The following is a 55,666-nucleotide window of genomic DNA, read 5'->3' as shown; positions in this document are numbered from 1 at the left end:
CGAGCTGCTGTCCGGCATCACCGAGAATGCGGTCGACTACCGGCCGACCTACAATGAGGAGGACGAGGAGCCGGTCGTGCTGCCCGGCGCCTTCCCCAACCTGCTCGCCAACGGCTCGTCCGGCATTGCCGTCGGCATGGCGACGTCGATCCCGCCGCACAATGCCGCCGAGCTCTGCGACGCCGCCCTGCATCTGATCGAGCACCCCGATGCGCCGGTGACGACGTTGATGGACTTCGTCCAAGGTCCGGATTTCCCGACCGGCGGCATCATCGTCGACAGCCGCGCCTCGATCCTCGAAGCCTACGAGACCGGTCGCGGTGGTTTCCGCGTCAGGGCGAAATGGAGCCAGGAGGACCAGGGCAGGGGCACCTGGAGCATCGTCGTCACCGAAATCCCCTATGGCGTCCAGAAGGCGCGGCTGATCGAAAAGATCGCCGAGCTGCTGATGGCGCGCAAATTGCCGCTACTCGAGGACATCCGCGACGAGAGTGCCGAAGACGTCCGCGTCGTGCTGGTGCCGAAGAGCCGTTCGGTCGATCCCGGCATCCTGATGGAATCGCTGTTCAAGCTGACCGAACTCGAAAGCCGCTTTCCTCTCAACATGAACGTCCTGTCGCGCGGCAAGATACCCAACGTGCTGTCGCTGAAAGGCGTGCTCAAGGAATGGCTGGAGCACCGCCGCGAGGTGCTGATCCGCCGCTCCAGGCATCGCCTCGGCGAGATCGAAAGGCGGCTGGAGATCCTCGCCGGCTATCTGATCGCCTATCTCAACATCGACGAGGTGATCAGGATCATCCGCGAGGAGGACGAGCCCAAGCAAGTGATGATGGCGCGCTGGTCGCTCACCGACAACCAGGCCGAAGCCATCCTCAACATGCGGCTGCGCGCCCTGCGCAAGCTCGAGGAATTCGAGATCCGCAAGGAATTCGACGGTCTCACCACCGAGAAGAAGCAGATCGAGGCGCTGCTCGCGTCCAATGCCAGGCAGTGGTCGACGATCAAGTGGGAAGTCTCCAGCATCCGCGAGAAATTCGGACCGGAAACCGCGCTCGGCAAGCGCCGCACCCAGTTCGCCGACGCCCCCGAACATGACCTGACCGACATCGCCCATGCCATGATCGAGCGCGAGCCGGTCACCGTGGTCGTTTCGGAAAAGGGCTGGCTCAGGGCGATGAAAGGTCATCTGACCGACCATTCGTTGCTGACCTTCAAGGAGGGCGACAGCCTCAAGCTCGCCTTCCACGCCCAGACCACCGACAAAGTGCTGGTCTTCACCACCGGCGGCAAGTTCTACACGATCGGCGCCGACCGGCTGCCGGGCGGGCGCGGCCATGGCGAACCGATCCGCATCATCGTCGACATGGACAACGACCAGGACATCGTCACCGCCTTTGTCCATGATCCCAAGCGCAAGCTGCTGTTGGTGTCGCACGACGGTAACGGCTTCATCGTGCCGGAAGAGGAAGTCGTCGCCAACACCCGCAAGGGCAAGCAGGTGATGAATGTCAAGGCGCCCGACGAGGCCCAACGCTGTATGCCGGTCGCCGGTGACCATCTCGCCATCGTCGGCGAGAACCGCAAGATGCTGATCTTCCCGCTCGCCGAAATCCCCGAGATGGGGCGCGGCAAGGGCGTTCGCCTGCAGAAATACAAGGATGGCGGCGTCCTCGACCTCAAGACCTTCACGCTCGCAAGCGGTCTCTCCTGGCAGGATTCTGCCGACCGCACCTTCACCAAATCACGTGAAGAGCTGGTCGAATGGATCGGCGCCCGAGCCTCGGCTGGACGCATGGTGCCGAAGGGATTCCCGAGGACGGGGAAATTCGGGTAGTTGCTAATCTCCCCCCTAGAGGGGGAGATGTCGCCGAAGGCGACAGAGTGGGTCGTCGCGCGTGAAGCTCCAGCCTCCTCTGTTAGGGTCGCGTCTGAACGTTCCGACCCCCTCTGGCCTGCCGGCCATCTCCCCCTCAAGGGAGGAGATTAGCAGCTCCATCCAAACATTTGGAATGTCGTCACGATTGCTGCACTATGTCGGTGCATAAGCATCGCTACATTAGGCGCGGACACACGCGTTTGGGAGAAATGGGCATTTGAAAGAAGCCAGGGTTCGGAAACCGGAAGGGCAGCAACGCCTGTTCGGCCTGTCGACGCCGGTCAGATCCGCAGTCATTCCGCCGCTGTCCGCGGCGCGGTGGCTGCTGGTGCTGATCGTTGCCGCCGGGGTCTATTTCTTTCATGGTTTCCTGGTCCCGGTGCTGGCTGCTCTGGTCATCGCCTTTGCCAGCTGGCCGCTCTATCGGCGGTTGCTTGCTGCCGTCGGCGGCAACCGCACGGTCGCCGCGACATTGGCGATCCTGTTCATCCTCGCCTTCCTGGTGGTGCCGATCGCGCTCGCCGGCGCCTACGCCAGCAACGAAGTCCGCGAATGGGTTGGCTGGGCGATCGAGACCAACCGCCATGGTGCGGTGACGCCGCACTGGATCGCCACGCTGCCGGTGGTCGGCGACTGGCTGAACGAGCAGTGGACGCGCAATCTCGGCCATCCCGGCGGCATCGGCGAGCTGATCCAGCTGATCAGCGGCGCCAACATCGGCAGCATCTACCGCGGCGTGCTGGCCGCCGGCGGCAGCGCCTTCGGCCTTCTGCTGGCGCTGCTGTTCATGATGATCGCGCTGTTCTTTGCCTATCGCGACGGCGAGCATTTCGCCGGGCAGGTCGACCGTCTCGGCGAACGCATCCTGCCGACCAGGTGGGAGCGGATTTCACGCGTCGTGCCGGCGACGATTTCCTCGACGGTGACCGGCATGACCATTATCGCCATCGGCGAGGGGGTGGTGCTGGGCGTGGCCTACTGGCTGGCCGGCGTGCCGTCGCCGGTGACGCTCGGCGCCCTGACCGGCATCATGGCGCTGATCCCCGGCGGCGCACCGCTGTCCTTCACGCTTGTTTCGATCTATCTCGCCGCCAGCGGCTCGCCGATGGCCGGTTTGGCGCTGTTCATCTGGGGAAGCGTCGAACTGTTCATCGTCGACAAGACATTGCGGCCGAAGCTGGTCGGCGGCCCGATAAAGCTGCCGTTCCTGCCGACCTTTTTCGGCCTGGTCGGCGGCGTCAAGACGATGGGCTTTCTTGGCCTGTTCATCGGTCCGGTGCTGATGGCGTTGCTGGTCGCGATCTGGCGCGAATGGCTGCGCGAGGTGGAATTGGCCGACGAGCTTGCCCCCGCAGCGCCGGCGGAACTCGAAGGGGCGCCGCCGCAAATCGAAATCGTTGCCGAGAAGAAGTCTCAGGCCGGGTGACGGACTGCAAGGCTGGCGCGGCGTTTTCGCCCCTCACGCAGCTGCCATAGCGAATGGGCGACCAGCGTGACGATCAGGATCGCACCGCCGATCAGGCTGTTGCGCGACGGCATCTCGGCAAAGATCATCCACATCCAGACCGGCGCCAGCACGGTTTCGAGCAGATAGAACATCGCCACTTCCGGTCCCGAAATATATTTCGGTCCGTTGGCGAGGCAGAAGAACGAGATCGGCATCATGACGGCGCCGTTGAAGATGATCCACCACGGCGCGTTCACCTGGAACCCTTCGCCCGAAACCATGAACACCGCGACGGCCAGGGGCAGGATCACGCCGATCAGCGAAGTGAACCCCATGTCCTTGCCGCTGGCGCGCGAGATGGTGATGGCCAGCGCAATGAAGAAAGCCGAGCACAACGCCATGAGATCACCGAACAGGTGGCCGGTGCCGATCGAATCGCCGACGATGATCGCGACGCCGACGATCATGACCAGCATCGCCATCACGGTGACCAGTCGCGGCTGCTCCTTCAGGAACAGCCAGGACAGCAGCGCCGCGAACACGGCGTTGAAGGCCAGGATGAAGACCAGATTGGCGGTCGTGGTGTGATAGATACTGATGACGAAGGTAACCGAGGTCAGGCCGTAGCACAGGGCGACGACGAGCCCTGACCAGCCGGGGATGAGCTGCGGCGCGTTACGGCTCAGCGAGCGCCACACGGCCCAGATGATCAGCGCCGCGACCAGGGTGGTGCCGGTGCGCAGCAGGAGGATCGTCCATGCGCCGCCGTCGGCGAGCCGGATCAATGGAATGTCGATGGTCAGCGTCAGCCCGCCGATGGCGGTGATGAGAAGGCCTTTTTGATGATCGTTGTGGGACGACATGGCAGTTCCCGCAATGAATTTGGAGGCAGGCGCAAAATTGGCCCAGCGTCTGGCGTTTCAGCCACGCAGCCGAAAACCAGAAGCATCCTCCCTTGAAGCAGTTTAAGGATGGTTGGCGAAAGAGCGGATCAGCGCGAAACCGCTTCGTGGTCGTAGCGTTCCCAGCCTTTCGGGCCGAGATGCTCCTGCGGCATGAAGCGCATCTTATAGTTCATCTTGCGCGAGCCGTTGACCCAGTAGCCAAGATAGACATGGGGCAAGCCCATCGCCCTGGCGCGAGCGATGTGGTCGAGGATCATGAAGGTGCCGAGCGAGCGGTCCTCGAAGTCCGGGTTGAAGTAGGAATAGACCATCGACAGGCCATCGGCCATCTTGTCGGTGAGGGCGACTGCGATCAGCTCGCCCTGGCCCTTGCCGGTAATAAAGCTGTCGGGGCCGCGGCGCCGGTATTCGATGACCTTGGTGTCGACATGCGTGTCCTCGACCATCATGGCGTAGTCGAGCACCGTCATGTCGGACATGCCGCCGCGGCGATGGCGAGCATCGAGATAGCTGCGGAACAGCGAATACTGCTCGGTCGACGGTTGCGCGTCGTGCATCGCGCCGATGAGGTCTGAATTGTGCTGTATCACCCGCTTCATATTGCGGCTGGCAGTGAATTCCTGCGCCAGGATGCGCACCGAAACGCAGGCGCGGCAGGTCTCGCAGGCCGGCCGGTAAGCGATGTTCTGCGATCGCCGGAAGCCGCCTTGCGTCAACAGGTCGTTCATCTCCGATGCCTTGTCGCCGACCAGATGCGTGAACACCTTGCGCTCGAACTGGCCCTCAAGATACGGGCATGGCGACGGCGCGGTCAGGAAGAACTGCGGCGACTGGGTTGGATGCTGCGTCATCGACCCTTGGAAACACTCCTGCGAATCATCATACCTTTGGCGCGCACGGCGAAAAATTCAACAGGATTGTGAAAGCGTGGCTACCGGACGCCTTCACTTTGCACATAAATGCTCGCTGGGGCTGGTGAAAAGCTGTTTCAGCGGTCACTGCGGCTGACCACCGTGCCGAGCAGCAGGTCGTGCAGCGTGCGCTTGCGGTCGGCAAACAGCGACACCAGAAGGACCAGCGGCGTCAGGATGACGTTGCCGGCCCAGAACAGAACCGAATGCACCACCGCCGTCAGCCCGTCGATGCGGGTGCCGTCCAGACGGTCGAGCCGGATCCCCATCATCTTCATGCCCGTCGTGGCCTGGTCGGCGCTGCCGAGCGTGTTCCAGATGTAAAGGATGGCGACGGCCGGCACGAGGATGGAAAACAGCATCCAGCCAAGGCCAAGCGTCAAAATCCCGAGGAAGAACACCAGGATCGCGAACGGAATGGTGAGCAGCGCGACGATGCAATAATCGATGATGAAGGCGAGGACACGCCGCGTGCGCACGCCATCATAGGCCCTGACATCATCGAGCCTGCTGATTTCGCCGTCGAGAACGCGCGCGTTCATGTCATTTCCACGCAATCAGGCCCGGCATAGGGTGCGGGCCGCCTGGTGTTGAAATGGTGAAGTCCTGCGGCGGAATCAAGATCGAGCCTTTTTTCGGCCCTGCTACCGGGCAACGCCGAATGTAGACTGGATCGGTTGAATTTGCAGCACGGAATGACGTTAGTTTGCTGCAGCGCAACAAACACGGCAAATGCGCCCAAGGGGCGAGGGACAGGGCCAATATGGACTACGACATGCTGGTCATCGGCAGCGGGCCCTCAGGGCGCCGCGCCGCGGTGCAGTCGGCCAAGCTCGGCAAATCCGTGCTGGTGGCCGACAGGGGCCGGCGCCTTGGCGGCGTGTCCGTGCATACCGGCACCATTCCGTCGAAGACCTTGCGGGAAACCGTGCTCAACCTCTCGGGCTGGCGCGAGCGCGGCTTCTACGGGCGCGGCTACCGGGTCAAGCAGGATATATCGGTCGGTGATCTGATCGAACGCCTGCACAAAACGCTCGATCACGCGGTCGAGGTGCTGCAGCACCAGTTCATGCGCAACACGGTCAAGAGCGCGCGCGCCACAGTCAAGTTTCTCGGTCCCAACAGAGCCAGCCTGACGACGGATACCGGCGACTACAGCGAGGTCGGTTTTGCGCATGCGCTGATCGCGGTCGGCACCCGCCCGCACCGGCCGCGCGACGTGCCCTTCGACAAGATCCGTGTCTTCGACAGCGACGAAATGCTGGAACTCGAGCGCCTGCCGCGGACGCTGACGGTGATCGGCGCCGGCGTCATCGGCGTCGAATACGCGACGATCTTTTCGGCGCTCGACGTGCCGGTGACGCTGGTCGAGCCGCGCGACAGCATCCTCGATTTCGTCGACCGTGAGATCGTCGACGATTTCATCCATCAGATGCGCGACCGCGGCATGACGATCCGGCTCGGCAGTGCGATCAAGGAGATCGCCTCGAAACCAGACTATGCCGAGGTGACGCTTGCCGACGGCCGCAGCATACGCTCGGAGATGGTGCTCTATGCGGCGGGGCGCACCGGCAATGTCGGCGCGCTCGGCCTCGATGTGGTCGGCATCGAGGCCGATTTCCGGGGCCGCATCAAGGTCGACCCGCAGAGCTTCCGGACCAGTGCGCCGAACATCTATGCCGCCGGTGACGTCATCGGCTTTCCGAGCCTCGCCTCGACCTCGATGGAGCAGGGCAGGGTGGCCGCCTGCCATGCCTTCGGCGTGCCGTTGCCGCCGCCGCCGGAAACCTTTCCCTACGGCATCTACGCCGTGCCGGAAATCTCGACCGTCGGCCAGTCCGAGGAGCAGGTGCGCGAGGGTGGCGGTGCCTATGAGGTCGGCGTGGCGCGTTTCCGCGAAACCTCGCGCGGCCATATCATGGGCGTCAACACCGGCTTCCTGAAGCTTCTGTTCTCGATCGAAACGCGCCGGCTGCTCGGCGCGCATATCGTCGGCGAGGGCGCAACCGAACTGATCCACATCGGCCAGGCGGTGATCAATCTCGGTGGCACCGTCGATTTTTTCGTCAACAACACCTTCAACTATCCGACGCTGGCCGAAGCCTACAAGATCGCCGGGCTGGATGCCTGGAACCGGATGGGGCGGGCATAGGGCGACGGGCTCATCAATTCGCCAGCGCGATGGCGGCTGCCGGGCCCGCCAGCCACTGCCTGACGATTTCAGCATCCCGGTCGCCGATTTCATGGCCGGAGGCGATGGTGTGGGCATCGACCGCGGCGCCATGCGATTCGAGCAATGCGACCAACGCCGGGGCGAAGGGCGCGTAGGTCAGGTCATCTGCGCCGGCGATGATCAGCACGCGCGCTTTGGACAGATCGGCCGGGGGCACGTCGTCGAGCACCGGCATCGGGCGCAGCAACGCTGCCCGTTCGATGTGGCCGGAATGCAGCAGCATCACGCTCGAAACCAGGTTGGCGCCGTTCGAATAGCCGAGGAAAATCGTCCGGGCGAGGTCAAGACCGTGGCGCTTCGCGGCCGCGGTGATGAAGCCGGCGAAAGCGTCCGCCTCGGTGCGGATGCTCTCCTGTTCGAAGCGCGTCGGCGTGATCCGCGCGAACCAGCGGAAACCGTCCTCCTGGGCGATACGGCCGCGCACCGCCACCAGCACGGCGCGCGGTGCGATTTGCCGCGCCAGCGCCACCAGCGTCGTCTCGTCGACGCCGGATCCGTGTAGCAGAAAAAGGCATTCGCCGCTTGCATCCACGGGCCGATAAAGTCGGTAGAAAAACGGCAGGTCGCGCCGCAAAAAACCGTCTTCCGGAGGTTTTTCGGCCATATTGCATCCTTTTGATTTCGTGTGGTTTTTGTTCATTTGCCGGCTTCAGAACGGAATATTTTCGAGCCCCTTCAAAGTTGATTGAACCGGGCGCATTTCAGTCCGTTTGTTTGCCGATATGCTCCTGCGGGAGGAATCGAAGCGGTGCGTCCGGCGGTCGCATCGATCGCGGCATGAACAACCAGCTTTGAGGCCTTTTATCGATGACCATGCCAATTTCACCGGATCGCAATTCGCGTATCCCGGATCGCGGCACGCGTATCCCGGATCGCGATACGCGCATTGACGTGTTCCGCGCCCTCGCGCTGCTGATCATATTCGTCGATCATGTCCCTGGCACGGTTTTCGAAACCCTGACCTACAAGAATTTCGGCTTCTCGGATGCCGCCGAGGCCTTCGTGCTGATCTCCGGCATGTCCGTCGCGCTCGCCTACGGCTCAAAATTCCAGTCCGGAGACCGGCTCCTGGCGACACTGAAATTGTGGCGCCGCGCCGGTGTGCTCTATGTCGCCCACATCGTCACGACGATGGCGGTGCTGGCCATCTTCTGCGCGGCGGCGGTGTTCGCGAAGCGGCCGGACATGCTGACGCTGATCAACATCGAGCCATTGATCAGGGACCCGCAACATGTGCTGATCGGCATCGTCACGCTTGGCCATCAGCTTGGCTACAACAACATCCTGCCGCTCTATGCGGTGCTGCTGCTGATGGCGCCCACCTTCCTGCTGTTCATCAGCTACCGGCCTTTCACGGCGCTCGCCCTGTCCGGAACTCTGTGGCTGGTTGCCGGGATCTACCAGATCGCCCCGCCGAATTACCCTGAGCCCGGCTTCTGGTTCCTCAATCCGCTGTCGTGGCAGTTCCTCTTCAACATCGGCCTGGCGAGCATGCTGCACATCAGGCGCGGCGGCGCCATTCCGGTCAATCGCTGGCTGGTCGGCGCGTCGGCGGTCTATGTCGCGACGGCATTGGTCTGGGTGCACAGCCCGCTATGGGGGCACATGTCGTGGCTGAACCTGCCGGTGGTGCTGACCGGCTTCGACAAGACGTTCCTGTCGCTGCCGAGGCTGCTGCACATATTGGCGGTGAGCTATTTGATCGTGGCGTTTCCTTCTGTCTCCAATCTGTTCCGCACCAGCCGCGACCATCCGCTCGCCATGTTGGGCAAGCGATCGCTGCCGGTTTTCATCGCCGGCACGGTGATTGCCATGACGGCGCAGGTGATGAAGCTGATCAACCCGGGCGGATTTGCCTATGACGGCCTGCTGATCGCCGCCGGCATCGCCATGCAGTTCGCGCTCGCCTATTATCTCGAATGGCGGTCTTCTATTGGCGGCAACAGCAAGCCGGTCCGCAGCCAGGCGCCGCCGATCCATGCATCCTTCGGCGTGGGGACCATGGCGACTACCAACCCCTAGAGATTTTTGCAGCCGAGTCGAATCTATTCCGCTGCTTTCTCCAACCAGTCGCTGACGGCGAAGAACAATGGCGACGAGACCATCACGCTGACGGTTTCGGGCAAGCTCGACAACATGTTCATGACGGTCGCGAATTTTCCAACGATGGATCTGGGGGTTTCCTCGACAGCCCAATACCGCTTGCGCAAGATAAACGCACCTTGCGTGTTGGCGCTGCACCCCAGTGCAAGCGACGCGCTTGTTCTCGATTCAAACGCCAAGATCAACGCCGCCGACTGCAGGGTTCATTCCAATTCGTCGAGCAGCAGGGGTATCGAGGCCAAAAGCAATTCCCTCGTCAGTGCGGATTCGATCTGCGTCGTCGGCAGCGCAGCCGGCGGCGCTTCGCACTATTCGCCGGCGCCCGAGGTCGGATGTCCCGTCCTTGCCGATCCGCTGGCGACTGTTCCGGCACCCGTCGTTCCAAACTGCGACTTCAGCAACAAGGTATACGATAATAAGACGGTCACAATTGATCCTGGCGTCTACTGTGGAGGGATATCCATCCTCAACAACTCCGTTGTCACGTTCCGCCCTGGTGTTTACTTCGTCAATGACGGGAAGTTCTTTGTCGACTCCAACGCGAAGGTCCAAGGCGACGGCGTCGGTTTCTACCTGACTGGAAACAACGCGACGCTGCATTTCACCAGCAATACGAGAATCGATTTCACCGCGCCTTCGACCGGTGCCCTGGCTGGAATTCTTTTCTTCGAGGACCGCAGCGCGCCGGTCGAGCGCCTCCATTATTTCGATAGCAACAGCATCACCAGGGAGACGGGTTCTATGTACCTGTCACGCGGCATATTTTCCACTGACAGCAACTCCACCATCGCTGCAAATTCGGCCTTCACAAACGTCATCGCCCGGAAGGTGTGGATCAAGTCGAATGCCAGCCTCACCCTCAACGCCGACTATGGTGCGACAACGGTGCCGAATGTCGCAGTTTCCTATGAAGGAGTAGGAAGCCGTATGGCTGGTAAAGTGAACCTGGCCCTCCCCATGCGCAACCGACGCATGACTTGACTACAGATTCCGCATCGGGACAAAAAGGGCGGGGAGGCAGCGGTGCCGGATCGGTCGCGCTACGGTCGCGCTGGCTGTGGGTGACGAGCCCAAAGGTCCGGGCCCTGACCGAGGCTTGTACACGCGGGGGGGCACCTCGCGCTCCCTGCGGGCGGGGCAAGAACACTGGCCAGGCGCAGGAAACCGCGCCACGTATTAAATTAATTTGACGACCGGGCTCAGGCTGCCTTGGGCGGCGGTCCCGAAGATGCCCTGACGACAAGCTCGACGCCAAGCGTCTCGCGCCGCACCGTGCCGTCGAAATCGAGGATCGTTCGCGCCGCCCGGCGGCCGATCTCGGCGATTGGCTGCGCGACCGTAGTCAGCGGAGGATCGCAAAGTGCGGCGTCAGGCACGCCGTCGAAGCCGACGACGGAGACGTCGCCGGGAACCGCGATGCCACGCGCGGCCAACCATTCGATCGCGACCATGGCGATCCGGTCCGACATCGCCAGGATGGCGGTCGGCTGCGCTGCCGAGGCGAAGATCGTTTCGAGGCCGGCCCTTGTGCTGGCTTCGTCGTTTTCGGTCTCGTATACCGGTATCCCGGCGGTATCGACGCCATACCGGGAAAACGCCTCGAAATAGCCGACGAGGCGATCGCGCGTGCCGGTGTAAAGGGCCGTCCGGACCTTCTCCGGCGAGACAAGGCCGGTGCTGCCGTCGGCGAAGGGCAGCGCCAGCACGGCAAAGCGCCGATGGCCAAGCTCGGCGAGATGCTGCGCCGCCAGGCGGGCGCCGGCGACATTGTCGACGCCGATTGCCGAAACGGTGTCGTCGTCGAAACCGAGCTCAAGCGCGACAAAGGGGAGTTTGCGTTCGCGCGTCAGTTCGACAAGCCGTGAACCGCCCTCGATGCAGAACAGGATGAAGCCGTCGACCAGCGCGCTCTGGATGTTCCAGGCAAGTTTTTCCTGGTTGCCGGCCGATACCAGCGCTATTCCCGCGCCGGTGGCGTCACAGGCCTCGGAAATGCCGGCCATCATCGCGCGGGCAAAGGGATCATCAAAGAAATAGGACAGCGGCTCGGTCGTGGCGACGCCAATCGCGTTGGCCTTGCCGGCGCGCAGCAGCCGGCCCTTCGGGTCGGGACCGGCATAGCCCATCGCCTCGGCCGCCGCCTTGACCCGTTCGCGGACTTCCTCGCGCACGATCTCGGGACGGCTGAAGACGTTGGAGGCGGTGCCGTGCGAAACCCCGGCGGCCTTGGCGATGTCGGCCAGCCGGATGGGTCTAGTATTGCTTTCGCTGGATGATGCCATTTTTCTGCTCCAGCCTGCTATCTGACACCTTTGTTGGATCGATTCAAATTTTGCTTGACATCAGCGCGGTCCAAGCCTAGTTTTGAATCGATCCAATTAAGTACCGTCATTGGATCGATTCAGCAAGGAGCGAGCCATGCACCCCGTCAATTATTTGTTCGAAGACATCTATCGCAACGACTGGAGCATAATTTCGAAGGCGGAGACCCGGACGCGTCGCGGCAGCGCCGGCTGGATCCGCGATCTGCAATTTCTCGTGTAGGGCAAGCGGAGCTGATCGGCAGCGCTTTTTTCATGCCTGTCGATTGGATCGATTCAAACCTCAAGTCGAAGAGGAAACCAAGCCATGCACCCGATCAACCATCTGTTCGAAGAGATCTATCGCAACTATTGGGGCATCTCGCCGACCATCGACAGGCCGGAGCGGCGGCGCCTGGCCAAGCCGGCGGCACGCAATCGCGACCTGCCGGTCCGGCCCGAGCGCCGGCAAGAGTGGCCATCGTCTGACTGACCGTCGTTTGGCGGAAGCCGAATCCGGCCGCCTCAGGAGCGCGGGCGCCTCAGCGCCGAGGCCGCAACGGCCAGCCAGCCGGCGATGAGCAAGGTGCCGCCGATCGGCGCCGACATCGAAAAAAGCCGCGAGCCGAGGAAGTCGCGGGCAAGGAGATCGCCGCAGAACAAGACAAGCCCGACGAGAAGAATAAGGCTTGCGGTTCGCATGATCCGGTTTGCGCCAACGAGGCCGACGGCAAGGAAGACCGGTGCATGCATGAGCAGGAAGGTCGCGACCGTGCCGACGAGAGCGCCGCCCAGATGTGCCGCCGCGGCAGAAAGCGCCACACCGGCCGCGCCGCACAGGCCGCCGGCGAAAACGAGGATGCGGCCGATGCCGCTTGCTGGGTGGTCGGCTGTGCTCATGGCTTGGACTCCGTGAAGTGGCCCGCAAACGGTGTCAGGATTTGCCCGCCTGCACCAGCATGTCGCGCGCGCGGCGCGACTGGACCAGCCAGTTATACGCCGCTCCGCCCGCCATCAGCACGGATGTGCCGAGAAACACTGTGCGCATGCCGAAACGACCGCCGACGAAGCCGCCGAGCAGCGGGCCGGCAACCTGTCCGACATACTGCGCCGAGATCGACAGACCGAGCACATTGCCGCCGACGCCGTCCGGAACATTATGGCGGATGACACTGGTGATGCAGGGCAAGAGGCCGCCAAGCGCCAGTCCCATCAGGAAACGCAGGCCGATGAGCTGCCAGCCCTGCGTGACGAAAGCCTGCGGGATCAGCAGCAGCGCCGAGACGGCAAGCGCCGCGATGATGACGTTCCAGTGGCCGACGCGGTCGGCGAGCTTGCCGAGACGCGAGGCCGACAGGATGGCGCCAAGTGCCGCCGCCGACATGACCACGCCGGACATCAGCGTGACCCGGCTTTGGTCCTCGATGATCTGTTGCACATAGACAGCGATGATCGGCTCGATCGACATGGTGGCGAAACTCAGCAGCATGCCGGTCACCAGCATGGCGACGATCGGGCGCTTGTCCGGGATTTGCGACCAGCCGCCTTTCGGCTTCTCGGTCGTTGCCGATTTGCCGGTCGCCGGGCGAGGGTTCTCCTTGATGAGAAAAGTCGTTGCCAGGAACGCCAGGAAAATCACGCCGCCGGCGACCAGGAAGGTGGCGCGGATGCCGATCAAGGGCGGCAGCGCGCCGCCGAGCAGGGGACCGACGAGAGCGCCGCCGGTGATGCCGGCCGACAGCACGCCGAGCGCCCAGCCCGACCGCTCCTTCGGCGTCTGCATGGCGACGAGAATGGTCGAGCCCGAGGAATAGCCACCGGCGAAACCGATCAGCAGGCGTAGCAGCACCAATTGCCAGACGGTCTCCACCATGCCGGTCAGCGACATGCAGACGGCCATGCCGAAACTGGCGCGCACCAGCATCAGCTTGCGGCCGTAGCGGTCGCCAAGCCGTCCCCACAGCGGCGCGACCAGCGCGGCGGCGAAGAAGGTCGCGCCATAGGCGATGCCGGACCACTGCACAACAGCCGCGTGGCCCTCGGCGCCCAGCTGCTCGACGTAAAGCGGCAGGAAGGGCAACAGCAGCGTCATGGCGACAAGCGTGCTGAACGAGCCGGCAAAGCACACGGCGAGATTGCGGCGCCAATGGATATTGTGGGCGCCTTGGGTGGCAGGGTCTTGCGGCATGTCTGTCCTGTCCGGCAGTCTCTCGACGGCATCATTGCACAAGAACTGGCGCGGCCTGGCTGCCAGGGGATTAGCCAGCGTCGCGGCGTGATTGCGGTGGCAACCACTTTCGCGCTCGCTTCGCAAGCGGCGATGGCGTAAGAGCGGCGATGGAAAACAACCGATTTGAAACACCCGTGACCGTCAAGGGCGCGGCGGGAACCACTCAGCTCTTGCGCACGGCCCGCGAGGCTTCCGACTACCTCCTCAACAACTGGCCCGGCAAGCGCAGTCCAAAGCACCGCGAAGCGCTGCAGGCCTGCCATGATGCGCTGGCCGGCGACAAACCGGCAATGATTGCAAGGCGTGCCTTCATCGCCGCCGCCCGCGAAGTGAACGTTTTCGTCAGCGACAAGGCGCCGGTCTGAAGACGCAGGGAAATCTGATCCGCCTCGCGGGCCGGGTGCGCTTTTACTAAGGGGCAACCGCTTCAGGTTTGCAGTGCCCCTCATTGCCCTGCCCGTCCTCCGCAGCAGCTGCGGAGGATGGGCCGGGCATTTCTCCCCGTATAGTGACGGAAGAAAGCGGCCTGCCCCAAGGGTTTCGCCAATTCCGGCGTTGCAGAAAGCGCGCCAAGGTTGCGGCCAGTTCCCTTGTCGCCGTCACTATGAAGCGATTGCCCTGCAGTTTACTCTGCGGTTTCCGTTTCGGTCTCGGACGTGGTCTCGTCTTCCGGCTTCGAACGTTCCTTGGCTGCAACCTTGGCCGCTTGCTTTTCCGCCTTCTTGGCAGCCTTCTGCCGGTCGCGTTCCTTGCGTTCCTGGCCGTAATTCGGTGCTCGCGCCATATCTCTTCCTTTCGCAATCCAAAGGGTTATTAGCCCTGCCTAGGAGCATTGGGCTCCAAACACAACACCGCAAAGAGCGATCGGCTCCATAGACAGCCGGCAGGCCGGTTGAACACGGTTCCGTGGCTTGCAAGATAGCCGGCACAATGGTGTAGGAGGCACCGGGGGGCAAATCACAAGCCGACTTTTCACCAAGTGACCGATGGCCACCCTTCAAAGAAACGCACAGAAGCTATTCTACTATGCGCGCAATGCCGTGCGCGATATTGCACCGCAGGCGCTGTTCCGCCGCAGGCTCGCCGGGCTGCTCGATCAGGCCAGGCTTTCGGACGGATCGGTCCGCGCGCGTCTCAACTACTACAACAGATTGCAGGACGCTTTCGCGCCGAGCGGCGGGGCCGTGCCGGTCAGCCGGCTACCGAGAGGCCGGAGCATGTATTACTACGATCTGAAGGAATTTACCCGCTACTTCGATCCCGATTTGCGCATCGACCTCGAATTCGGCGACGTCGCCGACGTGCCTGCGATGCCGTCGATCGTCAAGGATCGGCCGATCGCCGGCGACAACAGCAACGGGGTCCTGTTCAAGCTCAACAAGTTCCGCCACTTCCACATGCCCGCCGACGATGTAGCCTTCGCGGACAAGCTTCCGGTTGCGGTGTGGCGCGGCGAGCTCAACAATCCGATAAGGACCTTGCTTCTGGACGCTGCGCGCGATCTGCCCTTTTGCGATGTCGGAACGCCCAAACCGACGGCAGCGCCGGAATATCGCAAGCCTTATCTGAGCATCGACCAGCAGCGGCGCTGTCGCTACATCATTTCGCTCGAAGGCAACGATGTGGCGACCAACTTGAAATGGGTCATGAGTTCGAATTCGCTGTGCCTGATGCCGCCGCCGACATATGAGACATGGTTCGCCGAAAGCGAACTCGTGGCTGGTGTTCACTATGTGCCGCTCGAACCTGATTTCACGGATCTTGCCGAGCGGGTGCAATATCTCGAACGCCATCCGACTGAGGCCGAACGCATCGTTGCCGCCGCCAACGCCTATTGCCGCAAGTTCGCCGACGAGCGGACCGAGCAGGCGATCTGCTTGCTCGTGCTCTACAAATATTTCGTGCTCAGCGGCCAGATCGAGCCTGATCCCGAGGTCTGGCGTTTTATCTCAGGCTAAGCCCACGGCGACCTTCGACCTGATCCGTTGTCAGATATCTTCTCGGTCAAGAACCAGATCGGCCGGACCAAACCGGTCTTTTGCCGTGAATTGCTGGTGCCAATAGGGGTAGAGAACCGGCGGGCGGCTCACAGTGTCGAGGCGTGCGCGCTCATCGCTGGTCAGCACCAGGCTGGCTGCGGCGATATTGTCCTTGAACTGCGCTTCGGTCCGTCCGCCGATCACCAGCGAACTGACCGCGGGCCGGCCGAGCAGCCAGGCAAGCGCCACCTGCGCCGCCGAGACGCCATGGTTCTCGCCGATATGGGCAAGCGCGTCGACGATCCGCCACAGCCGGTCCTCGTCACGGATTGGCGGTTCGGTCCAGCCGCTGAGCTGGCGCGCGGTGGCCTGGTCGCGGTGGTATTTGCCGGACAGCAATCCACCGGCGAGCGGGCTCCACACCAGCACGCCAAGCCCCTGGTCGACCGAGATCGGCAGCAGTTCATATTCGGCTTCGCGCGCTTCCAGCGTGTAGTGGATCTGCTGGGTGACGAAACGCGGCTGGTGCTGGCGGTCGCTGACCCCCAGCGCCTTCATCACCTGCCAGCCGGAATAGTTGGAACAGCCGACATAGCGGACCTTGCCCTGGCTGACGAGTGTGTCGAGCGCGGCGATGGTCTCTTCGAGCGGCGTCGTGCCGTCCCATTCGTGCAGGAAATAGATGTCAATGACGTCGGTCCTGAGGCGTTTCAGGCTCTTCTCGCACTCGCGGATCAGATGGTAGCGCGACAGGCCCTCATCGTTGGGGCCGTCGCCGATCCGCATGCGCGCCTTGGAGGCGATCAGCACATCGCCCTTGCGTTTGCCGCCGAGCGCTTCGCCGATGATCTCTTCCGAAAGCCCGTTCGAATAGACATTGGCGGTGTCGATGAGATTGATGCCGGCGTCGATGCAGAGGTCGATCATCCGGCGTGCCTCGTCGAGATCGGTCTTGCCGACCGCCGAGAATGCGCCGGCGCCGCCAAAAGTCATGGTGCCCATGGTCAGCGTCGAAACCTTCAGCCCGGAACGGCCGAGTGTGCGGTATTCCATGTCAGATCCTCGCGATTGCGTTGAAAAGAGTGTTTTGAAGGTTGCTCGGGGAAACCTGGCATTTGTAGGACAATTCGAGCCGCTTGTCGTGTGTGCCAGGAGGCTGATCGATCCCATCTCGCGGAGTTGGGCGACCGGCGTGCGGGCCGGCTGCAATAAAACCGTCATTGCCGGCCTATATGCAAGTCGGCTCAAGGTGTCCGATCTCGGCCGGCAGGCCGAGGCCGACGCGGGCGTGCACGCGGAGCAGCATAAATGACCGAAGCAAAACAGAATTCTCCCGCCAGGGACTGGCTGGAAGCGGAACTCGCCGACACGCTCGACGAGGACTACGAGCTGGAGATGTCGGAACCGGCGCTGTCGCTGGAAATCGCCAAGATCTACAAGAACGCGCATCCGCCCTCGATGGATCGCCTGCAATATTTTCGCGACCTGATCACGCTGCAATCCGAATTGATCAAGCTGCAGTCCTGGGTGGCTTACACCAGGAAGAAGCTGGTGGTGGTTTTCGAGGGCCGCGATTCGGCCGGCAAGGGGGGCGTCATCAAGCGCATCACCCAGCGGCTCAATCCGCGCATCTGCCGCGTCGTCGCACTTCCGGCGCCGACCGAGCGCGAGAAATCGCAATGGTATTTTCAGCGCTACGTGCCGCATCTGCCGGCAGGCGGCGAGATCGTGCTGTTCGACCGCTCCTGGTATAACCGCTCCGGCGTCGAACGTGTGATGGGCTTCGCCGAGCCGGACCAGGTCGAGGAGTTTTTTCGCGACGTGCCGGAGTTCGAGCGCATGCTGGTCCGCTCCGGCATCACCCTGGTCAAATACTGGTTCTCCATCACCGACGAGGAGCAGCAGATGCGCTTTCAGATGCGCATCCATGATCCGATGAAGCAGTGGAAGCTGTCGCCGATGGACCTGCAGTCGCGCGTGCGCTGGGAACAGTATACCAAGGCCAAGGAAGAGACCTTCGCCCGCACCAACATTCCCGAAGCCCCCTGGTTCATCGTCGAGGGCAACGACAAGAAGCGGGCGCGGCTGAACTGCATCGATCATCTCCTCAAGCAGATGCCTTATGAGGAAGTGCCGCACGAAGAGATCACGCTGCCCGATCGCGTCTTCAATCCAGAATACGAGCGCCAGGTGCTGCCGCGCGAGCTGTATGTTCCGGAGAAGTATTGAGGAGCGCGCCCCTTCTCCCCTTGTGGGAGAAGGTGGATCGGCGCACAGCGCCGAGCCGGATGAGGGGTGCTGGAAGAAATGAGGCGTCAGCGATCCTGGCGCTGTGCGTCCAATTTGGACGAGGGTGTCCGCCAAGCTGGAACACCCCTCATCCGACCGAGCTTCGCTCGGCCCCCTTCTCCCACAAGGGGAGAAGGGGGATCCTAGCCAGGCTTACGCGCGCTCGATGGTGACATGCATGGCGTTCGGCGTGCCCACCTGCTCGCTGCAGCGGTAGCCGAGTTTGACCATGTCGATGCCGGCAAAAAGGTTCTCGCCCGAGCCGAGCAGCATCGGCGATATCGCCAGATGCATGTCGTCGATGAGCTTTTCCCTCAGATATTGCCGGATCGTGGCGACGCCGCCGCCGAGCCGGACATCCTTGCCGTCAGCCGCGGCTTTCGCCTTTTCCAGCGCCGAGTGAATGCCGTCGGTCACGAAATAGAAGGTCGTGCCGCCCTCCATGACGATAGGTTCCCGCGGATGGTGGGTGAGCACGAAGACCGGCACATGGTAGGGCGGATTGTCTCCCCACCAGCCCTTCCAGGTGTCATCGGGCCAAGCGCCGCGGATCGGTCCGAACATGTTGCGGCCCATGATCCACGCGCCGATGTTTTCGAAGCTGCGCGTTACGAACGCGTCGTCGGTATCCGTGGTCCCGTCATCTTCGCCGGACATGTTGCGGAAGCTTCGGGTGCCGAACATCCATGTGTGCAGGGCTTCCCCGCCGACGCCCAGCGGCTCTTTCAGGTCCTGGTCGGGACCGGCGCCGAAGCCGTCGACAGATAGGGTGAAAGCGTTGACGCGAAGCTTTGACATGAGGACCTCCCTCTTATCCAGTTGTGAAATGCAAGCAGTTGCTTTTAGCTAGACTGATTGCACTGTGCAAGCGGTATTTCGCCGCCGAGCATAAGCGGCTCGTTTGGCCAGCAACAGGGCCACCGCAAAGAGGGGTGGTTGCGCAGCAGCTACTTGCGCCGCGACGCCTCGAGGATGCGCTCGACAGCTAGGCGGAGCGGAGCGCCGCCGTGATCTCGGCCAGGATAGGCTCGATCCGGCGGACGGCCATCAGAATACGCGCACGGCCGATCGTTCGATCTCGGCCTTCAACATGGGATGAAGGCTGTCACGCGTGGTGATGTCGATTTCCGTTGACATCTTCTCTTCCAGAAATTGCTTGATCCCGACCAGGTCGATCAGAGAAAAGCGCCGGGCTGGGTCATAGTCGATGAACAGATCAAGATCGCTGTCCGGCTGGGCATCGTCTCGCGCTGCCGACCCGAACAGATACAGCGAAGTCGCGCCCATGCCTTTGATGGCGTCTGCGTTTCTCTGCAACCGTTCGATGACCTCGTTCCTGCTCATGGGTCCATTCTAGCGGATTGCAGCAAAATTCCAAAACGATGCGAGTGCCTACCCCTTAAGCATCGCCGCCACTTCAGGCGCGAAATAGGTGAGAATTCCGTCGCAGCCGGCGCGCTTGAAGGCGAGCAGCGATTCCAGCATCGCCTTGTCGCCGTCGATCCAGCCATTCGCGGCGGCCGCCTTGATCATCGAATATTCGCCCGACACCTGATAGGCGAAGGTCGGCATCCGGAATTCGTCCTTCAGCCTGCGGATGATGTCGAGATAGGGCAGGCCGGGCTTGACCATCAGCATATCGGCGCCCTCGGCGAGGTCCTGTTCGGCCTCGCGCACGGCCTCGTCGGAATTGGCGTGGTCGAGATAGTAAGTCTTCTTGTCGCCCTTGAGCAGGCCGGCGGTGCCAACCGCCTCGCGATAGGGTCCGTAGAAGGCGGAGGCGAATTTCGTTGCGTAGGACATGATCGCCACATCCTGAAAACCATTGGCGTCGAGCGCATCGCGGATGGCGCCGATGCGGCCATCCATCATGTCGGACGGGGCAATGATATCGGCGCCGGCCGAAGCCTGGATGACGGCAGCCGCGGTGACCTGCTCCACGGTCTGGTCGTTGACGATGATGCCGTCGCGCAAGATGCCGTCATGGCCGTGCGAGGTGAAGGGATCGAGCGCCGCATCGGTGATGATGCCGATCTCGGGCACCGCGTGCTTGATGCCGCGCGTGGCGCGGTTGATGACGTTTTCCGGATCGAGGATGTGCGAGCCGGTCTGGTCGCGCAGGCCGAGCTCGACATTGGGGAAGGTGGCGATCGCCGGAATGCCGAGCTTTGCCGCGCGCTCGGCCTCCTTGACGGCAAGGTCGAGCGACAGGCGGAAGACACCAGGCATGGCGGCGATCGGTTCACGGATATTTTTCCCATCGACGACGAAGATCGGCCAGATCAGATCGTCGACGGAGAGCCGGTTCTCCTGGACGAGGCGGCGCGACCAGTCGGCCTTGCGCATGCGGCGCAAACGGCGGCTGCCGGTGATCTCGTCGACGCTGCGCGCGCCGGCAGGCTTTGCTGGGGTGAATTTGTTCATCGCCAAAACTCCGGATTGGCGGCTTTTAACACGAGCCTCCGCCGCTGACCAATGCGGCACGATAGTGCCAGGCACAAGCTGGATACCGGTATACGAGTTCCCGACCGTTGTTGCCCGACAGGATTGCGCCTTGGCATTGACGTAGCCATGCGCCACGCTTTAGCACTTCAGTCCCGGCGGCATTGGGCGAGGGATTCTTTAGGCGATGGATTTTGGCGGCGGCAACGAGATCCGCTTCGAACGACTGGGCAGCGCCGGCGTCGTCACGCTGACGCGGCCGCAGGCGCTCAATGCCGTCACCCATCGCATGGTCAAGGCGCTCGACAAGGCGCTGCGCGCCTGGGAGCGCGACGACGGCGTCGATGTTGTCGTCGTCAAGGCCGAGGGCAGGGCGTTTTCGGCCGGCGGCGACATCCTCCACATCTACCAGGCCGGCCGGGCGGGAAAGCCGCCGGTCGATTTCTTCGCCGACGAATACCGGCTGAACGCCCGCATCGCGCGGTTCGAAAAACCCTATGTCGCGCTGATCGACGGCATCGTCATGGGCGGCGGCGTCGGCATCTCCTTCCACGGCTCGCATCGGCTGCTGACCGAGAACGCCCAGTTTGCGATGCCGGAAGTCGGCATCGGCTTTTTCCCGGATGTCGGCGCCAGTCATCTGCTGCCGGGCCTCGGCGGCAGCTTCGGCATGTATCTGGCCCTGACCGGAAACCGCATCCGCTATGGCGACGCTCTGTGGTCGGGCCTGGCGACGCACACGATCAAGGCGCAGGACCAGGCCGGCTTTCTCGACCGGCTGGTTGCGAGCGGCGACCCGGAAGCGGCGCTGCACGGCTTTTCCGTCCCGGCCCGGCGCGAAACGGACAGTCCGACACTGGAAGCCATCGCTCGCCATTTCGCGCAGCCGTCGCTGAGCGACATCATCGGCAGCCTGGAGCGCGCCGCACCCGCAGACGCGTTCGCGGCAAAGACACTGGCGACGATCCGCACCCGCTCGCCGACCAGCCTGCATGTTGCCTGGCGCGAGATCAGCGCCGGGCTGACGCTGTCGATGGACGAGTGCATGCGGATGGAGTTCCGCATCCTCAACCGCATGCTTGCCGGCCACGATTTCTACGAAGGCATCCGCGCCGCCATCATCGACAAGGGCTCGTCGCCGCAATGGCGGCCGGCAGACATCGACGACGTCGGTGCTGCCGATGTCGATGCCTATTTCGCTCCGCTCGGCGAACGGGAACTCACGCTGTGAGCGAGGTCACGTCGAGACGCGTCGTGCTCCAGCCCTCGACGGCCGAGGTCATCTTCGCCTGGTTTCAGCGCGTCATCTCAGCCTACTGTCTGTTGTTCGGGATTTTGTACTGGATCCGGCTGATCGGCTTCTATCCCGGATCGTTGTGGCGCTTCGACCTGATGCCGGTGCATTGGCAGGTGGCGGCGGTGACGCTCGCCGTCTTCTTTCCCTTCGCTGCCGCCGGTCTGTGGATGCTGGCCTCCTGGGGGCCGGTGATCTGGTTCATCTGCGCGGCGACCGAGACGGTCATGCATGCCGGCTTTCCCGAGCTCTTCGGTCACCGGCCGCTGATCGTCGCCTCGCATGCGGCGGTGGCGCTGCTCTACATCGTCTTTCGCGTGGTGATCTGGGTGCAGAAGCGCCGGAGCCGGCAATAGAGCATCGGATCGATGCTCAACAAGAATAACCCACGCGTCCGGTTGGACGGGCAAATTACCCCCCGGATTCATTGGCTAAATCTTTAGGTTAATCGTCCTTGTTCGGGTGACCCTTCGTTAAGCCTCTTTCGAAACCTATTACCGGTAAGCTCTTGTTAGCCCTAGCGTTTAAGTCGAATTTTATGAGTATTCGATAGTGTCGCGATCAAGGTGAAAAACAAAAAATCACCAGGCGACAAACGAGAGGCAAAGACAATGATCAATTCCCGTCCGGCGGCGAAGACCGCCAACGTATCCGACGACCGCCGCGAGGCGATCCGTTCGCTGTACATGGAATCGCTGCAGCTGGTGGAACGGCTGCACCGCCGCCTGCTTGACGTGATCAAGGACGAATTCGACCGCAACGGCCGTTCCGATATCAACGCCATCCAGGCGCTGCTGCTCTTCAATATCGGCAATTCGGAACTGACCGCTGGCGAGTTGCGCTCGCGCGGCTATTATCTCGGCTCGAACGTCTCCTACAATCTGAAGAAGCTGGTCGATCTCGGCTTCATCAACCACCAGCGCTCGCGCATCGACCGCCGTTCGGTGCGGGTCTCGCTGACGCCGAAGGGCAGTGAGGTGGCGGAAGTCGTCGCCGGCCTCTACGAGCGCCATGTCGGCTCGATCGAGCAGGTCGGCGGCATCAACACGGAAGAATTCAAGCAAATGAACCGCGCCCTGCAGCGCCTCGACCGCTTCTGGAACGACACAATCGCCTACCGGATGTAAGCATGTCCCTCGCATGAAGGGGCAACTGCGCCACAAGCGCGGTCGGGGAGCGATCCAAAAGACCGGTGCCGAAAAGCATCGGTCTTTGCGTTTCGTGAGGACCAGCCGATCCAAATCGCGGTCAGGGTCACGTTGCCGCCATATTCCCGGTGGAAGCGAGAACGCGGGTGATGTTGCGGCGCGAGCCAATCCGTCTCCCCGCCAACCGCCTCTGTGAAGGCGTCGCGCCCGGTCGCGTTCTCGCACAGAAGCGATTGGGGCATGGTTGGCTAATTGTTAAGGGCGCCACCCTTAGAGTGGGCCGGCCTAGCATGCGGGCGGATCGCCCGGTGAAAAAACTGTTACAGGACTATCTGGAGCGTACATGAGAACCAGTCGCCGTTTCTTCCTTTCCGGAGCCTCCGCATTGGCCGCGACGATGGTTGCCGGTGGCGCCAGCGCGCAGGACGTGATCGCGGACATCCTGAAATCCTCGGGCCGCGGCAACTGGAACGACCAGTTCGACGCCCGCGCCAGCGAGGGCGGCAAGGTGGCCTCGACGCTGCCGATCGTCAGCCTGCAGACCGTTGCGTACACCGAGCAGGCTATCGCGCAGTATCAGAATATTGTCGCGCAGGGCGGCTGGGAGCGGGTCCCGGACACCAAGAAATTGCAACTCGGCGTCATCGATCCCGATGTGGTGCCATTGCGCAGGCGCTTGATGGTTTCGGGCGACCTGGCGCAGAGCGCCGGCCTTTCAGAGGCCTTCGATTCCTATGTCGATGCGGCGGTCAAGCGCTTCCAGGCGCGTCATGGCCTGCCTTCCGACGGGACCCTGGGCCAATATAGCTATGCGGCGATGAATGTCTCGGCGCAGGTCCGGCTTGGCCAGCTGCAGACCAATCTGCAGCGGCTGAACGAACGCGCCGGTACGCTGGGCAACCGCTATGTATTGGTCGATATCCCTGGCGCCCAGATCGAAGCGGTCGAGAACGACCGCGTCGTGCTGCGCCACACCGCCGTTGTCGGCAAGATCGATCGCCAGACGCCGATCGTCGATTCCAAGATCAACGAGATCATCGTCAATCCTTACTGGAACGCGCCAGTCTCGATCGTGCGCAAGGACATCATTCCGCTGATGCGGAAGGACCCCAACTATCTCAAGGACAGCAAGATCCGGCTGTTCGCACCGGATGGCAGCGAGGTCGATCCACTGACCGTCGACTGGTCGACCGACGACGCGGAGAAATACCGCTTTCGCCAGGATCCGGGCGCCGGCAATGCGATGGCCTCGGTCAAGATCAATTTCCCGAGTCCGGACGGCGTCTACATGCACGACACGCCGCAGCAGAGCCTGTTCGGCAAAATGATGCGCTTCGATTCCTCGGGCTGCGTGCGCGTCCAGAACGTGCGCGACCTCGTCACCTGGATCCTGCGCGACACGCCGGGCTGGAGCCGCCAGCATTTCGAGGCGTCGATCAAGAGCGGCGAGAACATCCCGGTGCAGGTCACCAATCCGGTGCCGGTCTTTTTCCTCTACATCTCGGCCTGGTCGACGGGGCCTGGCGTCGTGCAGTTCCGCGACGACATCTACGGGCTCGACGGAGCCAACGAGCTGCAGATCACCTCTGCGCTCTAAGCCCCTGATGTTATTGAATTGATAAAGGCCGCCATCGAGGCGGCCTTTTTGACGTGCGCCAGGCATGGCGCGTGGTGCGCGAGCACCGTTTGGCCGGGATGATAGCCGATCAATGACTTGGAGGTGAAAGTCCTCTGCTGGCCCTGGTGGCGTCGCGAAGCATTGCTGAACGGCCGGCAGGCGAGGAAATAGGTGGCTCTTCGCCTCGCTGCCGCAATCCGACCAGCAAATTTCGCGCCGCAAACGTGGCGGGGCGAAAGCAACTGTGTTAATGGCGCGGCAGACCCCGGACGACAAGGATCTCAAGCATGGCAACAGCAGCGGCAGTGTCGAACAAATTCGAATCCTTCTTCGAAACCACGCTTGCCGATGCCGATCCGGAGATTTTCGGCGCGATCCGCAACGAACTCGGCCGCCAGCGCCACGAGATCGAGCTGATCGCTTCGGAAAACATCGTCTCCCGCGCCGTGCTGGAAGCGCAGGGGTCGGTCATGACCAACAAATACGCCGAGGGCTATCCCGGCAAGCGCTACTATGGCGGCTGCCAGTTCGTCGACGTGGCCGAGGAACTGGCCATCGAGCGCGCCAAAAAGCTGTTCGGCTGCAACTTCGCCAATGTCCAGCCGAATTCCGGCAGCCAGATGAACCAGGCGGTCTTTTTGGCGCTGCTGCAGCCCGGCGACACCTTCATGGGGCTCGACCTGAATTCCGGTGGCCACCTGACGCACGGTTCGCCGGTCAACATGAGCGGCAAATGGTTCAAGGTCGTTTCCTACGGCGTCCGCAGGGACGATCACCTGCTCGACATGGACGCGATCGAGAAGACCGCCCACGAGACCAGGCCGAAGCTGATCCTGGCCGGCGGCACTGCCTATTCGCGCGTCTGGGACTGGAAGCGTTTTCGCGAGATCGCCGACTCGATCGGCGCCTATCTGATGGTCGACATGGCCCACATCGCCGGCCTGGTCGCCGGCGGCGTGCATCCGTCGCCGCTGCCATACGCCCATGTGGTCACCACCACCACGCACAAGTCGCTGCGTGGCCCGCGCGGCGGCATGATCCTGTGCAATGACGAGGACATCGCCAAGAAGATGAACTCGGCGGTGTTTCCAGGCCTGCAGGGTGGTCCGCTGATGCACGTCATCGCCGCCAAGGCGGTGGCCTTCGGCGAAGCGCTGAAGCCAAGCTTCAAGATCTATGCCGAGAGCGTTGCCGCCAACGCCAAGGCGCTGGCCTCCAGCTTGCAGGAGACCGGTCTCGACATCGTCTCCGGTGGCACCGACAACCATCTTATGCTGGTTGACCTCAGGCCGAAGAACGCCACCGGCAAGCGTGCCGAGGCAGCGCTTAGCCGCGCCAACATCACCTGCAACAAGAACGGCATCCCTTTCGATCCCGAAAAGCCGTTCGTCACCTCGGGCGTGCGCCTAGGCACGCCGGCCGGCACCACGCGCGGTTTCGGCCAGGCCGAGTTCCGCGAGATCGGCAAGCTGATCGCCGAGGTGCTGGACGGACTCAAGGCCGCGAATTCCGATGAGGGCAATGCAGCCGTCGAAGCAGCGGTGAAGGCGAAGGTGGCCGCGTTGACGGATCGTTTTCCGCTCTATCCCTATCTCGGTTGAGCTCACGCAAGCTGTCGTCCTCGGTTGAGCTCACGCAAGCTGTCGTCCCTTATCGCCGGACGAGAAGCACTTTTTCAGCGGGGACGGAGTCCGGACAGGAGCCTTGACGATGATGCAGATTTTCCGTGTCGCTGGCTTTGGCGCGCTTGGCGTATTGTTGGTCACATTGACCACCTTGCCGTCCGCCGCCCAGGCACAGTCTGCGCCCACCCCAGCCGCACCGAAGACCGAAACCTTCGGCAACTGGTCCACCACTGTGGACGAGATCGATACCGGTGGGGATCTGCGCAAGACCTGCGTCGCCTCGACCGCCTTCCTCGACGCGAGCGGTACCAGCGGCACGCTCACGCTTGCCATCTCGAACGGTGATGCACTGCCGCCCAATGGCTATCCGACCCTCGTCATCGCCATGAAGAACAAGGACTTGCCGACTGGCGAGAACATTCCGGCGGTGTTCGGCGATGGCGACGGCAAGGTCAAGGCGACCGTCGATGCCATGGCCGGTGGCGGCGGAAAATGGATGTTGAACAACAAGCCCGAGATCAGCCTGGCACTGCTGCGTGCCATGCGCCGCGCCAGCGCGCTCGACGTCATATTTGCCGACACGCCGGTCGCGACCGTATCGATGGACGGCTTCACCAAGGCCTATCGCAGCCTCGGCGTGTCATGTGGGTTCCCGACTGCTGACGTCGCGCCGTAATCGGCCGGTATTGCCGTTGATGCTGGCAATTTTCCCCGCGCCTCGCTATCTCTGAGGCGCGATCCGATACTTTGCCATCGCGGCAAAAACCTCTAAGCCTTCGCTCCACGAGAATCGCGAACACAAGGCTGCCCATGCGCTGTCCCTACTGCCAGTCCGAAGATACGCAGGTGAAGGATTCGCGCCCCGCCGAAGACGGCGCGGCGATCCGCAGGCGGCGCGTCTGCCCCGATTGCGGCGGCCGCTTCACCACCTTCGAACGTGTGCAGTTGCGCGACCTCGTGGTGGTGAAGAAATCCGGACGCAAGGTGCCGTTCGACCGCGACAAGCTGCTGCGCTCGGTCGAGATCGCCGTGCGCAAGCGCAATGTCGATCCCGAGCGCATCGACCGCGCGGTGACCGGCATCGTGCGCCAGCTCGAAAGCTCCGGCGAGACCGAGGTCGCCTCGGGCGAGGTCGGCCGCCTGGTGATGGAGGCACTGAAGTCGCTCGACGACGTCGCCTATGTCCGCTTCGCCTCGGTCTATCGCAATTTCCGCGAGGCCAAGGATTTTCACGACGTGCTGGGTGAGCTTAAAGGTGACGAGCTCAAGGAAGAGGACGCCGGCTGAGCATGGCAAGGCGCGGCCAAGCCGAGCAAGAGGTTCTTGATCGCCGCTTCATGGCGGCGGCACTGAGGCTGTCGCGGAAAAACGCCGGGCGGACCTCGACCAACCCTTCCGTCGGCACGCTGATCGTGCGCGACGACGGCACCGGGCCGATGATCGTCGGCACCGGCGTCACCGCTGTCGGCGGCCGGCCGCATGCCGAGACCGAGGCGCTGGCGGAGGCCGGCGAGCTCGCACGCGGCGCCACCGCCTATGTCACATTGGAGCCCTGCGCCCACCATGGCCGCACCCCGCCTTGCGCCAGAGCACTGGTCAATGCCGGCGTCGCGCGGCTGGTTGGCGCTGCGAGCGACCCCGATCCACGCGTGTCCGGCAACGGCTATGCGATCCTGCGTGCCGCCGGTGTCGAAGTGGTCGAAAAGGTGCTCGTGGCAGAAGCCGCCGAGCAGATGGCCGGCTATCTCATTCGATCCCTGAAAAAACGTCCGGAAGTAATCCTGAAACTTGCGCTTTCCAGCGACGGCAAGATCGGCATGGGAGGCGCGGGGCAGGTCTCGATCACCGGCGAAATCGCCCGGCGCGAAGTCTATCTGATGCGCGCCGAAGCCGACGGCGTACTGATCGGCATCGGCACGGCGCTGGAGGACGATCCGGCGCTGACGGTGCGGTTGCCGGGGCTGGAGAACCGCTCGCCGGCGCGCATCGTGCTCGACCGCCAGATCAGGCTGCCGGAAACGTCGAAACTGGTCGCCGGCGTCGACCGGGTTCCGCTCTATGTCGCCGCCTGTGCCGAAGCCGATCCGCAGCGGCGGGCCGCGCTCGAACGCGCCGGCGTGCGCTTCATCGGCACCGAGACGTATGAAGGCGATATTGCGCTGCCGGAGTTGCTCGAGGATCTAGCCGCACTCGGCATGGCGAGCGTGCTGGTCGAGGGCGGCGCCAAGGTGGCCAAGGCCTTCCTCGCCGAAGGGCTGGTCGACCGCATCGTGCTGTTCCAGGGGCAGGAGCCGATCGGCAGGAGCGGCATTGCATCGCCCATCGACGCCGACCATATCCCGGCAGGATTTCGCAAATTGCGTGACATGCGTTTCGGCGAAGACAGCTACGCCGAGTGGATAAGACCATGATCCCGAAAAGTGGGAACCGGTTTTCGGAAAAGATCATGGCCAACCAAGAAGACATGATCCCAAAAAGTGGGGCCGGCTTGGACAAGAACATGGTCAAACTGAAAGCCAGAGTCTGATGTTTACCGGGATTGTCACCGATGTCGGCACCGTCGCTGCCGTCAAGCCGCTGAAAGAGGGCGTCGGCTTGCGCATCGACACCACCTATGATCCGCAGACGATCGCCATTGGGGCTTCGATTTCCTGCGGCGGCGTCTGCCTGACGGTGACGGCGCTGCCGGAAAGCGGCGCCAACGCGCGCTGGTTCGAGGTCGAGGCCTGGGAAGAGGCACTCAGGCTGACGACGGCCATGGGCTGGAAATCCGGCACCAGGATCAATCTGGAGCGGCCGCTGAAGATCGGCGACGAACTCGGTGGCCACATCGTTTCAGGCCATGTCGACGGCATGGCCGAGATCGTTGCGCGCAAGGAGGAGGGCGATGCCGTGCGCTTTACGCTGGAAGCGCCGCGCGACCTGGCCAAATTCATCGCACCCAAGGGCTCGGTCGCGCTCGACGGCACCTCGCTTACCGTCAACAAGGTCGACGGCACACGCTTCGACGTGCTCTTGATCCATCACTCGCTGACCGTGACCACCTGGGGCGAACGTCAGGTCGGCGACCGCGTCAATCTGGAGATCGACACCATGGCCCGCTACGCGGCCCGCCTGGCGGAGGCCGCGAAAGAGGGGCTTTGATGGTCCTGCCGGAGAGCGGCGTGGATTCATACGGTTATCTGAACGGGACGAGCACCTCGGATCTGATTGGCGCCTTGTTCCGTTTGGCGTTGCCCCTCACCCGCCTGCCGGCGACCTCTCCCCGTAAACGGGGCGAGGGGCGATTTCATCGATGGTTTCGCCAATCACCAGCGTTGCAAGAAGGGCGCCGGCGATGCGGCCAGCCTCTTTCGCCCCGTTTACGGGGAGAAATGCCCGGCAGGGCAATGAGGGGCAGCGCCGGCTTCGGAGGAAACCAATAATCAGGCACGTCCACATCTCCACCAATCTTCTGCTTGCGATCAAACCGGCTTCGGCCTAAGTCACCGGCGATCCCGGAGACATCTATGGCTGGCACATCCCAACACGGCAAAGCGTTCATTCGCCCGAAGAAGAAGGCCCACCTTCTTGTCATCGAGGCACGCTTCCATGACGACCTTGCCGACGCGCTGCTCGAAGGCGCGACAAGCGCGCTCGAGGAAGCTGGCGCGACATACGACGTCGTCACCGTTCCGGGCTCGCTCGAAATTCCCGCAGTGATTTCCTTCGCCCTCGACGGCGCCGCCGAAGGCGGGTCGAGCTATGACGGCTTTGTCGCCCTCGGCACCATCGTGCGCGGCGACACCTATCATTTCGACATCGTCGCAAATGAATCGAGCCGTGCCCTGATGGACCTGTCCGTCCAGGAAGCGGTCTGCATCGGCAACGGCATCCTGACCACCGAAAATGACGAGCAGGCCTGGACGCGGGCCAGGCGTTCGGAAGGCGACAAGGGTGGCTTTGCCGCGCGTGCGGCGCTGACCATGATTGCCCTCAAGCAACAGTTGGGAGAGCGATCGTGAGCGAGCCCGCATCGCCCGGCCAGCCCGCGGTGCGCCACGCCAACAAGCGCGGTGCAGCCCGTCTGGCCGCCGTGCAGGCGCTCTACCAGATGGATGTGGCCGGCAGCGGCGTCTTCGAGATCACCGCCGAATATGAGGCGTTCAGGCTCGGCAAGGAAGTCGACGGCGCGCTCTATCGCGAGGCCGACGCGCAATGGTTTCGCGCCATCCTCGCCGGCGTCGTCGAGAACCAGAAGACCATCGACCCGATCATCCGCCAGGCGCTGACCGAGGACTGGCCGTTGTCCAGGCTCGATTCGACGCTGCGCGCCATATTGCGCGCCGGCGTCTACGAACTGATGAAGCGCGAGGACGTGCCGGTGGCTGTCATCGTCTCGGAATATGTCGATATCGCCAAGGCGTTTTACGAAGAAGATGAGCCGAAGCTGGTCAACGCAGTGCTCGATCGCGTGTCGCGCCGGGTGCGCGGCGAAGGGCGTGGCAAGGACGCTTCATGACGGCCGTCGCTATCGCCGAGGCCGGCAGGGAAGCGCGCCGCACGGCGCTCATCCTTGCCGCTTCGCAGGCGATCATCGGCTCGGCCGCACCTATCGCCATTTCCGTGGGTGGATTGGCCGGATATTATCTGCTCGGTTCCGACAAGTCGCTGGCGACGGCGCCGATCACCGGCTTCAACGTCGGCGTGGCGCTCGGCGCCCTGCCGGCCGCAGCCATCATCCGCCGGCTCGGCCAGCGCGACGGCTTCATGACCGGGACGATCGTCACTGCGCTCGGCGGTCTGGTCGCCACGCTGGCGCTATTTTACGCCAGCTTCTGGCTGTTCGCCTTCGGCCTGCTGGTGATCGGCATCGGCGGTGCCTTCGTCCAGCAATTCCGCTTCGCCGCCGCCGACAACGCACCGGCTGAATTCAAGGCGCGCGCCATCTCCTTCGTGCTGGCCGGCGGCATCGTCACCGCCATTCTCGGGCCGCAGATCGTCATCTTCACCCGCGAATTGTTTGCGCCGGTGATGTTTGCCGGCTCGTTTGCCTCCATCCTGGTGCTGGCGGCGGTCGGCGCCGCCATCCTGTCGTTGCTGCGCATCCCGGCCAAGGCGACGGGCAAAGCGGAAATCGCCGACAGCGACGCGCGGCCGCTCGCCGAGATCGTCACCAGGCCGCGTTTCGTTGCGGCGCTGTTTTGCGCCGTCGGCAGCTACGCGCTGATGAGCTTCGTCATGACCGGCGCGCCGCTCGCCATGGTCGGCTGCGGCCTGTCGACGGACGACGCCACGCTCGGCATTTCCTGGCATGTCATGGCGATGTTCGCGCCGAGCTTCTTCACCGGCTCGCTGATCTATCGCTTCGGCGCCGAACGGATTGTCGCAACCGGCCTTGTGCTGCTGATCGGCTGCGCCGTGGTGGCGCTGTCGGGCCTGGCGCTGTGGCAATTCTGGACGGCGCTGATCCTGCTCGGCCTTGGCTGGAATTTCGGCTTCATCGGCGCCACCGCCATGGTCGCCGACAGCTACCGCCCATCGGAAAAGGCCAAGGTCCAGGGTTTTCACGACTTCGTCCTGTTCGGCTCCGTCGCCTTCGCCTCGCTGATGTCGGGCGCGGTCTACAACGCCTGGGGCTGGGAGATGCTGAACTGGATCATCTTCCCGGTGACGGTGTTGTGCTTCGTGGCGCTGGGCGTGCTGAAGATGACCGCGCGGCCGACCAGCGCATGACCCCGATCCGAAGGTTCGGAAAGGACCATGCGCAAATCAATAGTGCTACAGCGTCCTTTGCGCGTCCAAACGGACGCGACGCGCTGTAGTGACATGACGCTGTCGGGATCGGACAGCAGCGGATTCACCCGCATCCGAACAAAATTATTGCCCCCATCCCCCTTCTTATGAAACCGTGTGCCCCGACGGGGCATTGAAGCCATGCTCATATGCGGCAGCCGCAGTCCGGTTCTCAGCAAGGGATTTGTGAAATGTTTTCAGTCAAGGTTCTGGCCGGCGCGGCACTGGCGCTCGGCATCACCGCAGCCTCGGCGAGCGCTCAGGTGGTCGTGTCGTCGAAGATCGACACCGAAGGCGGCGTGCTCGGCAACATCATCCAGCTGGTGCTGAACGCCAACAACATCCAGACCACCGACCGCATCCAACTCGGCGGCACCCCTGTGGTGCGCAAGGCGATCACCGCCGGCGAGATCGACATCTATCCGGAATACACCGGCAATGCCGCCTTCTTCTTCGAAAAGGCCGACGATCCGGTGTGGAAGGATGCCGCCAAGGGCTATGAAACGGCCAAGAAGCTAGACTACGACGCCAACAAGATCGTCTGGCTGTCGCCGTCGCCGGCCAACAACACCTGGGCGATTGCGCTGCGCAAGGATGTCGCCGAGACCAACAAGCTGGCGACTCTGTCCGACTTCGGCAAATATGTCTCCGGCGGCGGCCAGGTGGTGCTGGCGGCCTCGGCCGAATTCGTCAATTCGGCTGCCGCGCTGCCGGCTTTCCAGACCACCTATGGTTTCACGCTTAAGCCGGACCAGCTGATCACGCTCTCCGGCGGCGACACGGCGGCGACCATCGCCGCTGCGGCGAACCAGACCAACGGTGCCAACGCCGCCATGGTCTACGGCACCGACGGCGGCATCTCGCCGTCCGGCCTGGTCGTGCTCGAAGACGACAAGGGCGTGCAGCCGGTCTACCAGCCGGCGCCGATCATCCGCGAGGCGGTGCTGAAGGAGCATCCCGAAATCGAGACGCTGCTGAAGCCGGTCTTCGCCAAGCTCGACCTCGTCACCCTGCAGGAACTGAACGGCCGCGTGCAGGTCGGCGGCGAGCCGGTCAAGGGCGTCGCCGAAGACTTTTTGAAGAAGAACGGGTTTTTGAAGTAGGCCGTTCCTAAGATCGTGACGCCGGTGCGAGGCGCCCCCCTCTGGCCTGCCGGCCGTCTCCCCCTCAAGGGGGGAGATCAGATGTCACGACGGCTTTCGCCACCTTTCAGCTGTGCAAGGTGTGTACCGGCGCTGACGCTGCCAATCTCCCCCCTTGAGGGGGAGATGGCCGGCAGGCCAGAGGGGGGTGTCGTAGGGCGCCGAGGCTGTGGCATCTGGCTTCAAAAGGCGGCAGCTCTCTCGCGCTGCGCGGGTGCCTGATGCGGATCCGCTTCGACAAGCTCGGCGTGGTCATCGCCGCGATCGTTGCCTATGCCGCCTTCGCGGCGCCCTTTGCCACCTTGCGCGCCAATCGCATCGTGCCGGGCGAGGCGCGCTCGATTCTTGAAGCGCTGCCGCCGACGCTGGGGCCGCTGCTGCTTGCCGTCGTCGTCGTTGCGGCGGTCGTCGCCTTGCTGAAAACGCCGCTGGTCCTGCGCCTGGCCGCCAGCGTGGTCGCGCTTGCCGCACTGGCGCTGCTGATCGGCGTCGCCGGCAGCTTCCTGACGCCTGAGGGCAACAGCTTTGCCCGCATCTCGCCGGCTTCGGGTTTCTGGCTGCTCATCTTCGCCTTTACGCTGTTGCTCGCCGATGGGCTGACGAGGCTGAACCTGTCGCCATCGGCGCGGATCGGCGTGCTCGTCGTCGCGGCAGCGGCGATCGGCCTGCTGCTGGTCTCGGGCAGCTGGAACAGTCTGTCGATCCTCAAGGAATACGCCAACCGTGCCGACAGTTTTTGGGCCGAAGGCTCCAAGCATGTGACGCTGGCGCTGGGCTCGCTGGCGGCGGCGGTGATAGCAGGCTTGCCGCTTGGCATCCTCTGCCACCGCGTCGAAAAATTGCGGGCCGGCGTGCTCAACGTGCTGAACATCATCCAGACCATTCCCTCGATCGCGCTGTTCGGCCTGTTGATCGCGCCGCTCGGCTGGGTCGCCACGCATGTGCCCGGCGCGGCCTCCCTCGGCATTCGCGGCATCGGCACCGCGCCCGCCTTCGTCGCCCTGTTCCTCTATTCGCTGCTGCCGGTGGTGGCCAACACCGTGGTCGGCCTTGCCGGTGTGCCGCGCGCCGCCAACGACGCCGCGCGCGGCATGGGCATGACCGAGCGCCAGCGCCTGTTCGGCGTCGAATTTCCACTGGCCTTCCCGGTGATCCTCACCGGCATCCGCATCGTGCTGGTGCAGAACATCGGCCTTGCCACCATTGCCGCGCTGATCGGCGGCGGCGGTTTCGGCGTGTTCGTGTTCCAGGGCGTTGGCCAGACGGCGATGGACCTGGTGCTGCTCGGCGCCGTGCCGACGGTGGCGCTGGCCTTTGCTGCCGCCATCATTCTCGACGCATTGATCGAAATGACCTCCACCCGGCGACGCGAGGCACAACCGGCATGATCGAGATCGAAGGCATTACCAAGCGCTATGACGCGATGATCGTCGTCGACGACGTGTCGATGGTGATCGAGCCGCGCACCATCGCCGTCATCGTCGGCACCTCCGGCTCCGGCAAGACGACGCTGCTGCGCATGATCAACCGGCTGGTCGAGCCGACCGCCGGCGTGATCAGGCTCGACGGCGCCGACAACCGCTCGTTGCCCGGCTACGAGCTGCGCCGCAGCATCGGTTACGCCATTCAGGGCCATGGGCTGTTTCCGCATCGCACCGTGGCACAGAACATCGCCACCGTGCCGGTGCTGCTTGGCTGGGACGCGGCCCGCACCAAGCGCCGTGTCGACGAGTTGATGACGCTCTACCAGCTCGATCCCCAGGCGTTCGGGCCACGCTATCCGCACGAGCTCTCCGGCGGCCAGCAGCAGCGCGTCGGCGTCGCCAGGGCACTTGCCGCGGAGCCGAATGTGCTGTTGATGGACGAGCCGTTCGGCGCGCTCGACCCGATCATCCGCAACAAGGCGCAGGAGGACCTTCTGGCGATCCAGAAGCGCTTCGGCACCACCATCATCCTCGTCACCCATGACATGGAGGAGGCGGTGCGTATGGGCGACAAGATCGCGGTGATGGATGCCGGCAAGCTGGTGCAATATGCCAGGCCCGCCGAGATCCTGGCGAAGCCGGCCAGCGCCTTCGTCGAGACCCTGGTCGGCGCCAGCGAAAAACCGTTCAGGCTGCTGTCGCTCGGCCGGGTGCGCGACGCCGTGGAGACGGGCACCGCCGAAGGCGAGGCGATCCCCGCCGACGCCAGCCAGCGCGATGCGCTGGCCGAACTGTTGTGGTCGGGACGCCCGGCGCTGCCGGTGACAGGCGCGGATGGCAAGCCGCTCGGCCGCGTGACTGTGGATGGGCTGGTGAAACGCGCGGCGAGGCCGGCATGAAAGAGGCCGGTGTAAAAGCCTGGCTTCCGTCACTGCTCAGGCTTGCCCTGGTGGTGCTGCTCATTGCGTTCGTGACCAATCCGGGTTGGTTCGAGCCGCTGCTGAAGCCGCTGACCGAGAGCAACGCGCCGGCAATCTACAACCAGGGCAGCCTGTTGACGCTGACGCTGCTGCACCTGAGGACCGTGCTGATCGCGACGGTGGCGGCAACCATCGTTGCCGTGGCGCTCGCCATCCTGGTCACCCGGCCGGCCGGCGTCGAATTCCTGCCGCTGTCGCGCAGCCTGGTCAATATCGGCCAGACCTTTCCGCCGGTGGCGGTGCTGGCGCTGGCCGTGCCGGCCGTCGGCTTTGGCGAGAAGCCGACACTGATCGCGCTGTTTCTCTACGGCCTGCTGCCGATCTTCGAGAACGCGCTGACCGGGCTGACGACGCTGCCGGCCAATGTGGTCGAGGCGGCGCGCGGCGCCGGCATGACCGGCTGGCAAAGGCTGGTCAAGGTCGAGCTGCCGCTCACCGCGCCGATCATTCTCGGCGGTATCCGGCTTTCGGTGGTCATCAGCCTCGCCACCGCGACGATCGGCTCGACCGTGGCGGCCAGGACGCTCGGCGAGGTGATCATCGCCGGCCTGTTGTCCAACAATCTCGCCTTCGTCCTGCAGGGCGGGCTGATCGTCGCCGCGCTTGCCGTGCTGATCTATGACGGGCTGTCGGCGATCGAGCGCTATACCGCACGCCGCATGGGGCAGGAGACGACGTAATTAGCAAAACTCAGATATCGCCTTCGCTCATCTCGGCCAGCGCCAAGAGATGTCGCAAGAGTCCTGTTTTGAGCGGCCTGTTGCCATGAACCGGGATCGAAAGGCGCACGATGCCTTCCTTGCCGTAGATGTGATGACTGCCGGCAACACGCAAAAGCTTCCAGCCTTGCCGCTCGATGGCACGCGCAAGCTCCTTGCCGGAAATGGATTTCAAACAGCGATTTCCATGACCCGGCCGGGTTCTGAAGTGAAAGATAGCGGCTCTACCGAGAGGCAGCCTTCGATTGCTTCACGCAAGTTCTCGACAAGTTCGTCCAAGGTTTCACCCTGGGTCGCGCAGCCGGGAATTGCCGGCACTTCGGCCCAGTAGCCACCTTCTTCGGCTTCGTGAATGATCGCCTTGAACTTCATCGGTCATCTCCAACTCCACCCTGAAGATAGGCTGCGCCGCCGATATTTGCAAAGCTGCATGAGCGCTGTCTATCTGCAAGTTCTGCCTGCCTGATCAGGCTCGCGACGGGTGTGGCAGTCCAACGTCTGCAACGGCCAGCAGAAGACTTTCATGTTCTACATGACCACGCTGGCGGTGCCGATCTTCGCCGTCAGGCTGGACTGCGACCTGCGCAAAGGCTGACAACCGCCAGCCGATTTCAATCGATCTGATCGGGTGGGGGCGCTGGCGAGCGTGTTGCCGCCCATTGCTTTTGGGCGAAGGCCGGGGCTTTTGAGCGAAAGCCGGGCAAAAACCGAACAATATCTTGACGTTCGCAGCCCTGTTTCGCATAAGCCGATGCGAGGGGAGCGGATTCGGCGCGCGGAATCCGCTCCCTGTCTCAACGGCCCAGGGAGGGGTTCTTTTGGGTCATCAATCGAGGAAAATCCGGCAATGACCATAATTTTAGCTGTCATCGCCTGCGGTCTGCTTTCAGTCCTTTACGCCATCTGGGCGACAAAATCGGTCCTCGCGGCCGATCAGGGCAATGCACGCATGCAGGAAATTTCCGCGGCCATCCGCGAAGGCGCGCAGGCCTATCTGGCGCGCCAGTACACCACCATCGCCATCGTCGGCGTCGTGGTCCTGCTGCTCGCCTGGTGGCTGCTTTCGATCACCGCCGCCATCGGCTTCCTGATCGGCGCCGTTCTGTCGGGCGCCGCCGGCTTCATCGGCATGCACGTCTCGGTGCGCGCCAATGTGCGCACCGCGCAGGCGGCCTCCAACAGCCTCGCAGCCGGCCTCGAGATCGCCTTCAAGTCGGGCGCCATCACCGGCATGCTGGTCGCTGGCCTGGCCCTGCTCGGCGTCTCGATCTATTATCTGATCCTCACCCAATTCATCGGCCTCCAGCCCAACGACCGCGTCGTCATCGACTCGCTGGTTTCGCTCGGCTTCGGCGCCTCGCTGATCTCGATCTTCGCCCGTCTCGGCGGCGGCATCTTCACCAAGGGCGCCGACGTCGGCGGCGATCTCGTCGGCAAGGTCGAAGCCGGCATTCCCGAAGACGATCCGCGCAACCCGGCCACCATCGCCGACAATGTCGGCGACAATGTCGGCGACTGCGCCGGCATGGCCGCCGACCTGTTCGAGACCTATGCGGTGACCGTGGTCGCCACCATGGTCCTCGCCGCCATCTTCTTCGGCGGCACCGCCGTTCTCAGCGCCACGATGCTCTATCCGCTGGCCATCTGCGGCGCCTGCATCCTGACCTCCATCGTCGGCACCTTCTTCGTCAAGCTCGGCTCCAACGGCTCGATCATGGGCGCGCTCTATAAGGGCCTGATCGTCACCGGCCTGCTGTCGATCGTCGGCCTCGGCATCGCCACCTCGGCAACGCTGGGCTGGGGCGAGATCGGCACGGTCGCCGGCATGGCCATCACCGGCGCGAACCTGTTCATCTGCGGCCTGATCGGTCTCGCGGTGACCGGCCTCATCGTGGTGATCACCGAATACTACACCGGCACCGACAAACGCCCGGTGAACTCCATCGCCCAGGCCTCGGTCACCGGTCACGGCACCAACGTCATCCAGGGCCTTGCGGTCTCGCTGGAATCGACGGCACTTCCGGCGATCGTCATCGTCGGCGGCATCATATCGACCTACCAGCTCGCCGGCCTCTACGGCACGGCGATCGCGGTCACCACGATGCTCGGCCTTGCCGGCATGATCGTTGCGCTCGACGCCTTCGGCCCGGTCACCGACAATGCCGGCGGCATTGCCGAAATGGCCGGCCTGCCCAAGGAAGTACGCCAGTCGACCGATGCGCTCGATGCCGTCGGCAACACCACCAAGGCGGTGACCAAGGGTTACGCCATCGGTTCGGCCGGTCTCGGCGCGCTGGTGCTGTTTGCGGCTTACTCCAACGACCTGAAGTTCTTTGCCGCCAATGGCGACAAATACCCTTACTTCCAGGGCATGGGCGACGTCTCTTTCGACCTCTCCAACCCTTATGTCGTCGCCGGTCTGATCTTCGGCGGTCTGATTCCGTATCTGTTCGGCGGCATCGCCATGACGGCTGTCGGCCGTGCGGCGGGCGCCATCGTCGAGGAGGTGCGCAAGCAGTTCCGCGAGGATCCGGGCATCATGGCCGGCACCTCGAAGCCGAACTATGCGCGTGCGGTCGATCTTCTGACCAAGGCGGCGATCCGGGAAATGATTATTCCATCGCTGCTGCCGGTGCTGGCGCCGCTGGTCGTCTATTTCGGCGTGCTGCTGATCTCGGGCTCGAAGGCGTCCGCCTTTGCAGCACTTGGCGCCTCGCTGCTCGGCGTCATCGTCAACGGCCTGTTCGTCGCCATCTCGATGACCTCTGGCGGCGGCGCCTGGGACAATGCAAAAAAATCGTTCGAGGACGGCTTTACCGACAAGGACGGCGTCAAGCATCTCAAGGGCTCCGAGGCGCACAAGGCCTCGGTGACCGGCGACACGGTTGGCGATCCCTACAAGGACACCGCCGGTCCGGCAGTCAACCCGGCGATCAAGATCACCAACATCGTCGCCCTGCTGCTGCTGGCCGTGCTCGCGCACGGCTGAGGCGGCTTGGCCTTCCGAGGCCGAGATCCACAACCGAACCCGCGGGAGCGATCCCGCGGGTTCGTCTATTTTGGACGCCCAGCATCAGGGAATTGACGCCCGTGACAGCTCCAAAAGCTCGCGTTCAAGTCGTCTGCGGCCCGCAGCCTGCGACAATGGCTTTCTGTCTCAAAACAAAAACCCGCAGGATCGCTCCCGCGGGTTTTCGGTCGCCTGAGATGTTGCTGCTTCCCCTCGAAATTAATAAGAAGGGAAGCAAAAAAAGGATGAGAAGCCGATTCTGCCGGGATTGATCAGGTGCCGGGCGAGGCGCCGCCGCCGCCGCCGGGGAGGCCAGGCGCCAGCTTGCTGGCGCCGCCCATGATCTGGCTGAGGAAGTTCTGGTCCTTGCCGCCGGTCGGCGTGGTCCGCGAGATGAAGTCGAACACCTTGCCGTCCTTCAGGCCGTAATTGGCGATCTGGGTAACGCGCCCGTCCTCGCCGAAATAGACGGCCAGCACCTTCTGGTCGACCAGCCTCGGCTTGTCGAAGGCGACGTAACGCTTGCGCGTCTGTGAGATGTAGTAGAAGGCCTCGTTGTCGAAAGTCGCCTTGGTCGACGGGGTGCCGAGCGCCAGAAGCACCTGTTCGCGGCTCGAGCCGACCGGCACCAGGTCGATTGCCTGCTGGTCGATGACGTAGCCCTGCGTCAGCGTCTCGCTCGGATTGAGATCACCGATCATCTTCGACGAGTTGCAGCCGCAAAGCGCCGAAGCGACCACCAGCAGCGAGATCGCGCCGGCGGATCTCGGAAAAGCGGACCTGGGCAGAAAAGTCGACTTGATTTTCAGCGCGCGCAACTACAACTCCATTAGCTGGCCGCAACTTGCGCTGGGCCGCAAAACCGGTAAACCAGCTTGCTCGCCGATGCAACAAGGCCAATTCAACAAACGGTCCCCGGGAGACCACCCTCAATGTTCCAGCGCCTTTTTGGTCGCGAACGTCACGCCAACCGCGCTATCACCGAGGCGCTTTACGCACAAATCGTGGCAGCGGCGCGGCAAACCGTGTTTTATTCCGACTGGGATGTCCCGGACACGCCGCTTGGCCGCTTCGAGATGCTGTCGCTGCACATGTTCCTGTTCCAGCACCGGCTGCGCGGCGAGGGTGGTGTTGCCGGGGAGGTCGCGCAGGTGCTGATCGACGAGTTCTTCATGGATGTCGAGCATTCGCTGCGCGAACTCGGTATCGGCGACGTCGGCGTGCCGAAGCGCATGAAGAAACTGGCAAAGATGTTTTATGGCCGCACCGCCGCCTATGACGATGCGCTGGAACGAAACGACCATGACGCACTCGTCGCGGCGCTTGCCCGCAATGTCAGGCCCGATGCCGGCATCTGGCCGCAGGCGACGCGTCTGGCCGGCTACGTCGCCGATGTCTCCAGGCGACTCGCGGAACAGCCGACCGAATCGATTGTTTCCGGCACTGTGGCATTCCCCGCGGCCAAACCTATTTAAGAAAACAAGCCTATTTAAAGGAAAATATGAAACACGCCGATTCCCAGAGCCCCGATCGCCAGAGCCCCGTGTCCTTCGTGGCCAACGTCGCCCGGCTGCCGCAAAAGGGACTGCCGGTGCTAATCGAGGCCGACGCCGCGCAGCGCGCCGCGCTGGCAGGCGAGCACGAGTTGCTGTCGGTCGAGAACTATCGCGCCGAACTGCTGGTGGCGCCATGGAAGCGCAACGGCGTCAAGGTCAGCGGCCGCGTCGAGGCCGATATCACCCAGGCCTGCATCGTCACCCTGGACCCGATCGAGGCGCATATCGACGAGGCGGTCGACGCACTGTTCCTGCCGGAGCAGTCGAAGCTCGGGCGGCAGGGTTTCGAGGGCGGTGGCGAGATAATGCTCGATGCCGAAGGGCCGGACAGCCCGGAAACATTTTCCGGCAATTCAATCGATGTCGGGGCGCTCGCCGAACAGTTCTTTGGACTGGCGATCGATCCCTATCCGCGCAAGCAAGGCGTTTCGATGGAGGCTGCCGACGATGCCGGGACTGCGGAAAGCGAATTTCAGCAAAAGCTGCGTTCCCTGCTGGGGAAATCCTGAAAACCCGACCCAATCGGAGAAAGCCGGTTGTGCGGCAGCCCAAAAACGCTATTTTCGCCGAACCCTCGCGAGCCCCAAACCCGTTGCCAGCGCCAGGCGCTCGCTCAAGCAAACTGTGAGATGAACACCGCGTGATCAGGATTTCCATCGATGCCATGGGCGGCGATCACGGACCAAGCGTGGTCATCCCGGCGCTCATGACGGTCGCGACCCGGCGTCCCGACATCCGCTTCGTCATCTATGGTCGCGAGGAGGCAGTGCGCCCCGAACTCGCAAAGCTGCCCAAGCTGGCGGAAGTGAGCGAGTTCATCCACTGCGAGATAGCAGTCCGGATGGACGACAAGCCGAGCCAGGCGCTGCGCCATGGCCGCTGGAAGTCGTCGATGTGGAAAGCGGTCGAGGCGGTCAAGGCAGGCACTGCCGACGCCTGCATCTCGGCCGGCAACACCGGCGCGCTGATGGCGATGTCGAGATTCTGCCTCCGCACCATGGCGACCATCGACCGTCCGGCGATCGCGGCGCTGTGGCCGACATTGCGTGGGGAAAGCGTGGTGCTGGACGTCGGCGCCACCATCGGCGCGGATGCGCATCAACTGGTTGATTTTGCCATTCTGGGCACTGGCATGGCGCGCTCGGTTTTCGGCATCGAACGGCCGAGCGTCGGTCTGCTCAATGTCGGCGTCGAGGAGATCAAGGGCCAGGAAGAGGTCAAGGAGGCGGGCCGCATGTTGCGCGAGGCCAACATGGCCTCGATGAACTACCATGGTTTCGTCGAGGGCGACGACATCGGCAAGGGCACGGTCGACGTGGTCGTCACCGAAGGATTTGCCGGCAACATCGCGCTGAAGACGGCGGAAGGCACGGTACGGCAGATCGCCGGTTACCTGCGCGCCGCGATGGACCGCACGCTGATGGCCAGGATCGGCTATGTATTCGCCAAGGGCGCCTTCGATCGCCTGCGCGAAAAGATGGATGTCGGCCGCTCCAACGGCGGGGTTTTCCTGGGTCTGAACGGCGTCGTGGTGAAAAGCCATGGCGGCGCCGATTCGGACGGCTTCGCGGCGGCGATCGAGCTTGGCTACGACATGGTGCGCAACAATCTGCTCGATCGCATCGAAGCCGATCTTGATCTGTTCCATGCGCGCAATCCGCATGCCCAGACATCCAGGAAATCCGACGTCGTTGCCGACGCAGAGGAATAGGAAAGAGCCTTGATCAGATCAGTCGTGCGCGGCACAGGCTCCGCGCTGCCCCGCCGCATCATGAAGAATGCCGATTTCGAAGGCATGGTCGAGACGTCAGACGCATGGATTGCCCAGCGCACCGGCATCCGCCAGCGCCATATCGCGGCCGACGACGAGACGACGGCTTCGCTCGGCGAGGCGGCGGCGCGCGCAGCCCTCGACAATGCCGGACTGACGCCGGCCGATATCGACCTGATCGTGCTGGCGACCTCGACTCCCAACAACACCTTTCCGGCGACCGCCGTCGACATCCAGAACCGGCTCGGCATGCATCACGGCTTCGCCTTCGACATGCAGGCGGTGTGCTCGGGCTTCGTCTACGCGGTGACGACGGCCGACCTCTATATCCGCGGCGGCCTAGCCAAACGCGTGCTGGTGATCGGCTCCGAAACCTTTTCGCGCATCCTCGACTGGAGCGATCGCTCGACCTGCGTGCTGTTTGGCGACGGCGCCGGCGCGATGGTGCTGGAAGCAGGCGAGGGGGCGGGCGGCATTGCCGACCACGGCGTGCTGGCGGCCAGCCTGCGCTCCGACGGGGCTCATAAGGACAAGCTGTTCGTCGACGGTGGAGCGTCGACCACCGGAACGGTGGGCCATCTCAGGATGGAAGGCCGCGAAGTGTTCAAGCACGCGGTCGGCATGATCACCGACGTCATCGAGGCGACGTTCTCAGCTGCCGGGATCACCGCTGAAGATCTCGACTGGTTCGTGCCGCATCAGGCCAACAAGCGGATTATCGACGCTTCCGCCAGGAAGCTCGGGATAGCGGAACAAAAGGTAGTGGTTACCGTCGATTTGCACGGCAACACCTCGGCTGCTTCGGTGCCGCTCGCGCTGTCGGTGGCGGTCGCCGACGGCCGCATCAAGAAGGGTGATCTGGTGCTGATCGAGGCGATGGGCGGCGGCTTCACCTGGGGCGCGGTCCTGGTTCGCTGGTAAGTGCCGAACGGACCGGTTCGGTCCTTGACCTTGCCGGATCAATTACTTAGGCTCTATCTTTACTTATATAGAGTTATGTTTTTTGAGCTGATGGGGACGGTTCGCATGGGGGGAAAGACACTTACGCGCGCCGATCTTGCTGAAGCCGTTTATCGCAAGGTTGGCCTGTCGCGTACTGAATCGGCCGAGCTCGTCGAAGCGGTTCTGGACGAGATCTGCGAGGCGATCGTTCGCGGCGAGACGGTGAAATTGTCGTCGTTCGCGACCTTCCATGTCCGCTCCAAGAACGAGCGCATCGGGCGCAACCCCAAAACCGGCGAGGAAGTGCCGATCCTGCCGCGCCGCGTGATGACCTTCAAATCGTCGAATGTGCTGAAGAACCGCATCCTGCGCGCGCACCAGATCAGCAAGGCCAAGGGCAGCAAATAGCGCCTGCGCTTCAAAGCCCGGTTGAAAACGGTCGCCTGCTTTGACGCCGGGCTTGAATATTGTCTCATAAACCGCTGAAATAAGGCTCGATTCGGCACAACAAGCCGGATCGGAATGACTCTTTGTTGAGCATGATCCTGGCCGAAAACCGTTTTCCCACTTTTCGGGACCATGCTCCAGCGTGAGGATTTCGCCCATGGACAAGAGCCCCGACGCTTTCCGCACCATCAGTGAGGTCGCAGAAGATCTCGACCTGCCGCAGCATGTGCTGCGTTTTTGGGAAACGCGTTTCAACCAGATCAAGCCGATGAAGCGCGGCGGCGGCCGCCGCTACTACCGGCCCCAGGATGTCGAACTGATCAAGGGCATCCGCCACATGCTCTACGATCAGGGATACACGATCAAGGGCGTGCAGAAGCTGTTGCGCGAGAACGGCAATCATTTCCTGGTCGCCATCGGCAATGGCGACATGGCGGCCGTCGAGGCGATCTCGCAGCGCCGGCAGGCCGATGCGGTGCCGCTGACGCCGGCGGCCCAGCCGCGCGGCGCCGATGACGAGATGCTGGTCGGCGAGCCCAAGGTGAAACCCAGCCGGCGCTTTTTCGGCCTGGGCAAGACCGACGACGAAGGCCCGGTGCAGCCGGGCACGTCGAAACTCTCGCGCGACAATCGCTCTTTGCTGCAGGAGGCGCTGTTCGACCTTCTGGAATGCAAGCGCCTGCTCGATCAGGTGCGCTAGCGCATGGCCCCGGGATAGCGACTGCATAGAACTTCACGCGGGTCGCATGAATCGCTTCTGACGCGACGCGCTCTGGGCCCCGATCGGTCGCGGCAAAAACCGGAACCGGTTTTGCGATCGTGCGTTCCTTCGCAAAAGAAGGAAGCCTGTCATGGTATCATTTTCGACCCTCTCCGACATCGATCTTGAAAAACAGGTCGCGGCTCTCTCCAGGGAACTGGCGGCGTTGAGGAAAGCCGTTTCCAGGCGCGGCAGCGCCTATTACGAGGACGGGCGTGACACCGCGTCGGACTATTACTCGGACCTCGCCGAGCGTTTTAGTGACGCTCTGCCTGCGATCAGGAGGCAAGGCAGGGTGATAGAGAAGACGGCCCGCGATCATCCTGCGACTGCGGCCGCAGTCGGTCTGGTTGTGGTCGGGCTCGTCGCCAGCCTGTTCCTCAGCCGCCAGCAGAAAACGTCGCGAACGAGATCGAGATCGGCACGTTGAGGCAGGAAAATGGCGGCGCGGACGGCCCGCCATTTTCGTTGACCAAAAGTCGATCAGCGCGCGAGCTTGAGCTTGTTCTTCGGGCTGACCTGCGCGGTCTGGCTGCATTTGCCGTAGACGGTGCCGTTGGAGTCGGTGGCGTCCGTATATGTACCCTTGCAGTCGAGCTGCAGCACCAGGCAGTGACCCGCGCCCTTGCAAACCGCGCCGCCGCCGCTCGGATGCGTGCCGTTGGCGAAGGCCGAGCCCGGCAGTGAAATCGAGCCGAAGGCCGAGACGACGATGGCAGCGGCGAGCGACAGGCGCTTGAAGTTCGAGATGTTGGTCACTTGAGCATCTCCTTCTCTTGATCGAGGATCGCCGTCAGGGCGTCCTTCCGGTTGGGACCGCCTTTGTGGCGTCCATGCCGTGTTGGTGCGGCCCGGAGAGAAAAGGTTCACGCGTCGGTTCAAGAAAATTCGCAGCCCCTGACGCGTTCTGCGTGCTCCTGCCGCTGAGGTTCGATCCGCTCAAAACGGCTAACGGGCCAGCGACAGCCGCTTGACAAGGGAGCGGCTCAGAACCGTCGAACAATTCGGCGATCGGCCAGTCAAAGACCCCGATCGGGATGACGGTCCCGTGCCGGTGCCGCCGAGGCCTGTGCCGGGCTGCGCCGATCGGAATCACGATGCCGTGACGGCGTTTTTGGCGCTTGGCAAATCACCATCGAGAGGGCATTCTCTGCGCCGTCTCAGGCAACTTCTTGATTTGATCGAACTCTTTAAATCCACGGAGTTGCCAAATGCCCCAAATAGCAACAAGCGAAGCTTTTTCCGAACTGTCGGCGACCGAAGCTGCGCCCGACCACAGCGCCCTTAAGGCCATCCGAGAAACCAGGGGATACAGCATGGAAGAGCTGTCCCTGACGTGCGGACTGTCGGTCGATGAGATCGCGGACATCGAGAACGGCAGGAATGCCGATTTGTCGAAGCTCAGGCGAATAGCCTCTGCGCTCCGGCTTCCGGAAAGCGCGCTGATCGATACGGCCGCGCTGACACAATCCGTGGAAAATCCAAGACCCGTCTCATAGCAACGACGCCAGAGGATCAAGCCAGACAAGCGAGGTGTATTCTGGATTTGAAGTTCCTGAATGCTGACGACATCCACCAGAGCAGGAACTTCAAATCCACCATGCCGGGCATCGGCGTGATGGCCGCCGAATTCGGTTGACCCGAACCGGGTTATCACGATACATCGCGACCGGTCCGGAGTGTAGCGCAGCCCGGTAGCGCACTTGACTGGGGGTCAAGGGGTCGTCGGTTCGAATCCGGCCACTCCGACCAAATAAGCCCTTAGAACCCTAAGGCTTATTTGAAATCCGGGGAAACTAGCTGAGCCGCGAAAACGAGAAATTGGGGCCTTTCTGGGCCCTTTCCTTTTCTGGGCCGTGCCAGTCTGGGCCATGTCGCCCGCAAATCCGTTCCCCGCGACAATTGCCGGCCTCGAATCGCGCGGTCTGAGTCGCGCCGTCAACGGGCCGACGATCGGCGGCGTACAATGTGCCCGGCGGCGATTCGCTGCCGGCAAGGGCAAGTGCACATGCTTTTCAATGTAAGCGGGGTCGAGGCGCAGCACCGGCCATTGATCCAGAACGGCAATTTTGGCGACGCCTACCGCGTCGGCACAATGGGATGCGTCCGGCTGATCGAGGAGGTTGTTCGCGGCGGAAGCTGGAATGACGAGCGCGCCACTTTCGTCGTCATCGATCTTGGCGTGCGGATCATCAACAATTGCGGGGCCGCCGGCCAGTTGGCCTTGTCCGGTTTCTGGTCCGCAGCGGGCCACCAAGTTCGTGATATGGTGGAATGCCACCAACTGATCGAGTATTTCCGCTATCAACCATCTGAGGCTCAGCGGTGGTTCGATTGCGAGGGTATGGAGCGCTACCAGCAATTCGGGTTTGGCCGGGTCTTTCGGGAGCTCGAAAAGCTGCGGGGAAAAGCGCCGCTCGATCTCAAGCAGAGTTTCGATTTCTTTCGTTTCCGTCATGCCGTTGTGGCCGGCGGAAGGAAATTGCTTGGGAGGATCTCTGCCGACGAGGCATTAGCTTGCTGGAAATAGCTGGGGCTCGCATCGACGCCGGCCGCCAGCACCGCTGATCACCTCGAAACGTCGAGGCTGGCGCTGAAGATTAAACGTAAGGTCAAGTGCAGACACGAGCCGATCTCCGATTCCAATGCAGAACCGGAAACTTCACAGATCGCGACCACTTTCGAAAGGCGGACCCGAAACACCGCTTACACATCCAAGCGCTGATCGACAGGCTCGGATCAGATCGCGGATCGATGCATCAGGATCTGGTCGGGCTGTTTGGCTGCTCAAATGCAAGGCCGAAGGCCGCGACCGCCGCCCGGTGTTCTTCACGTTCATTCCCGACGACAAATGCCAGCAGCGAGAGCGGAACCGCACCTGGAAGCCGACCTTCGAAAGTGAAGGGCTCGAAACGCGGGAACCTTTCATCCGCGAGCCGCTTTGTGTGCATGTCCCAAGCCGTGCAACCACCCATCTTGCCAAAGGGTAGCCCAGATCGGGACGTCAACTGTGAAGTCGCCTTGGAAGCCGCATTTGCAGCCTTGGTGACTACCTCGGAAGCGAAGGGGTGGACGCCGCGCGAAACGGCTGCAGCCCTACTGAAAATCGCGACGGAGCATGCTCAGCGGTTCAGGCTTGTGCCGGCTGAGCCGCCAAGGTGGCGAAGGCGAAGAGGTATGTTCATCGCGTGTGCCATGCTCGTGTTTTTGCTGTGTGCAGCCATCGTTTGGTGGGGTGCTTAGATGACGATCAACGTTTCGCCCCCGGATACGGCCGTTGCCGCGGTCGTAGTGATGGCGTTGCCGGCTATACGTTAGATTGCGCAACGCTCGCCTAAGTTCATCCGGCCAGCGCCATGCCGACGGCTATGCCTATGCCCATCGCCAGCCCTGCAGCGAGTTCCCGCCATATTCGACGGCAATGGCTAAGACCACCACTCGCTACCCCACGTGCTGGACTCCGACCATTTTCAAGGGACTTAGACTGCCCCAGAAATCCATCATGCTCCAGCCGCCGGCGAACACAGCGCCGCCGGCCGCAACTGCCGCTGCTGGCGATATTCGAGAGCGATCGCGCCCCAGATCAGCCCGAGCAGCAGATAGACGTGGCGCCAATGATCGATGTCGATGAAGGTGCCCAGCGCGATATTGCCGATGAAGGCGACATAGGCGCACAGAAGGTAGGGCTGCCACGGCCTGTCGCGCAGGAGAATGCGGAAGCCGGCTGCCATCGTCCAGCAGGTCAGCGTCAGGAACGAGACGAAGCCGAGCCAGCCATAGTCCAGCAGCATTTTCAGCCAGATGTTGTGCGTGTCCTCCCCGAAAATCGTGCCGAAGACGAGCGGGCCGATGCCGAGCGGATGCTCCAGCGCCATCTGGAAACCGAAGATATAGCGGGCGAAACGGCCGAGGCGGGCGGTATCGTAGCTCTGTTCCAGCTGGGCGCGGCTGGAGAACATCTCCGAGACGCCCGGCAGCTGCAGGATGACGAGCATCGCGATGACCAGCAGCGAAATGGCGGCGATGGTCATGACGACGACACGCAGCCGGAATTTTCCGCTGGCGCTCTGCAGGAACAGGGCGCCGGTGAGCAGGATCGCCGAAACGCCGAACATGCCCCAGGCGCCGCGCGAGAACGAGAAGAAAATCCCGGCGGTGATGATCAGCAGCGGCATCGCCAGCAACGGCATGCGTGAGACGGGGCCGGTCAGCAGGAGATGGAGCAGGTAGATGCCGGGCAGCACCAGGAACGGCCCGAACACGTTCGGATCCTGGAAGGCGCCGGTGGCGCGGTCGTATCTAGTGAAGATCTCCGCCCCCGGGAAGGCATGGAAATAGCCGGCGATCCCGAGCAGCGAGGTCAGCACCGCCGACATCACATAGCCCCGGAAGATCACCCGGTAGAGATTTGGCTGGACCGATGTCACCGAGGCGAAGAACACCGCGGTAAGCGCCAGGAACAGCGACACGGCGAGATAGAGCGGGGTGCCGGCAATATCCGACATCTGGGTCATCGCGATCATGCCGCCGATGTTCATGACCACCAGCAGCACCAGCAGCGGCGCCGCCGCGCGCGATATGCGCAGGCCGAACAGGGCCCACACCGCCATCAGCGCGACCATATAGAGGTCGTATGGCGCCGGCTCGGCGATGACGAAGCCGGACAGGAAGACGCCGAGGAAAACCGCGCCCGACGCAATCAGCGCGATCAGCTTGGCGTTGACCGCGGCCGGCGACAGTTCATGCGCGACTGCGCTCAATAGGCATTTTCCGTATTGAGCAGCCGGATCGGTGTCAGGAACAGGATCCTCAGATCGAACAGCAGCGACCAGTTCTCGATATAATAGAGGTCGTATTCCGTCCGCATGCGGATCTTCTCGTTGGTATCCATCTCGCCGCGCCAGCCATTGATCTGCGCCCAGCCGGTGACGCCGGGCTTGACCTTGTGGCGTGCGAAATAGCCGTCGACCACCTCATTGTAGAGAAGGTTGTGCGACTGGGCGGCAATGGCGTGCGGGCGCGGGCCAACCAGCGACAGCGAACCGAAAAGCGAATTGAAGAACTGCGGCAACTCGTCGATCGAGGTCTTGCGGATGAAGCGGCCGACGCGGGTGACGCGCGGGTCGTTCCTGGTCACCGTCTGCTTGGCCGTCGGGTCGGCCTTGTCGGTGTACATCGAACGGAACTTGTAGACCTCGATGATCTCGTTGTTGAAGCCATGCCGCTTCTGGTGGAACAGCACCGGTCCCTTGCTGTCGAGCTTGATGGCGATCGCGGTCGCCAGCATGACCGGCGAGAACACGATGATGCCGATGATCGAGAAGACGATGTCGAAGGCGCGCTTGGCGACCGAATCCCAGTCGTTGATCGGCCTGTCGAAGATGTCGAGCATCGGCACCGAGCCGATGTAGGAATAGGCGCGCGGCCGGAATTGCAGCGCGTTCGAATGCGCCGAGAGCCGGATGTCGACAGGCAGTACCCACAGCTTCTTCAAAAGCTGCAGGACGCGCGTTTCGGCGGTCAGCGGCAGCGATACGATTAGCATGTCGATACGGGCGATGCGGGCGAACTCGATGAGCTCGGAAACGGTGCCGAGTTTTGGATAGCCGGCGACGATGGGCGGCGAGCGCTTGTCGCCGCGGTCGTCGAAGATGCCGCAGATGCGGATGTCGTTGTAGGGCTGCTTTTCGACGGAGCGGATCAGGACTTCCGCCGTCGTGCCGCCGCCCACGATGACGGCGCGGCGCTCCATGCGCCCGTCGCGCGCCCAGCGCCGGATCAGCTTCGACATCAGCAGCCTTAGGCCGAAGATCAGCATGAAGCCGACGACGAACCAGGTGCCGAAAACCAGGCGCGAATAATCTTGCGACATCTTCACGGCGAATGCCGTCAGCGCCATCAGGGCGAAGGTGCCGGCCCAGACCATCAGCAGTCGGCCGAAATTGGCGAGCGGCCGCATAAACGAGACGATCTGGTAGCAGTCGGTGACATCGAGCAGCACCACGGCGAGCGACGAAGCGGCGGCGATCGCCAGCGGATATTGCCAGGCGAGATGGTTGAAGAAGCCGACATAGTAAAAATAGATGCACAGGCCCGACAGGAACAGCAGTGCGAATTCGACCATCCGCAAGACGCCGCTGACCATGATCGGCGACATGGTGTCGCGCCGGTATTGCGACGCCACCTGACGGGCGACGTCGTTCATGCCGCCGGGGCTATCGTCGCCGGCCGGGCCGTTGAAATTGCGCACCGCGTCTTTCGAAAAGCGGCGTTTGGGATCGAAGTCGCTCATGATGCATCCGCAAAGCTTCAGGCAAGTGAATAGCGAAAGAGAGCTAAGAAACCCTTGAAACAACAAATAGGTTTTGGAGAAGCTTTGAAGTCAGCGCCGTTTTGGGGTTAGCGCCCATTTCGGGTTAGCGCTTGAGCGCGGCGAAATAGGCCGTCTCGATCGCGGCGGCCATCACGTCGGCGCCGAATCGCGCCTTGAGGTCGGCGGTATCGGGCATCAGCCTGCCATAGGCATCGGGGTCGGCCAGCGCCGCGCTCATCTTGTCGGCAAGCTCGCGCGGATCGGGCCGGATCAGGGCAGGGGAGCCGGCGCCAAAAATTTCCGGGATGCCGCCGACGCCGGTGGCGATCATCGATTTGCCGGCGGCGAGCGTCTCCAGCACGATGTAGGGCATGGCTTCCGCGCGCGAGGGCACGACGACCAGTTCGGCCAACTCGAAGGCCTTGCGCGCCGGCATCGGCGGCAGGAAGCGCATATGGCCTTCGAGCCCGAGCCGCTTCACTTGCGCATGGTAGCGCGGCAGGTCGTCGCCGTCGCCGACCATCACCGCATTCACCGGGCGGCCGAGCCGCGTTCCGGCAAGAACCAGCGCATCGATGAAGATGTCCGGTCCCTTGAGGTCGCGCATCATGCCGATATAGAGGGCATCGGCCGCATTCGGCTCGGCTCGCACCGGCTCGAACTCGGCGGCGCTCAGTCCATTGTAGACAAGGTTGTTCGGGATCGGCGGTTCGCCGACCTTCCTGCGATAGGTCTGCCTTTCATAGTCGGAGACAAACAGAAGATAGTCGGTGAAGCGCGCCATGAACCGCTCGAGCGCGAAGAACAGCTTCCCCGTGGCGGTGGTCTCGTCATAGTGAAGAGAGCCGCCGTGCGGCGAATAAAGGCGGGCTACGCGAGACCTTGATGCCCGCAACAATGAGCCGAACAGGCGGGCATAGGCGCCACCCTTGGCGCCGTGCCCGTGGAGCACGTCCGGCCGCAATTCCTTGATGATCTCAAATGTGCGCCAGGCCGAGGCGAGGTCGCCCGGTCCGACATGCCGCTGCATCGGCGTGCGATGGATGCCGAGCGCCATTATGCCCTTCATCTGTTCGAACAGATGTTCCTCGAAGTCGCCGCCCGTCGTCGAATCGCAGACGATGCCGACGGCGTGCCCGGCGGCGACCTGCGCCTCGGTCAGGTCGCGCACGTGACGAAAAATCCCTCCGACAGGTGAGCGAAAGCAGTGGACGATCCTGAGTGTGTCCGCCACGTGGTCTAGAACAGGCGTTCGCGAACATAGACCGTGTCGCCGGGCAGAAGCGGGTCGGAGGTGGCAACGCGGCCGGTCATGACCTTGCCGTTGATGTCACGGGTGATGTCGACGCTTTGCTGGTTGGCACGCGGGCTGAAACCGCCGGCGATGGCAATCGCCTTTTGCACGGTCAGGCCGGGAACATAGGAGTACTGGCCCGCAGCACCGACTTCGCCCATGATGAAGATCGGCCGGTAGCGGTCGATCTCGACCGAAACGTCCGGATCACGGAGATAACCCTGGCGTAATTTATCGGCGATTTCGCCTTCGAGTTGCTGTGCGGTGTGGCCGCGCGCCGGCACGGCGCCGACCAGCGGGATGGACAGATAGCCGGATTGGTCGACACTGTAGACGTTGGTCAATCCTTCCTGCTCGAACACGGTGACGCGGACCCGGTCGCCGGCGCCGAGGCGATAGGGCTGATCGAGCATTTTATGAAATGCGGCCGGCGCCGGCCGGTAGCTGGAGCAACCGGCAAGCAATGACACGGCGAGCAGCGCACGGAACAGGGGAGCAGTGCTTTTCATGACCGGACATGTACCTTCGACTGGCCGCCGCTACACCGCGGCAAACGCTGGAGATCGAGGCCCGTTATCATCCGGTTAGGGTTAATGGCCGGTAAAGGCGGGCGGCCCAAGCGATGGCAACCGACAACAGACGGCCGGTTCCGGTGCTTTTAGCTGCCGCTTGCGCGTAAAACCTGAGAGGTGCTTACCGTAATATTAACGGCTGAGTTACCATATTTGTTTACGGTGTATACTGACTAAAATACCGGAGCAGGATGCATGTCCGTTCAATCCGCGGCCGCAGATGTCGACATCGATCTCAGGCAGCTCTTTGCCAGCCTTGCGAGGAATTGGCTGCGCATTCTTGTCGTCGCGCTGGTTGTAACCGGCCTGGCGTTCGCGCTCACCTGGCTCGCCACGCCGCATTACCGGGCCGAAACCCGGCTTTTGATCGAAACGCGCGAATCGGTCTACACGCGCCCCGACGGCACCAATGACAACGACAAGCCTATACTCGACGAGGAAGGCGTGACCAGCCAGGTCGAGGTCATTTCCTCGACCGACATCCTCAAGCAGGTGGCGCAGAAGCTTGATTTGTCGCGGCTGCCCGAGTTCGACGAGACGGCGGATATGCCGGCGTTGAGCCGTCTGCTTGTCGTCGCCGGCCTGAAGAGCGACCCCAACGAGATTCCGCCGGAAGAACGCGTGCTGACGAAGATGCGTGAGAAGCTCAACGTCTATCGCGTTGAAAAATCTCGCGTTATCGTCATCGAATTCTCCTCGGAAGATCCCCGGCTCGCCGCCGCAATCCCGAACGCCATCGCCGACGCCTACATCTCCGTCCAGGGCAATGCCAATATCGAATCGAATTCCGCCGCAACCGACTGGCTTGCGCCGGAGATCGCCGACCTGTCGAAGCGGGTGAAGGATGCCGAGGCCAAGGTGGCAAGCTACCGCGCCCAGTCCGATCTTTTGATGGGCGGCAACAATTCGGTGCTCGCCACGCAACAGCTTTCCGAACTGTCCAGCGAATTGTCGCGGGTGCGGGCCAATCGCGCCTCGGCGGCAGCGACTGCCGACAGCGTGCGCAGGGCGCTGCAGAATGGCGGCTCGCTGGATGCGGTACCGGAGGTGCTGTCGTCCGGACTGATCCAGCGGCTGCGCGAGCGGCAGGTCGAGCTCAAGACCAACATCGCCGACCTTTCCACCTCCTTGCTCGACAATCATCCGCGAATCCGGGCGCTGAGGTCGCAGCTTGCCGATCTCGACCGCCAGATCCGCAACGAGGCGGAAAAGATCATGACAGGGCTGATGACGCAGGCGCAGACCGCCCAGGCCCGCGAAAACCAGCTTGTCGCCGACGTCAACACGCTGAAGGCCGCATCGGCGCGCGCCGGCGACCAGCAGGTCGAACTGGACGCGCTGCAGCGCGAAGCGACCGCCCAGCGCCAGCTGCTCGAATCCTACCTGACCCGTTATCGTGAGGCGTCCTCGCGCAAGGACAGCAACTATCCGCCGGTCGACGCCCGTGTCTTTTCCCGCGCGGTGGCGCCGTCCCAACCCTATTATCCAAAAATCCTGCCGATCATCGGTGCGGCCTTCGTCGGCTCGCTGCTGGTCATGGCGATCGTGACGCTTCTGCAAGAGCTGTTTTCGGGTCGCGCCATGCGGCCGGCCGCCGGCGCCCGCTTCGAGCGGATCGAACAGGTCGCGATGCCAGTTGCCCGCGAACCGCCCAATCACGAACCGTCCGATCACGAACCGCCCGATCACGAGCCACCCAATCAGGAATCGGCCGATATCGAAGACCTTGGGGATCGGATGGCGGAAGTCCAGGCAGAGCCGCAAGCGGCTGCCGCGGCGCCAGCAACTGGCCCGGCAACTGGTGAGGACGTCGGGCCGGCGCGCCGCAGCCTTGGCGAGGTCGAAATCGACAAGGCGGTGGAGAAACTGATCACAAGCGGTGCGGCACGCGCCATATTCGTGTCGCCGGAAGGCGACGAGGCGGCCGCCTCGGCGGTGCTGGTGGCGCGTGAGGTTTCCGACACCGGCCTGCGCGTGCTCCTGCTCGATCTCACCGCTTCGGGCGCCGCTTCGCGGCCGACGCTGGACAGCAGGCTTTTCCCGGGCATCACCGATCTGCTCGCCTCCGAAGCGCAGTTCAGCGACGTGATCCATGCCGATCTCTATTCGGACTGCCACGTCATTCCCGTCGGCAACGCCGATCCGGTTCGCGCCATGCGCGCCGCCGACCGGCTGCCGATCATCATGCAGTCGCTGACCACCGCCTACGATCTGGTCGTGGTCGAATGCGGACCCACCGACGCGCAAGGCATCAGCCGCCTTGTCGGCGAGGGCACAGAAGTCTTCCTGTCGCTGCTGGAGCCGAACGACGAGGTGGCGCAGGCCGCGGTCGAACTGATCGAGAGCGGCTATCCCGACCTGACGCTGGTGACGCCGGTCGGCCATCAGACGCCAGGGACGCCGCTACCCGGACGGCGCTCCGCCGCCTGAGACAGTTCGATAATTCTCTTGAACGTTGTCGACCAGAGTTTGCAGCCGTGGCGGCAATAGCGTGCTCTTGCCTTCTCCCCTTGTGGGAGAACGTGGATCGGCGCGCAGCGCCGAGACGGTTGAGGGGTGTT

The 55,666-nt window shown here is 63.0% G+C and carries 58 protein-coding genes and 1 tRNA gene (1 of these 59 running past the window's edge); 38 read left to right on the top strand and 21 right to left on the bottom strand.

The features are described 5' to 3' along the window. Together parC and AC0L3O_RS06990 are read left to right on the top strand one after the other, a co-directional pair. Positions 1-1,834, top strand: the 3' portion of a protein-coding gene (parC, locus tag AC0L3O_RS06995) for a DNA topoisomerase IV subunit A (protein WP_473615218.1). 419 nt of this gene lie to the left of the window's left edge; only the last 1,834 of its 2,253 coding nucleotides appear in the window; the start codon falls outside the window, past its left edge; the stop codon is at positions 1,832-1,834. 259 nt (positions 1,835-2,093) lie between these two features. Beyond that, on the top strand, positions 2,094-3,302 hold the full coding sequence (locus AC0L3O_RS06990; RefSeq protein ID WP_023798433.1) for an AI-2E family transporter: 1,209 nt from the start codon (positions 2,094-2,096) through the stop codon (positions 3,300-3,302). Here the strand turns inward: AC0L3O_RS06990 and AC0L3O_RS06985 are convergent. The 3 genes from AC0L3O_RS06985 to AC0L3O_RS06975 all read right to left on the bottom strand — a co-directional run bounded on the left by AC0L3O_RS06985 (position 3,290) and on the right by AC0L3O_RS06975 (position 5,681). Next, positions 3,290-4,186 (bottom strand): DMT family transporter, encoded by an 897-nt coding sequence (locus AC0L3O_RS06985; protein WP_473615217.1) that lies wholly within the window; start codon positions 4,184-4,186, stop codon positions 3,290-3,292. The genes AC0L3O_RS06990 and AC0L3O_RS06985 overlap by 13 nt on opposite strands. 128 nt (positions 4,187-4,314) lie before the next feature. After that, on the bottom strand, positions 4,315-5,079 hold the full coding sequence (locus AC0L3O_RS06980; RefSeq protein ID WP_027154654.1) for an arginyltransferase: 765 nt from the start codon (positions 5,077-5,079) through the stop codon (positions 4,315-4,317). Positions 5,080-5,216: 137 nt separating this feature from the next. After that, positions 5,217-5,681 carry an RDD family protein gene (locus AC0L3O_RS06975; protein ID WP_023798430.1) on the bottom strand — a complete coding sequence of 155 codons (465 nt, stop codon included), beginning with the start codon at positions 5,679-5,681 and terminating at the stop codon, positions 5,217-5,219. 221 nt (positions 5,682-5,902) lie between these two features. On the opposite strand from AC0L3O_RS06975, the gene sthA reads away from it, so the two are divergent. Further along, positions 5,903-7,291: a Si-specific NAD(P)(+) transhydrogenase gene (sthA, locus tag AC0L3O_RS06970; RefSeq protein WP_473615215.1), complete on the top strand. Its 1,389-nt coding sequence runs from the start codon at positions 5,903-5,905 to the stop codon at positions 7,289-7,291. A gap of 13 nt (positions 7,292-7,304) precedes the next feature. On the opposite strand, the gene AC0L3O_RS06965 is transcribed toward sthA, so the two are convergent. Continuing rightward, positions 7,305-7,976 (bottom strand): alpha/beta hydrolase, encoded by a 672-nt coding sequence (locus AC0L3O_RS06965; RefSeq protein ID WP_473615214.1) that lies wholly within the window; start codon positions 7,974-7,976, stop codon positions 7,305-7,307. Between the two features lie 203 nt (positions 7,977-8,179). Between AC0L3O_RS06965 and AC0L3O_RS06960 the strand changes: the two genes are divergently transcribed. Further along, the gene (locus tag AC0L3O_RS06960; protein ID WP_473615213.1) at positions 8,180-9,394 is read left to right on the top strand and encodes an OpgC family protein; all 1,215 of its coding nucleotides are present in this window, start codon (positions 8,180-8,182) and stop codon (positions 9,392-9,394) included. Between the two features lie 6 nt (positions 9,395-9,400). Further along, on the top strand, positions 9,401-10,456 hold the full coding sequence (locus tag AC0L3O_RS06955) for a hypothetical protein (RefSeq protein WP_473615211.1): 1,056 nt from the start codon (positions 9,401-9,403) through the stop codon (positions 10,454-10,456). Between the two features lie 218 nt (positions 10,457-10,674). On the opposite strand, the gene AC0L3O_RS06950 is transcribed toward AC0L3O_RS06955, so the two are convergent. After that, positions 10,675-11,757, bottom strand: coding sequence for a LacI family DNA-binding transcriptional regulator (locus tag AC0L3O_RS06950; protein ID WP_473615210.1), 1,083 nt, complete (start codon positions 11,755-11,757; stop codon positions 10,675-10,677). Between the two features lie 136 nt (positions 11,758-11,893). Here AC0L3O_RS06950 and AC0L3O_RS06945 point away from each other — a divergent pair, with 136 nt between their 5' ends. Next, on the top strand, positions 11,894-12,019 hold the full coding sequence (locus AC0L3O_RS06945) for a hypothetical protein (RefSeq protein ID WP_473615208.1): 126 nt from the start codon (positions 11,894-11,896) through the stop codon (positions 12,017-12,019). An 84-nt stretch (positions 12,020-12,103) separates the two neighbouring features. After that, the gene (locus AC0L3O_RS06940) at positions 12,104-12,268 is read left to right on the top strand and encodes a hypothetical protein (protein ID WP_473534644.1); all 165 of its coding nucleotides are present in this window, start codon (positions 12,104-12,106) and stop codon (positions 12,266-12,268) included. A gap of 32 nt (positions 12,269-12,300) precedes the next feature. Here AC0L3O_RS06940 and AC0L3O_RS06935 read toward each other — a convergent pair whose 3' ends face one another. Together AC0L3O_RS06935 and AC0L3O_RS06930 are read right to left on the bottom strand one after the other, a co-directional pair. Next, positions 12,301-12,675: a DUF423 domain-containing protein gene (locus AC0L3O_RS06935; RefSeq protein WP_128170670.1), complete on the bottom strand. Its 375-nt coding sequence runs from the start codon at positions 12,673-12,675 to the stop codon at positions 12,301-12,303. Between the two features lie 34 nt (positions 12,676-12,709). Further along, entirely contained in the window at positions 12,710-13,963 is a 1,254-nt protein-coding gene (locus AC0L3O_RS06930) for a multidrug efflux MFS transporter (protein WP_473534643.1), read from the bottom strand. A gap of 149 nt (positions 13,964-14,112) precedes the next feature. On the opposite strand from AC0L3O_RS06930, the gene AC0L3O_RS06925 reads away from it, so the two are divergent. Then, positions 14,113-14,370, top strand: coding sequence for a DUF982 domain-containing protein (locus tag AC0L3O_RS06925; RefSeq protein ID WP_023798420.1), 258 nt, complete (start codon positions 14,113-14,115; stop codon positions 14,368-14,370). Positions 14,371-14,630: 260 nt separating this feature from the next. Here the strand turns inward: AC0L3O_RS06925 and AC0L3O_RS06920 are convergent, their stop codons facing one another. After that, positions 14,631-14,789, bottom strand: a complete 159-nt coding sequence (locus AC0L3O_RS06920) for a hypothetical protein (RefSeq protein WP_023798419.1) — start codon at positions 14,787-14,789, stop codon at positions 14,631-14,633. A 202-nt stretch (positions 14,790-14,991) separates the two neighbouring features. Here AC0L3O_RS06920 and AC0L3O_RS06915 point away from each other — a divergent pair, with 202 nt between their 5' ends. Continuing rightward, positions 14,992-15,963: a glycosyl transferase family 90 gene (locus AC0L3O_RS06915; protein ID WP_473534642.1), complete on the top strand. Its 972-nt coding sequence runs from the start codon at positions 14,992-14,994 to the stop codon at positions 15,961-15,963. A gap of 30 nt (positions 15,964-15,993) precedes the next feature. Here the strand turns inward: AC0L3O_RS06915 and AC0L3O_RS06910 are convergent, their stop codons facing one another. Then, positions 15,994-17,037, bottom strand: a complete 1,044-nt coding sequence (locus AC0L3O_RS06910; protein WP_128246717.1) for an aldo/keto reductase — start codon at positions 17,035-17,037, stop codon at positions 15,994-15,996. Here AC0L3O_RS06910 and AC0L3O_RS06905 point away from each other — a divergent pair. Next, entirely contained in the window at positions 17,036-17,296 is a 261-nt protein-coding gene (locus AC0L3O_RS06905; protein ID WP_287394952.1) for a hypothetical protein, read from the top strand. The two genes, AC0L3O_RS06910 and AC0L3O_RS06905, sit on opposite strands and share 2 nt — an antisense overlap. Next, the gene (gene ppk2 / locus AC0L3O_RS06900; RefSeq protein WP_091591586.1) at positions 17,293-18,213 is read left to right on the top strand and encodes a polyphosphate kinase 2; all 921 of its coding nucleotides are present in this window, start codon (positions 17,293-17,295) and stop codon (positions 18,211-18,213) included. The genes AC0L3O_RS06905 and ppk2 overlap by 4 nt, the downstream gene beginning before the upstream one ends. Before the next feature lie 213 nt (positions 18,214-18,426). Here the strand turns inward: ppk2 and AC0L3O_RS06895 are convergent, their stop codons facing one another. The 3 genes from AC0L3O_RS06895 to hemB all read right to left on the bottom strand — a co-directional run bounded on the left by AC0L3O_RS06895 (position 18,427) and on the right by hemB (position 20,697). Next, positions 18,427-19,071, bottom strand: coding sequence for a dihydrofolate reductase family protein (locus tag AC0L3O_RS06895; protein WP_473534641.1), 645 nt, complete (start codon positions 19,069-19,071; stop codon positions 18,427-18,429). Positions 19,072-19,320: 249 nt separating this feature from the next. Further along, the gene (locus tag AC0L3O_RS06890; RefSeq protein ID WP_091591582.1) at positions 19,321-19,617 is read right to left on the bottom strand and encodes a nucleotidyltransferase family protein; all 297 of its coding nucleotides are present in this window, start codon (positions 19,615-19,617) and stop codon (positions 19,321-19,323) included. A gap of 48 nt (positions 19,618-19,665) precedes the next feature. Next, on the bottom strand, positions 19,666-20,697 hold the full coding sequence (gene hemB, locus AC0L3O_RS06885; RefSeq protein WP_473534639.1) for a porphobilinogen synthase: 1,032 nt from the start codon (positions 20,695-20,697) through the stop codon (positions 19,666-19,668). Between the two features lie 205 nt (positions 20,698-20,902). On the opposite strand from hemB, the gene AC0L3O_RS06880 reads away from it, so the two are divergent. From AC0L3O_RS06880 to AC0L3O_RS06805, 16 genes are all read left to right on the top strand, one after another. Continuing rightward, the gene (locus tag AC0L3O_RS06880) at positions 20,903-21,946 is read left to right on the top strand and encodes an enoyl-CoA hydratase/isomerase family protein (RefSeq protein WP_473615207.1); all 1,044 of its coding nucleotides are present in this window, start codon (positions 20,903-20,905) and stop codon (positions 21,944-21,946) included. After that, on the top strand, positions 21,943-22,365 hold the full coding sequence (locus AC0L3O_RS06875; RefSeq protein WP_473534637.1) for a DUF6163 family protein: 423 nt from the start codon (positions 21,943-21,945) through the stop codon (positions 22,363-22,365). Before AC0L3O_RS06880 ends, AC0L3O_RS06875 begins: the two co-directional genes overlap by 4 nt. A gap of 255 nt (positions 22,366-22,620) precedes the next feature. Beyond that, on the top strand, positions 22,621-23,136 hold the full coding sequence (gene ldtR, locus AC0L3O_RS06870) for a transcriptional regulator LdtR (RefSeq protein ID WP_027154640.1): 516 nt from the start codon (positions 22,621-22,623) through the stop codon (positions 23,134-23,136). Positions 23,137-23,500: 364 nt separating this feature from the next. Continuing rightward, positions 23,501-24,754: a L,D-transpeptidase family protein gene (locus AC0L3O_RS06865; RefSeq protein ID WP_023798410.1), complete on the top strand. Its 1,254-nt coding sequence runs from the start codon at positions 23,501-23,503 to the stop codon at positions 24,752-24,754. A gap of 308 nt (positions 24,755-25,062) precedes the next feature. After that, the gene (glyA, locus tag AC0L3O_RS06860) at positions 25,063-26,376 is read left to right on the top strand and encodes a serine hydroxymethyltransferase (protein WP_473534636.1); all 1,314 of its coding nucleotides are present in this window, start codon (positions 25,063-25,065) and stop codon (positions 26,374-26,376) included. Between the two features lie 109 nt (positions 26,377-26,485). After that, the gene (locus AC0L3O_RS06855; protein ID WP_473534635.1) at positions 26,486-27,076 is read left to right on the top strand and encodes an invasion associated locus B family protein; all 591 of its coding nucleotides are present in this window, start codon (positions 26,486-26,488) and stop codon (positions 27,074-27,076) included. A gap of 134 nt (positions 27,077-27,210) precedes the next feature. Then, positions 27,211-27,687 (top strand): transcriptional regulator NrdR, encoded by a 477-nt coding sequence (gene nrdR / locus AC0L3O_RS06850; RefSeq protein ID WP_023798407.1) that lies wholly within the window; start codon positions 27,211-27,213, stop codon positions 27,685-27,687. Positions 27,688-27,689: 2 nt separating this feature from the next. Next, positions 27,690-28,811, top strand: a complete 1,122-nt coding sequence (ribD, locus tag AC0L3O_RS06845) for a bifunctional diaminohydroxyphosphoribosylaminopyrimidine deaminase/5-amino-6-(5-phosphoribosylamino)uracil reductase RibD (RefSeq protein ID WP_473534634.1) — start codon at positions 27,690-27,692, stop codon at positions 28,809-28,811. A 115-nt stretch (positions 28,812-28,926) separates the two neighbouring features. Further along, complete coding sequence (locus tag AC0L3O_RS06840; protein WP_287221745.1) at positions 28,927-29,544, top strand: riboflavin synthase; 618 nt, start codon at positions 28,927-28,929, stop codon at positions 29,542-29,544. Between the two features lie 365 nt (positions 29,545-29,909). After that, entirely contained in the window at positions 29,910-30,404 is a 495-nt protein-coding gene (ribH, locus tag AC0L3O_RS06835; protein ID WP_036263097.1) for a 6,7-dimethyl-8-ribityllumazine synthase, read from the top strand. Continuing rightward, complete coding sequence (gene nusB, locus AC0L3O_RS06830) at positions 30,401-30,901, top strand: transcription antitermination factor NusB (RefSeq protein WP_023798402.1); 501 nt, start codon at positions 30,401-30,403, stop codon at positions 30,899-30,901. Before ribH ends, nusB begins: the two co-directional genes overlap by 4 nt. Beyond that, positions 30,898-32,115, top strand: coding sequence for an MFS transporter (locus AC0L3O_RS06825; RefSeq protein WP_023798401.1), 1,218 nt, complete (start codon positions 30,898-30,900; stop codon positions 32,113-32,115). The genes nusB and AC0L3O_RS06825 overlap by 4 nt, the downstream gene beginning before the upstream one ends. Positions 32,116-32,366: 251 nt before the next feature. Continuing rightward, positions 32,367-33,278, top strand: a complete 912-nt coding sequence (osmF, locus tag AC0L3O_RS06820) for a glycine betaine ABC transporter substrate-binding protein OsmF (protein WP_473534633.1) — start codon at positions 32,367-32,369, stop codon at positions 33,276-33,278. A gap of 260 nt (positions 33,279-33,538) precedes the next feature. Beyond that, positions 33,539-34,705: an ABC transporter permease gene (locus AC0L3O_RS06815; protein WP_473534632.1), complete on the top strand. Its 1,167-nt coding sequence runs from the start codon at positions 33,539-33,541 to the stop codon at positions 34,703-34,705. Continuing rightward, the gene (locus tag AC0L3O_RS06810) at positions 34,702-35,640 is read left to right on the top strand and encodes an ABC transporter ATP-binding protein (RefSeq protein ID WP_473534631.1); all 939 of its coding nucleotides are present in this window, start codon (positions 34,702-34,704) and stop codon (positions 35,638-35,640) included. The genes AC0L3O_RS06815 and AC0L3O_RS06810 overlap by 4 nt, the downstream gene beginning before the upstream one ends. Continuing rightward, positions 35,637-36,401: an ABC transporter permease gene (locus AC0L3O_RS06805; RefSeq protein ID WP_473615206.1), complete on the top strand. Its 765-nt coding sequence runs from the start codon at positions 35,637-35,639 to the stop codon at positions 36,399-36,401. The genes AC0L3O_RS06810 and AC0L3O_RS06805 overlap by 4 nt, the downstream gene beginning before the upstream one ends. A 10-nt stretch (positions 36,402-36,411) precedes the next feature. On the opposite strand, the gene AC0L3O_RS06800 is transcribed toward AC0L3O_RS06805, so the two are convergent. Continuing rightward, positions 36,412-36,615 (bottom strand): type II toxin-antitoxin system HicA family toxin, encoded by a 204-nt coding sequence (locus AC0L3O_RS06800; protein WP_023798396.1) that lies wholly within the window; start codon positions 36,613-36,615, stop codon positions 36,412-36,414. Further along, positions 36,612-36,812: a type II toxin-antitoxin system HicB family antitoxin gene (locus AC0L3O_RS06795; protein WP_023798395.1), complete on the bottom strand. Its 201-nt coding sequence runs from the start codon at positions 36,810-36,812 to the stop codon at positions 36,612-36,614. Before AC0L3O_RS06795 ends, AC0L3O_RS06800 begins: the two co-directional genes overlap by 4 nt. A 475-nt stretch (positions 36,813-37,287) precedes the next feature. Here AC0L3O_RS06795 and AC0L3O_RS06790 point away from each other — a divergent pair, with 475 nt between their 5' ends. Continuing rightward, positions 37,288-39,429, top strand: coding sequence for a sodium-translocating pyrophosphatase (locus AC0L3O_RS06790; RefSeq protein ID WP_128169988.1), 2,142 nt, complete (start codon positions 37,288-37,290; stop codon positions 39,427-39,429). A 293-nt stretch (positions 39,430-39,722) separates the two neighbouring features. On the opposite strand, the gene AC0L3O_RS06785 is transcribed toward AC0L3O_RS06790, so the two are convergent. Next, complete coding sequence (locus AC0L3O_RS06785; protein WP_023798392.1) at positions 39,723-40,268, bottom strand: outer membrane protein assembly factor BamE; 546 nt, start codon at positions 40,266-40,268, stop codon at positions 39,723-39,725. Positions 40,269-40,382: 114 nt separating this feature from the next. On the opposite strand from AC0L3O_RS06785, the gene AC0L3O_RS06780 reads away from it, so the two are divergent. The 7 genes from AC0L3O_RS06780 (at position 40,383) to AC0L3O_RS06750 (ending at position 45,356) form a co-directional block, all read left to right on the top strand. Further along, complete coding sequence (locus AC0L3O_RS06780) at positions 40,383-40,925, top strand: ubiquinol-cytochrome C chaperone family protein (RefSeq protein ID WP_023798391.1); 543 nt, start codon at positions 40,383-40,385, stop codon at positions 40,923-40,925. 26 nt (positions 40,926-40,951) lie between these two features. After that, the gene (locus AC0L3O_RS06775) at positions 40,952-41,515 is read left to right on the top strand and encodes a YceD family protein (RefSeq protein ID WP_023798390.1); all 564 of its coding nucleotides are present in this window, start codon (positions 40,952-40,954) and stop codon (positions 41,513-41,515) included. Positions 41,516-41,646: 131 nt separating this feature from the next. Further along, entirely contained in the window at positions 41,647-42,717 is a 1,071-nt protein-coding gene (gene plsX, locus AC0L3O_RS06770; protein WP_023798389.1) for a phosphate acyltransferase PlsX, read from the top strand. Positions 42,718-42,726: 9 nt separating this feature from the next. Further along, positions 42,727-43,698 carry a beta-ketoacyl-ACP synthase III gene (locus AC0L3O_RS06765; RefSeq protein WP_023798388.1) on the top strand — a complete coding sequence of 324 codons (972 nt, stop codon included), beginning with the start codon at positions 42,727-42,729 and terminating at the stop codon, positions 43,696-43,698. Positions 43,699-43,803: 105 nt separating this feature from the next. Then, positions 43,804-44,127 (top strand): integration host factor subunit alpha, encoded by a 324-nt coding sequence (locus AC0L3O_RS06760; protein WP_023798387.1) that lies wholly within the window; start codon positions 43,804-43,806, stop codon positions 44,125-44,127. A gap of 196 nt (positions 44,128-44,323) precedes the next feature. Beyond that, a complete protein-coding gene (locus tag AC0L3O_RS06755) occupies positions 44,324-44,866 on the top strand; it encodes a MerR family transcriptional regulator (protein WP_473615204.1) in 543 nt (180 codons plus the stop codon). A gap of 151 nt (positions 44,867-45,017) precedes the next feature. After that, the gene (locus AC0L3O_RS06750) at positions 45,018-45,356 is read left to right on the top strand and encodes a hypothetical protein (RefSeq protein ID WP_292544296.1); all 339 of its coding nucleotides are present in this window, start codon (positions 45,018-45,020) and stop codon (positions 45,354-45,356) included. Between the two features lie 53 nt (positions 45,357-45,409). On the opposite strand, the gene AC0L3O_RS06745 is transcribed toward AC0L3O_RS06750, so the two are convergent. Together AC0L3O_RS06745 and AC0L3O_RS06740 are read right to left on the bottom strand one after the other, a co-directional pair. Then, entirely contained in the window at positions 45,410-45,685 is a 276-nt protein-coding gene (locus tag AC0L3O_RS06745) for a hypothetical protein (RefSeq protein ID WP_023798384.1), read from the bottom strand. A gap of 370 nt (positions 45,686-46,055) precedes the next feature. Continuing rightward, positions 46,056-46,583: a hypothetical protein gene (locus AC0L3O_RS06740; RefSeq protein WP_425284456.1), complete on the bottom strand. Its 528-nt coding sequence runs from the start codon at positions 46,581-46,583 to the stop codon at positions 46,056-46,058. Between the two features lie 18 nt (positions 46,584-46,601). Between AC0L3O_RS06740 and AC0L3O_RS06735 the strand changes: the two genes are divergently transcribed. Together AC0L3O_RS06735 and AC0L3O_RS06730 are read left to right on the top strand one after the other, a co-directional pair. Beyond that, positions 46,602-46,678: transfer RNA gene (locus AC0L3O_RS06735), tRNA-Pro, on the top strand. 214 nt (positions 46,679-46,892) lie between these two features. Then, the gene (locus AC0L3O_RS06730) at positions 46,893-47,456 is read left to right on the top strand and encodes a hypothetical protein (protein ID WP_473615202.1); all 564 of its coding nucleotides are present in this window, start codon (positions 46,893-46,895) and stop codon (positions 47,454-47,456) included. Between the two features lie 970 nt (positions 47,457-48,426). On the opposite strand, the gene AC0L3O_RS06725 is transcribed toward AC0L3O_RS06730, so the two are convergent. From AC0L3O_RS06725 to AC0L3O_RS06710, 4 genes are all read right to left on the bottom strand, one after another. Then, on the bottom strand, positions 48,427-49,686 hold the full coding sequence (locus AC0L3O_RS06725) for an O-antigen ligase family protein (RefSeq protein ID WP_473534603.1): 1,260 nt from the start codon (positions 49,684-49,686) through the stop codon (positions 48,427-48,429). Then, on the bottom strand, positions 49,683-51,218 hold the full coding sequence (locus AC0L3O_RS06720) for an undecaprenyl-phosphate glucose phosphotransferase (protein WP_023798379.1): 1,536 nt from the start codon (positions 51,216-51,218) through the stop codon (positions 49,683-49,685). Before AC0L3O_RS06720 ends, AC0L3O_RS06725 begins: the two co-directional genes overlap by 4 nt. 124 nt (positions 51,219-51,342) lie before the next feature. After that, positions 51,343-52,473: a glycosyltransferase family 4 protein gene (locus tag AC0L3O_RS06715; RefSeq protein WP_023798378.1), complete on the bottom strand. Its 1,131-nt coding sequence runs from the start codon at positions 52,471-52,473 to the stop codon at positions 51,343-51,345. A 5-nt stretch (positions 52,474-52,478) separates the two neighbouring features. Next, the gene (locus AC0L3O_RS06710; protein WP_287065967.1) at positions 52,479-53,042 is read right to left on the bottom strand and encodes a polysaccharide biosynthesis/export family protein; all 564 of its coding nucleotides are present in this window, start codon (positions 53,040-53,042) and stop codon (positions 52,479-52,481) included. 258 nt (positions 53,043-53,300) lie between these two features. On the opposite strand from AC0L3O_RS06710, the gene AC0L3O_RS06705 reads away from it, so the two are divergent. Continuing rightward, positions 53,301-55,535, top strand: a complete 2,235-nt coding sequence (locus AC0L3O_RS06705) for a GumC family protein (protein ID WP_473615201.1) — start codon at positions 53,301-53,303, stop codon at positions 55,533-55,535. Positions 55,536-55,666: the final 131 nt, after the last annotated feature.

This window comes from Mesorhizobium sp. WSM4810 (assembly GCF_055811235.1).
This window is presented reverse-complemented; position numbering and strand designations above follow the sequence as displayed.

Coding starts and splice junctions, on each gene's coding strand:
- AC0L3O_RS06810 (WP_473534631.1), top strand. CDS start 34,702: ATGATCGAGATCGAAGGCATTACCAAGCGCTATGACGCGATGATCGTC.
- ldtR (WP_027154640.1), top strand. CDS start 22,621: ATGATCAATTCCCGTCCGGCGGCGAAGACCGCCAACGTATCCGACGAC.
- AC0L3O_RS06915 (WP_473534642.1), top strand. CDS start 14,992: ATGGCCACCCTTCAAAGAAACGCACAGAAGCTATTCTACTATGCGCGC.
- AC0L3O_RS06790 (WP_128169988.1), top strand. CDS start 37,288: ATGACCATAATTTTAGCTGTCATCGCCTGCGGTCTGCTTTCAGTCCTT.
- AC0L3O_RS06905 (WP_287394952.1), top strand. CDS start 17,036: ATGTCAGATCCTCGCGATTGCGTTGAAAAGAGTGTTTTGAAGGTTGCT.
- AC0L3O_RS06985 (WP_473615217.1), bottom strand. CDS start 4,186: ATGTCGTCCCACAACGATCATCAAAAAGGCCTTCTCATCACCGCCATC.
- AC0L3O_RS06780 (WP_023798391.1), top strand. CDS start 40,383: ATGTTCCAGCGCCTTTTTGGTCGCGAACGTCACGCCAACCGCGCTATC.
- sthA (WP_473615215.1), top strand. CDS start 5,903: ATGGACTACGACATGCTGGTCATCGGCAGCGGGCCCTCAGGGCGCCGC.
- ppk2 (WP_091591586.1), top strand. CDS start 17,293: ATGACCGAAGCAAAACAGAATTCTCCCGCCAGGGACTGGCTGGAAGCG.
- AC0L3O_RS06855 (WP_473534635.1), top strand. CDS start 26,486: ATGATGCAGATTTTCCGTGTCGCTGGCTTTGGCGCGCTTGGCGTATTG.
- AC0L3O_RS06705 (WP_473615201.1), top strand. CDS start 53,301: ATGTCCGTTCAATCCGCGGCCGCAGATGTCGACATCGATCTCAGGCAG.
- AC0L3O_RS06895 (WP_473534641.1), bottom strand. CDS start 19,071: ATGTCAAAGCTTCGCGTCAACGCTTTCACCCTATCTGTCGACGGCTTC.
- AC0L3O_RS06730 (WP_473615202.1), top strand. CDS start 46,893: ATGTGCCCGGCGGCGATTCGCTGCCGGCAAGGGCAAGTGCACATGCTT.
- AC0L3O_RS06815 (WP_473534632.1), top strand. CDS start 33,539: ATGCGGATCCGCTTCGACAAGCTCGGCGTGGTCATCGCCGCGATCGTT.
- AC0L3O_RS06975 (WP_023798430.1), bottom strand. CDS start 5,681: ATGAACGCGCGCGTTCTCGACGGCGAAATCAGCAGGCTCGATGATGTC.
- AC0L3O_RS06760 (WP_023798387.1), top strand. CDS start 43,804: ATGGGGGGAAAGACACTTACGCGCGCCGATCTTGCTGAAGCCGTTTAT.
- hemB (WP_473534639.1), bottom strand. CDS start 20,697: ATGAACAAATTCACCCCAGCAAAGCCTGCCGGCGCGCGCAGCGTCGAC.
- AC0L3O_RS06840 (WP_287221745.1), top strand. CDS start 28,927: ATGTTTACCGGGATTGTCACCGATGTCGGCACCGTCGCTGCCGTCAAG.
- AC0L3O_RS06950 (WP_473615210.1), bottom strand. CDS start 11,757: ATGGCATCATCCAGCGAAAGCAATACTAGACCCATCCGGCTGGCCGAC.
- glyA (WP_473534636.1), top strand. CDS start 25,063: ATGGCAACAGCAGCGGCAGTGTCGAACAAATTCGAATCCTTCTTCGAA.
- AC0L3O_RS06925 (WP_023798420.1), top strand. CDS start 14,113: ATGGAAAACAACCGATTTGAAACACCCGTGACCGTCAAGGGCGCGGCG.
- AC0L3O_RS06935 (WP_128170670.1), bottom strand. CDS start 12,675: ATGAGCACAGCCGACCACCCAGCAAGCGGCATCGGCCGCATCCTCGTT.
- AC0L3O_RS06910 (WP_128246717.1), bottom strand. CDS start 17,037: ATGGAATACCGCACACTCGGCCGTTCCGGGCTGAAGGTTTCGACGCTG.
- AC0L3O_RS06960 (WP_473615213.1), top strand. CDS start 8,180: ATGACCATGCCAATTTCACCGGATCGCAATTCGCGTATCCCGGATCGC.
- AC0L3O_RS06865 (WP_023798410.1), top strand. CDS start 23,501: ATGAGAACCAGTCGCCGTTTCTTCCTTTCCGGAGCCTCCGCATTGGCC.
- AC0L3O_RS06890 (WP_091591582.1), bottom strand. CDS start 19,617: ATGAGCAGGAACGAGGTCATCGAACGGTTGCAGAGAAACGCAGACGCC.
- AC0L3O_RS06920 (WP_023798419.1), bottom strand. CDS start 14,789: ATGGCGCGAGCACCGAATTACGGCCAGGAACGCAAGGAACGCGACCGG.
- AC0L3O_RS06710 (WP_287065967.1), bottom strand. CDS start 53,042: ATGAAAAGCACTGCTCCCCTGTTCCGTGCGCTGCTCGCCGTGTCATTG.
- AC0L3O_RS06880 (WP_473615207.1), top strand. CDS start 20,903: ATGGATTTTGGCGGCGGCAACGAGATCCGCTTCGAACGACTGGGCAGC.
- AC0L3O_RS06945 (WP_473615208.1), top strand. CDS start 11,894: ATGCACCCCGTCAATTATTTGTTCGAAGACATCTATCGCAACGACTGG.
- ribH (WP_036263097.1), top strand. CDS start 29,910: ATGGCTGGCACATCCCAACACGGCAAAGCGTTCATTCGCCCGAAGAAG.
- AC0L3O_RS06750 (WP_292544296.1), top strand. CDS start 45,018: ATGGTATCATTTTCGACCCTCTCCGACATCGATCTTGAAAAACAGGTC.
- AC0L3O_RS06795 (WP_023798395.1), bottom strand. CDS start 36,812: ATGAAGTTCAAGGCGATCATTCACGAAGCCGAAGAAGGTGGCTACTGG.
- nrdR (WP_023798407.1), top strand. CDS start 27,211: ATGCGCTGTCCCTACTGCCAGTCCGAAGATACGCAGGTGAAGGATTCG.
- AC0L3O_RS06805 (WP_473615206.1), top strand. CDS start 35,637: ATGAAAGAGGCCGGTGTAAAAGCCTGGCTTCCGTCACTGCTCAGGCTT.
- AC0L3O_RS06755 (WP_473615204.1), top strand. CDS start 44,324: ATGGACAAGAGCCCCGACGCTTTCCGCACCATCAGTGAGGTCGCAGAA.
- ribD (WP_473534634.1), top strand. CDS start 27,690: ATGGCAAGGCGCGGCCAAGCCGAGCAAGAGGTTCTTGATCGCCGCTTC.
- AC0L3O_RS06775 (WP_023798390.1), top strand. CDS start 40,952: ATGAAACACGCCGATTCCCAGAGCCCCGATCGCCAGAGCCCCGTGTCC.
- AC0L3O_RS06930 (WP_473534643.1), bottom strand. CDS start 13,963: ATGCCGCAAGACCCTGCCACCCAAGGCGCCCACAATATCCATTGGCGC.
- AC0L3O_RS06940 (WP_473534644.1), top strand. CDS start 12,104: ATGCACCCGATCAACCATCTGTTCGAAGAGATCTATCGCAACTATTGG.
- osmF (WP_473534633.1), top strand. CDS start 32,367: ATGTTTTCAGTCAAGGTTCTGGCCGGCGCGGCACTGGCGCTCGGCATC.
- AC0L3O_RS06720 (WP_023798379.1), bottom strand. CDS start 51,218: ATGAGCGACTTCGATCCCAAACGCCGCTTTTCGAAAGACGCGGTGCGC.
- AC0L3O_RS06965 (WP_473615214.1), bottom strand. CDS start 7,976: ATGGCCGAAAAACCTCCGGAAGACGGTTTTTTGCGGCGCGACCTGCCG.
- AC0L3O_RS06980 (WP_027154654.1), bottom strand. CDS start 5,079: ATGACGCAGCATCCAACCCAGTCGCCGCAGTTCTTCCTGACCGCGCCG.
- AC0L3O_RS06825 (WP_023798401.1), top strand. CDS start 30,898: ATGACGGCCGTCGCTATCGCCGAGGCCGGCAGGGAAGCGCGCCGCACG.